51 protein-coding genes (2 of these 51 running past the window's edge) are annotated in these 55,182 nt (G+C 64.5%); 28 read left to right on the top strand and 23 right to left on the bottom strand.

Annotation, left to right across the window (positions count from 1 at the left end; translation table 11 throughout):
* The 4 genes from tauD to tauA form a co-directional block, all read right to left on the bottom strand.
* Positions 1-102: the beginning of a taurine dioxygenase gene (tauD, locus tag IRZ56_RS06565; protein WP_196144201.1), read on the bottom strand. 732 nt of this gene lie to the left of the window's left edge; 102 of the gene's 834 nt are visible here — the first part of the coding sequence; it begins with the start codon at positions 100-102; the stop codon falls past the left edge of the window.
* Between the two features lie 44 nt (positions 103-146).
* Positions 147-986, bottom strand: a complete 840-nt coding sequence (gene tauC / locus IRZ56_RS06560; protein WP_196144200.1) for a taurine ABC transporter permease TauC — start codon at positions 984-986, stop codon at positions 147-149.
* Complete coding sequence (gene tauB / locus IRZ56_RS06555) at positions 983-1,777, bottom strand: taurine ABC transporter ATP-binding subunit (RefSeq protein WP_196144199.1); 795 nt, start codon at positions 1,775-1,777, stop codon at positions 983-985. Before tauB ends, tauC begins: the two co-directional genes overlap by 4 nt.
* Before the next feature lie 142 nt (positions 1,778-1,919).
* Entirely contained in the window at positions 1,920-2,891 is a 972-nt protein-coding gene (gene tauA / locus IRZ56_RS06550; RefSeq protein WP_196144198.1) for a taurine ABC transporter substrate-binding protein, read from the bottom strand.
* A gap of 496 nt (positions 2,892-3,387) precedes the next feature.
* Here tauA and IRZ56_RS06545 point away from each other — a divergent pair, with 496 nt between their 5' ends.
* The 9 genes from IRZ56_RS06545 (at position 3,388) to IRZ56_RS06505 (ending at position 11,521) form a co-directional block, all read left to right on the top strand.
* Positions 3,388-4,716, top strand: a complete 1,329-nt coding sequence (locus tag IRZ56_RS06545; protein ID WP_196144197.1) for an OprD family porin — start codon at positions 3,388-3,390, stop codon at positions 4,714-4,716.
* A gap of 296 nt (positions 4,717-5,012) precedes the next feature.
* A complete protein-coding gene (locus tag IRZ56_RS06540) occupies positions 5,013-5,651 on the top strand; it encodes a peroxiredoxin (RefSeq protein ID WP_196144196.1) in 639 nt (212 codons plus the stop codon).
* Between the two features lie 665 nt (positions 5,652-6,316).
* Entirely contained in the window at positions 6,317-6,520 is a 204-nt protein-coding gene (locus tag IRZ56_RS23120; RefSeq protein WP_230386072.1) for a DUF3077 domain-containing protein, read from the top strand.
* A gap of 273 nt (positions 6,521-6,793) precedes the next feature.
* Positions 6,794-7,387, top strand: a complete 594-nt coding sequence (gene ssuE, locus IRZ56_RS06530) for an NADPH-dependent FMN reductase (RefSeq protein WP_196144194.1) — start codon at positions 6,794-6,796, stop codon at positions 7,385-7,387.
* A 93-nt stretch (positions 7,388-7,480) separates the two neighbouring features.
* Positions 7,481-8,446 (top strand): sulfonate ABC transporter substrate-binding protein, encoded by a 966-nt coding sequence (locus IRZ56_RS06525; RefSeq protein WP_196144193.1) that lies wholly within the window; start codon positions 7,481-7,483, stop codon positions 8,444-8,446.
* A gap of 59 nt (positions 8,447-8,505) precedes the next feature.
* A complete protein-coding gene (ssuD, locus tag IRZ56_RS06520) occupies positions 8,506-9,654 on the top strand; it encodes an FMNH2-dependent alkanesulfonate monooxygenase (RefSeq protein ID WP_196144192.1) in 1,149 nt (382 codons plus the stop codon).
* A 10-nt stretch (positions 9,655-9,664) separates the two neighbouring features.
* Positions 9,665-10,465, top strand: coding sequence for an aliphatic sulfonate ABC transporter permease SsuC (ssuC, locus tag IRZ56_RS06515; protein ID WP_196144191.1), 801 nt, complete (start codon positions 9,665-9,667; stop codon positions 10,463-10,465).
* Positions 10,462-11,274 carry an aliphatic sulfonates ABC transporter ATP-binding protein gene (ssuB, locus tag IRZ56_RS06510; protein WP_196144190.1) on the top strand — a complete coding sequence of 271 codons (813 nt, stop codon included), beginning with the start codon at positions 10,462-10,464 and terminating at the stop codon, positions 11,272-11,274. The genes ssuC and ssuB overlap by 4 nt, the downstream gene beginning before the upstream one ends.
* 31 nt (positions 11,275-11,305) lie before the next feature.
* Positions 11,306-11,521 (top strand): TOBE domain-containing protein, encoded by a 216-nt coding sequence (locus IRZ56_RS06505; protein WP_003255829.1) that lies wholly within the window; start codon positions 11,306-11,308, stop codon positions 11,519-11,521.
* A 44-nt stretch (positions 11,522-11,565) separates the two neighbouring features.
* Here IRZ56_RS06505 and IRZ56_RS06500 read toward each other — a convergent pair whose 3' ends face one another.
* From IRZ56_RS06500 to IRZ56_RS06480, 5 genes are all read right to left on the bottom strand, one after another.
* Positions 11,566-16,959, bottom strand: coding sequence for a hypothetical protein (locus IRZ56_RS06500; RefSeq protein ID WP_196144189.1), 5,394 nt, complete (start codon positions 16,957-16,959; stop codon positions 11,566-11,568).
* Positions 16,960-17,112: 153 nt separating this feature from the next.
* Positions 17,113-17,739 carry a TetR/AcrR family transcriptional regulator gene (locus tag IRZ56_RS06495; protein ID WP_196144188.1) on the bottom strand — a complete coding sequence of 209 codons (627 nt, stop codon included), beginning with the start codon at positions 17,737-17,739 and terminating at the stop codon, positions 17,113-17,115.
* Positions 17,739-19,316 (bottom strand): glutamate--cysteine ligase, encoded by a 1,578-nt coding sequence (gshA, locus tag IRZ56_RS06490; RefSeq protein ID WP_196144187.1) that lies wholly within the window; start codon positions 19,314-19,316, stop codon positions 17,739-17,741. The genes IRZ56_RS06495 and gshA overlap by 1 nt, the downstream gene beginning before the upstream one ends.
* A gap of 266 nt (positions 19,317-19,582) precedes the next feature.
* The gene (locus IRZ56_RS06485) at positions 19,583-19,966 is read right to left on the bottom strand and encodes a PaaI family thioesterase (RefSeq protein ID WP_196144186.1); all 384 of its coding nucleotides are present in this window, start codon (positions 19,964-19,966) and stop codon (positions 19,583-19,585) included.
* Positions 19,966-22,287, bottom strand: coding sequence for a Tex family protein (locus IRZ56_RS06480; RefSeq protein WP_196144185.1), 2,322 nt, complete (start codon positions 22,285-22,287; stop codon positions 19,966-19,968). The genes IRZ56_RS06485 and IRZ56_RS06480 overlap by 1 nt, the downstream gene beginning before the upstream one ends.
* A 231-nt stretch (positions 22,288-22,518) precedes the next feature.
* On the opposite strand from IRZ56_RS06480, the gene ompR reads away from it, so the two are divergent.
* Together ompR and IRZ56_RS06470 are read left to right on the top strand one after the other, a co-directional pair.
* A complete protein-coding gene (gene ompR / locus IRZ56_RS06475) occupies positions 22,519-23,259 on the top strand; it encodes a two-component system response regulator OmpR (RefSeq protein ID WP_196144184.1) in 741 nt (246 codons plus the stop codon).
* Positions 23,260-23,383: 124 nt separating this feature from the next.
* The gene (locus IRZ56_RS06470) at positions 23,384-24,697 is read left to right on the top strand and encodes an ATP-binding protein (protein ID WP_196144183.1); all 1,314 of its coding nucleotides are present in this window, start codon (positions 23,384-23,386) and stop codon (positions 24,695-24,697) included.
* A gap of 155 nt (positions 24,698-24,852) precedes the next feature.
* Here the strand turns inward: IRZ56_RS06470 and rimK are convergent, their stop codons facing one another.
* A complete protein-coding gene (rimK, locus tag IRZ56_RS06465) occupies positions 24,853-25,758 on the bottom strand; it encodes a 30S ribosomal protein S6--L-glutamate ligase (protein ID WP_084853683.1) in 906 nt (301 codons plus the stop codon).
* The gene (locus IRZ56_RS06460) at positions 25,755-26,237 is read right to left on the bottom strand and encodes an ATP-dependent zinc protease (protein ID WP_328306830.1); all 483 of its coding nucleotides are present in this window, start codon (positions 26,235-26,237) and stop codon (positions 25,755-25,757) included. Before IRZ56_RS06460 ends, rimK begins: the two co-directional genes overlap by 4 nt.
* A 109-nt stretch (positions 26,238-26,346) precedes the next feature.
* On the opposite strand from IRZ56_RS06460, the gene IRZ56_RS06455 reads away from it, so the two are divergent.
* Positions 26,347-26,748, top strand: coding sequence for an RNA-binding S4 domain-containing protein (locus tag IRZ56_RS06455; protein WP_196144182.1), 402 nt, complete (start codon positions 26,347-26,349; stop codon positions 26,746-26,748).
* A 62-nt stretch (positions 26,749-26,810) separates the two neighbouring features.
* Here the strand turns inward: IRZ56_RS06455 and IRZ56_RS06450 are convergent, their stop codons facing one another.
* Positions 26,811-27,611 carry a phosphatase PAP2 family protein gene (locus IRZ56_RS06450; protein WP_196144181.1) on the bottom strand — a complete coding sequence of 267 codons (801 nt, stop codon included), beginning with the start codon at positions 27,609-27,611 and terminating at the stop codon, positions 26,811-26,813.
* 107 nt (positions 27,612-27,718) lie between these two features.
* Between IRZ56_RS06450 and hslO the strand changes: the two genes are divergently transcribed.
* The 3 genes from hslO to IRZ56_RS06435 all read left to right on the top strand — a co-directional run bounded on the left by hslO (position 27,719) and on the right by IRZ56_RS06435 (position 31,189).
* The gene (gene hslO, locus IRZ56_RS06445; RefSeq protein WP_196144180.1) at positions 27,719-28,618 is read left to right on the top strand and encodes an Hsp33 family molecular chaperone HslO; all 900 of its coding nucleotides are present in this window, start codon (positions 27,719-27,721) and stop codon (positions 28,616-28,618) included.
* A gap of 179 nt (positions 28,619-28,797) precedes the next feature.
* A complete protein-coding gene (locus IRZ56_RS06440) occupies positions 28,798-30,339 on the top strand; it encodes a phosphoenolpyruvate carboxykinase (protein ID WP_196144179.1) in 1,542 nt (513 codons plus the stop codon).
* Between the two features lie 415 nt (positions 30,340-30,754).
* Positions 30,755-31,189: an acyl-CoA thioesterase gene (locus IRZ56_RS06435; RefSeq protein WP_196144178.1), complete on the top strand. Its 435-nt coding sequence runs from the start codon at positions 30,755-30,757 to the stop codon at positions 31,187-31,189.
* A gap of 74 nt (positions 31,190-31,263) precedes the next feature.
* On the opposite strand, the gene IRZ56_RS06430 is transcribed toward IRZ56_RS06435, so the two are convergent.
* Together IRZ56_RS06430 and fdhD are read right to left on the bottom strand one after the other, a co-directional pair.
* The gene (locus IRZ56_RS06430) at positions 31,264-31,752 is read right to left on the bottom strand and encodes a YMGG-like glycine zipper-containing protein (protein WP_196144177.1); all 489 of its coding nucleotides are present in this window, start codon (positions 31,750-31,752) and stop codon (positions 31,264-31,266) included.
* A gap of 188 nt (positions 31,753-31,940) precedes the next feature.
* Positions 31,941-32,783, bottom strand: a complete 843-nt coding sequence (gene fdhD, locus IRZ56_RS06425; RefSeq protein ID WP_196144176.1) for a formate dehydrogenase accessory sulfurtransferase FdhD — start codon at positions 32,781-32,783, stop codon at positions 31,941-31,943.
* A gap of 174 nt (positions 32,784-32,957) precedes the next feature.
* Here fdhD and lysM point away from each other — a divergent pair, with 174 nt between their 5' ends.
* The gene (lysM, locus tag IRZ56_RS06420; protein WP_196144175.1) at positions 32,958-33,398 is read left to right on the top strand and encodes a peptidoglycan-binding protein LysM; all 441 of its coding nucleotides are present in this window, start codon (positions 32,958-32,960) and stop codon (positions 33,396-33,398) included.
* A gap of 100 nt (positions 33,399-33,498) precedes the next feature.
* Here the strand turns inward: lysM and yrfG are convergent, their stop codons facing one another.
* Positions 33,499-34,161 carry a GMP/IMP nucleotidase gene (gene yrfG / locus IRZ56_RS06415; protein ID WP_196144174.1) on the bottom strand — a complete coding sequence of 221 codons (663 nt, stop codon included), beginning with the start codon at positions 34,159-34,161 and terminating at the stop codon, positions 33,499-33,501.
* A gap of 64 nt (positions 34,162-34,225) precedes the next feature.
* Here yrfG and nudE point away from each other — a divergent pair, with 64 nt between their 5' ends.
* Together nudE and cysQ are read left to right on the top strand one after the other, a co-directional pair.
* On the top strand, positions 34,226-34,792 hold the full coding sequence (nudE, locus tag IRZ56_RS06410; protein WP_196144173.1) for an ADP compounds hydrolase NudE: 567 nt from the start codon (positions 34,226-34,228) through the stop codon (positions 34,790-34,792).
* Positions 34,789-35,619 carry a 3'(2'),5'-bisphosphate nucleotidase CysQ gene (cysQ, locus tag IRZ56_RS06405; protein WP_196144172.1) on the top strand — a complete coding sequence of 277 codons (831 nt, stop codon included), beginning with the start codon at positions 34,789-34,791 and terminating at the stop codon, positions 35,617-35,619. Before nudE ends, cysQ begins: the two co-directional genes overlap by 4 nt.
* A gap of 33 nt (positions 35,620-35,652) precedes the next feature.
* On the opposite strand, the gene IRZ56_RS06400 is transcribed toward cysQ, so the two are convergent.
* Genes IRZ56_RS06400 through IRZ56_RS06390 form a run of 3 tightly spaced genes read right to left on the bottom strand, consistent with a single transcriptional unit; the run spans position 35,653 to position 39,325 of the window.
* A complete protein-coding gene (locus IRZ56_RS06400) occupies positions 35,653-36,108 on the bottom strand; it encodes a YiiD C-terminal domain-containing protein (protein ID WP_196144171.1) in 456 nt (151 codons plus the stop codon).
* Positions 36,105-37,514 carry a sigma-54-dependent transcriptional regulator gene (locus IRZ56_RS06395; RefSeq protein ID WP_196144170.1) on the bottom strand — a complete coding sequence of 470 codons (1,410 nt, stop codon included), beginning with the start codon at positions 37,512-37,514 and terminating at the stop codon, positions 36,105-36,107. Before IRZ56_RS06395 ends, IRZ56_RS06400 begins: the two co-directional genes overlap by 4 nt.
* Positions 37,511-39,325, bottom strand: coding sequence for a sensor histidine kinase (locus IRZ56_RS06390; protein ID WP_196144169.1), 1,815 nt, complete (start codon positions 39,323-39,325; stop codon positions 37,511-37,513). The genes IRZ56_RS06395 and IRZ56_RS06390 overlap by 4 nt, the downstream gene beginning before the upstream one ends.
* A gap of 148 nt (positions 39,326-39,473) precedes the next feature.
* Here IRZ56_RS06390 and IRZ56_RS06385 point away from each other — a divergent pair, with 148 nt between their 5' ends.
* The 5 genes from IRZ56_RS06385 to IRZ56_RS06365 all read left to right on the top strand — a co-directional run bounded on the left by IRZ56_RS06385 (position 39,474) and on the right by IRZ56_RS06365 (position 46,470).
* A complete protein-coding gene (locus IRZ56_RS06385; RefSeq protein ID WP_196144168.1) occupies positions 39,474-42,371 on the top strand; it encodes an aminotransferase in 2,898 nt (965 codons plus the stop codon).
* 242 nt (positions 42,372-42,613) lie between these two features.
* Entirely contained in the window at positions 42,614-43,720 is a 1,107-nt protein-coding gene (gene aguA, locus IRZ56_RS06380) for an agmatine deiminase (protein WP_196144167.1), read from the top strand.
* 194 nt (positions 43,721-43,914) lie between these two features.
* Positions 43,915-44,496, top strand: coding sequence for an alpha/beta hydrolase (locus IRZ56_RS06375; protein ID WP_196144166.1), 582 nt, complete (start codon positions 43,915-43,917; stop codon positions 44,494-44,496).
* A gap of 64 nt (positions 44,497-44,560) precedes the next feature.
* Positions 44,561-45,508 (top strand): sigma 54-interacting transcriptional regulator, encoded by a 948-nt coding sequence (locus tag IRZ56_RS06370; RefSeq protein ID WP_196144165.1) that lies wholly within the window; start codon positions 44,561-44,563, stop codon positions 45,506-45,508.
* A gap of 176 nt (positions 45,509-45,684) precedes the next feature.
* A complete protein-coding gene (locus IRZ56_RS06365) occupies positions 45,685-46,470 on the top strand; it encodes a MetQ/NlpA family ABC transporter substrate-binding protein (protein WP_196144164.1) in 786 nt (261 codons plus the stop codon).
* Positions 46,471-46,777: 307 nt separating this feature from the next.
* On the opposite strand, the gene IRZ56_RS06360 is transcribed toward IRZ56_RS06365, so the two are convergent.
* Both IRZ56_RS06360 and IRZ56_RS06355 read right to left on the bottom strand, forming a co-directional pair.
* The gene (locus tag IRZ56_RS06360) at positions 46,778-47,596 is read right to left on the bottom strand and encodes an alpha/beta fold hydrolase (RefSeq protein WP_196144163.1); all 819 of its coding nucleotides are present in this window, start codon (positions 47,594-47,596) and stop codon (positions 46,778-46,780) included.
* A 99-nt stretch (positions 47,597-47,695) separates the two neighbouring features.
* The gene (locus IRZ56_RS06355; RefSeq protein WP_196144162.1) at positions 47,696-50,077 is read right to left on the bottom strand and encodes a penicillin acylase family protein; all 2,382 of its coding nucleotides are present in this window, start codon (positions 50,075-50,077) and stop codon (positions 47,696-47,698) included.
* 86 nt (positions 50,078-50,163) lie between these two features.
* On the opposite strand from IRZ56_RS06355, the gene IRZ56_RS06350 reads away from it, so the two are divergent.
* Entirely contained in the window at positions 50,164-50,730 is a 567-nt protein-coding gene (locus IRZ56_RS06350; protein ID WP_196144161.1) for a sugar O-acetyltransferase, read from the top strand.
* On the opposite strand, the gene IRZ56_RS06345 is transcribed toward IRZ56_RS06350, so the two are convergent.
* On the bottom strand, positions 50,709-51,272 hold the full coding sequence (locus IRZ56_RS06345) for a DUF6436 domain-containing protein (protein WP_196144160.1): 564 nt from the start codon (positions 51,270-51,272) through the stop codon (positions 50,709-50,711). The genes IRZ56_RS06350 and IRZ56_RS06345 overlap by 22 nt on opposite strands.
* Positions 51,273-51,367: 95 nt before the next feature.
* Here IRZ56_RS06345 and IRZ56_RS06340 point away from each other — a divergent pair, with 95 nt between their 5' ends.
* The gene (locus tag IRZ56_RS06340; RefSeq protein ID WP_196144159.1) at positions 51,368-52,297 is read left to right on the top strand and encodes an alpha/beta hydrolase; all 930 of its coding nucleotides are present in this window, start codon (positions 51,368-51,370) and stop codon (positions 52,295-52,297) included.
* 1 nt (position 52,298) lies between these two features.
* On the opposite strand, the gene IRZ56_RS06335 is transcribed toward IRZ56_RS06340, so the two are convergent.
* On the bottom strand, positions 52,299-53,051 hold the full coding sequence (locus tag IRZ56_RS06335; protein ID WP_196144158.1) for a DUF2059 domain-containing protein: 753 nt from the start codon (positions 53,049-53,051) through the stop codon (positions 52,299-52,301).
* A 114-nt stretch (positions 53,052-53,165) separates the two neighbouring features.
* Between IRZ56_RS06335 and IRZ56_RS06330 the strand changes: the two genes are divergently transcribed.
* Positions 53,166-53,795: a 2OG-Fe(II) oxygenase gene (locus IRZ56_RS06330; RefSeq protein ID WP_196144157.1), complete on the top strand. Its 630-nt coding sequence runs from the start codon at positions 53,166-53,168 to the stop codon at positions 53,793-53,795.
* Positions 53,776-54,285, top strand: coding sequence for a DUF523 domain-containing protein (locus IRZ56_RS06325; RefSeq protein WP_196144156.1), 510 nt, complete (start codon positions 53,776-53,778; stop codon positions 54,283-54,285). The genes IRZ56_RS06330 and IRZ56_RS06325 overlap by 20 nt, the downstream gene beginning before the upstream one ends.
* Positions 54,286-54,382: 97 nt before the next feature.
* On the opposite strand, the gene IRZ56_RS06320 is transcribed toward IRZ56_RS06325, so the two are convergent.
* A complete protein-coding gene (locus IRZ56_RS06320) occupies positions 54,383-54,865 on the bottom strand; it encodes a substrate-binding periplasmic protein (protein ID WP_196144155.1) in 483 nt (160 codons plus the stop codon).
* Positions 54,866-55,091: 226 nt separating this feature from the next.
* Between IRZ56_RS06320 and IRZ56_RS06315 the strand changes: the two genes are divergently transcribed.
* On the top strand, positions 55,092-55,182 hold the 5' end (the start) of the coding sequence (locus IRZ56_RS06315) for a DUF4399 domain-containing protein (protein WP_196144154.1). It continues 386 nt past the right edge of the window; 91 of the gene's 477 nt are visible here — the first part of the coding sequence; the start codon lies at positions 55,092-55,094; its stop codon lies off the right edge, out of view.

Raw genomic sequence — 55,182 nt, 5'->3', positions numbered from 1 at the left:
CTCGATGGCGTCGCGTTGCTCGAGGGTGATGTCGCGGCTCAGGTCCACGCCGCTGATCTGGGCGCCGAGCGCAGGGCTCAGGGGAGTGATGGTCAGGCTCATGTCGGTCTCGTTCTTGAATTCAAGGCGCCGGGCTGCCGGCGTGGTCAGTGACTCTGCCCATGCCAGGGCACCAGCTTGCGTTGCAGGGCGCGCAGGCCCATCTCCAGGGCGAAGGCGATCAGCGCTATCAGCAGGATGCCCAGCACCACCACGTCGGTGACTAGAAACTGTGCGGCTGACTGCACCATGAAGCCCAGGCCGCTGGTGGCGGCGATCAGTTCGGCGGCCACCAGGGTCGACCAACCGACCCCCAGGCCGATGCGGATACCGGTCAGGATGTCGGGCAGCGCGCTGGGCAGGATCACGTGGCGAACCAGCTGGGCCCGGGTTGCCCCCAGGGACTGCGCAGCGCGCAGCTTGGCCGGATCGACCGTGCGCACACCGGTGGCGGTGGCGATGGCGATCGGGGCGAAGATGGCCAGGTAGATCAGCAGCACCTTCGACAGCTCGCCGATGCCGCACCAGATCACGATCAGCGGCAGGTAGGCCAGCGGCGGGATCGGTCGGTAGAACTCGATCAGCGGGTCGAAGATGCCCCGGGCCACACGGTTGTGGCCGATGGCGATGCCGATCGGAATGGCACTGAGGATAGCTGCAGCCAACGCCAGGCCGATGCGCCCGAGGCTGGCCCCCAAGTGCTGCCAGAGGCTGGCGTCCATGTAGCCCTGGGTGAGCAGGGCCCAGGCCTTGGCCAAGATATCGGCGGGCGAGGGCAGGAACAGCGGCTCGATCCAGCCGGCCGAGGTCACCAGCCACCAGGCCAGCAACAGGGTGGCGAGGGTCAGGGCGCTGATCCAGCGGGTGGGCAGTGGGGGGCGTGCCTTCGGGGTGACGTGTGGCCGGGCGACAGGCTTGTCGCTGACCGGCAGGTCCAGGCTGCTCATGCGGTCTCCTGCCGGCGGGCGGCTTCGCGTTGGGAAAACACCCGCGCCAGTACGTGCTCGCGGGTTTCGATGAAACCTGGGTCGGACTTGATCGCCCGGGCCGACTCGCCGGTGGCGTAGCGCTGGCCGAAATCCAGTTGCAGGCGCTCGACCACTCGCCCTGGGTTGGGGGCCAGCAATACCAGTTCGCTGGCCAGGAACACGGCTTCCTCGATGTCGTGGGTGATCAGGAACACCGGCTTGGCGGTGCGCTGCCAGACCTGCAGCAGCAACTTTTGCATCTGCTCGCGGGTGAAGGCGTCGAGGGCGCCGAAGGGTTCGTCCATCAACAGCACCCGTGGGTCTGCCGCCAGCGCCCGGGCCAGGCCTACGCGTTGTTTCTGGCCGCCGGACAGTTGCCAGATGCGACGGTCGCCGAAACCCGCGAGGTCGACCAACGCCAGCAGTTCGCGGGCCTTGGCTTCACGCTGGGCGCGGGGCACGCCGGCCAGTTCCAGGCCGAAGGCGACATTGCCCAGCACGTCCTGCCAGGGCAGCAGGGCATCGTCCTGGAACACCACGCCGCGCTCAGCGCCGGGGCCTTCGACCGGCTTGCCGTCAAGGGTGATGCGGCCTGCGCTGGGGGCGACGAAGCCGGCGATCAGGTTGAGCAGCGAGGTCTTGCCGCTGCCGGAAGGGCCCAGGGCCACCAGCAACTGGCGCGGCCCGAGGCTCAGATTGATGTCGGCCAGCACCGGGGCATCGGTGCCGGGATACTGTGCGCTGATGCGCTCCAGTTCGAGCAAGGCCATGGCAGGCTCCGTCGTGAAGAGTGCTGTTGATCAGGGCCGCTGAGCGTCCAAATCGCTGGGCAAGCCCGCTCCCACAGGTTTTGCGGTGATCTTTGTAGGAGCGGGCTTGTCCCGCGATTGGGGCGCGCAGCGGCCCCCTTGTTCAGTTGGGTAGGTATTGCGCGCTGACGTATGGCGAGTAATCCGGCAGCACCGCCTCGACCTTGCCCTGCTGCTTGAGGAAGGTGGCCGTGTCGGTCAGCGCCTGGGTGGTCGGCGCGCCCAAGGCGCTGGCCTGATCGGCCGCCAGCGGGTACACGTTGCCCTGCAGCAGTACCGGAATATCCGCAGGCTTGGCACCCGACAGCTTGGCCAGCTTGCTGACGTTGTCCGGGTTGGCCAGCCAGGCGTTCGGGTCCCTGCGGTAGTCGGCGTAGGCGTCGAGGGTGACCTTGGCGAACGACTTGACGATGTCTGGGTGCTTGGCGGCGAAGTCCTTGCGCACGATCCAGGCGTCGAAGGTCGGCGCGCCCTTGCTGGCCAGCTCGCCGGAAGTGATCAGCACCTTGCCGTTTTCCTTGGCCACGCCCAGGGCAGGGTCCCAGACGTAGGTGGCATCGATGTCACCACGCTTCCAGGCAGCAATGATCGCTGGCGGTGCGAGGTTGAGGATCTGCACCTTGGCCGGGTCGATGTTCCACTGCTTGAGCGCCGCCAGCAGGCTGTAGTGCCCGGTGGACACGAACGGCACGGCGACTTTCTTGCCGACCAGGTCTTGCGGGGTCTTGATGCTGTCGCGAGCCACCAGCGCCTCGCCAGCGCCGATCTGCGTGGCGATCAGGAAGGTTTCCACCGGCAGCTTGCGGGTGGCGGCCGCGGCCAGGGGGCTGGAACCCAGGTAGCCGATCTGCACATCGCCGGAGGCGACGGCGGTGATCACATCGGCACCGTTATCGAATTTGCGCCAGTCGATGCTGGCTTGGCTGGCCTTCTGGTAGGTGCCGTCCACCTGGGCGACCTTGGCCGGGTCGACGGTGGTCTGGTAGGCCACCGTCAGGTCGGCGGCCTGGGCCAGCCAGCTGGTGCCGGCGAGGGTCAGGGCGGCGAACAGGCGCAGCGGAGTGTGCGGGGTCATGGATGAACTCCTCGTCAGGCAAATGGACTCGATGACGAAAAGGCTAATTGATCTAAGAAATCAAAAATAAATAACTTTTAAGCATTAGCTTAGGAGCCAAATGAAGCGAACCCAGGTGTCGCTGAGCGAGCGCGATGGCGAAATCCTGACCACCTGCTAGGCTTTTTCGATTTTTGCGGGGGGTCGAAGGCGCTTGAAAGCAAACGTTTGCACATAACCTAAAGGAATGGTCAGGCATGACCGATACAACTTTTGGCTGTAAAGGTTCCTAAGATATTCCCTAAAAGTCTTAGAAATTCATAAAACAGTCATTTTGGATTTATAGGATTGTCATTATCCTGTTTGCGCAGACGGCGTCTTAGACCTTAGTCGCGAAACGGTTTGTAACGATTGACTTGGCGGTCGTGGGTTGGTGCTAAATCGGCCAATCCTGGTGAGCGGGGCACAGACCCTGCCACCTGAGACGCATAAAAATTAGAACGTAGAGGAGCAAAACATGTACAAGTCCAGCCTGGCTCTGGCCGTGGCACTGGGGGTTCTCGCCCAACAAGCAGGTGCTGCAGGGTTCGTCGAGGACAGCAAGCTGTCCCTTAGCTCGCGTACCATGTACTTCAATAACGACAACCGTGACGGTAGTCGCGACAACCGTGAATCGGGTCAGGGCTTCAAACTTGACTACCTGTCCGGTTTCACCGAAGGCACCGTTGGTTTCGGTGTTGATGTCCAGGCCCTGTGGGGTATTCACCTGGATGGTGGCAAAGGTCATCACCCGAACACCAGCACCTTCTTCCCAAGCGATACTGACGGTTCTGCGGTAGGCCAATGGGCTCGTATCGGTGGTAACGCGAAGGCACGCTTCTCCAAGACCGAGGCCCACTTCGGTAGCGCCTTGGCGCCGAACCTGCCGATCCTGGTATCCAACGACGGCCGTCTGCTACCGCAAACCTTCGAAGGTGGCACCATCACCTCGAAGGAAATCGACAACCTGACCATTAATGCCGGTCAGCTGACCCATGCGATGGGTCGTGCTTCGAGCAACCGCACTGGCCTGTCCGTGGCGGGTGGTACCCAGGACAGCAACAAGTTCCGCTATGGCGGCTTGGACTACAAGCTGACCAAAGATCTGACCCTGCAGTACTACTACTCGAACCTGGAAGACTACTACAAGCAGCACTTCCTTGGTCTGACCCACGTTTACCAGATCGACCAGGACCAGTCGTTCAAGACCGACCTGCGCTACTTCGATAGCAGCAAGGATGGCAAGAACGGCAATGCCGACCACTTCTTCGATAACAACAAAGGTTATGCGAAGAACGCAGGCGAAGTGGACAACAAGACTTGGTCTGCCATCTTCACCTATACCTTGGGCGGTCACTCGTTCCTGCTCGGCCACCAACAGATCAGCGATGATGGCGGCTTTGTCTGGTTGAACCAGGGCAGCGTGGTCGACGGCAATGGCCGCAACGAAGGCGCGGGTGGTTCGAGCTTCTATCTGTTCACCGATAGCATGATCAACCAGTTCGCCAAGGCGGGAGAGAACACCACCTTCGGTCAGTACGCCTATGACTTCGCCCGTCTGGGTGTACCTGGCCTGAAGGCGTCGGTCTCCTATCTGCGTGGTGACGATATTCGCTATACCTCTGGTCATGGCACCTACAAAGAGTGGGAACGTGATGCGCGTATCGACTACGTCATCCAGGAAGGCCCGCTCAAAGGGTTGGGCGCCAGCCTGCGCCATGGTGTCTATCGTGGCGAAGGCAGCGAAGCCTCGCCTGACCAGGATCAGACCCGTCTGATCTTCAACTACACTTACAACTTCCTGTAAGCCGTAGTCGAAGAAGCCTCGCCTCGGGCGTGATGTCCGACTGGGGCCGCTACGCGCCCCATCGCGGGGCAAGCCCGCTCCTACAAGGCCGGTGTACGCCATCCCCTGTAGGAGCGGGCTGGCCCCGAGATGGGCTGCAGAGCAGCCCCAATCGGGCATTACGCCTAGCGCGAGGTTTTTTTCGTCCGTCATTTGATATGGCTATAGGTTATAAATAAATCATTATTTATTCTTTTTATTTTTATGCGAACACAGGCACATTGAACCCATAGATCACACAGCACAGGAGCCCACCCATGAGCCTGAAACTCGGCGACATCGCCCCCGATTTCGAACAGGATTCCAGCGTCGGCAAGATCCGTTTCCACCAATGGCTGGGCGACAGCTGGGGCGTGCTGTTCTCTCACCCGGCCGACTTCACCCCGGTGTGCACCACCGAACTGGGCCTGACCGCCAAGCTCAAGGACGAATTCGCCAAGCGCGGCGTCAAGGCCATCGCCCTGTCGGTGGACCCGGTCGACTCGCACACCCGCTGGATCGACGACATCAACGAGACCCAGAACACCGTGGTCAACTTCCCGATCCTCGCCGACGCAGACCGCAAGGTTTCCGACCTGTACGACCTGATCCACCCCAACGCCAGCGACACCCTGACGGTGCGCTCGCTGTTCGTCATCGACCCGAACAAGAAAGTGCGCCTGACCATCACCTATCCGGCCAGCACTGGGCGCAACTTCAATGAAATCCTGCGGGTGATCGACTCACTGCAATTGACCGACAACCACAAAGTGGCCACGCCAGCGAACTGGCAGGATGGCGATGAGGTGGTGATCGTGCCGTCGCTCAAGGACGAGGACGAAATCAAGCAGCGCTTCCCCAAAGGGTACCGGGCAGTCAAACCCTACCTGCGCCTGACCCCGCAGCCGAATCGTTAGGGTCCTTCGTTGCAATGCTCTTGCCATAGCAGGGATTTTGGGCCGTTTCGACGGCCCTTTTTTATGCCTGGGCGATTTGCGTTCCTGGGCGATTTGCGTTGGCTATACCGGCCCAATCGCCGGCAAGCCGGCTCCCACAGGTTCACCGCTGCTCTTGAGCTCTTGTGGGAGCCGGTCTTGCCGGCGATGGCTGCAAAGCATCCCCCGCGAACTCGGCTGTGTCAGACATTTCCGAACCTGAAACCAAATGCTTCAGCTTGCTGCAATTAGCGAACTATCCTACGTGCCTGCCGGAAGCCGCCTCATTGTTGGGGGAATACCCCGGGGATAACTTCACCGGGTCGTCACATTTGGCGACTGGGTGTGAGAACCCGATAGCGTAAAGAGCTGGCCTTCCTGTTATGGCAGCCGTGTCCGGGCAGACTTCGGTCTGGCCGAGTTTCTCTTGCGCCTCGGTTTCTCACCCCGTGTGCACGGCTGCCACCCTTGTCTCGTGAGAAAGACCCTGGCGGTAGCGACTTTCCAATCGCGCAGAGAACTTGATCATGAAAAAAATCGTTCCCGACCCACCCCCGCTTAGATTCCCTGACCCTTCCACCGACATTCCCGCCGACGCTCCGAACAACCCCCCACCCTCTTGGAAGACCGCAGGCGTCCAGACCTGCCTGGACCTGTATTGCATCCAACCCGGCATCCCGTTCCAACAGGCGTTCGACGAGCTTTCCGTATTGCTGGGGTGTATTCGCCACCTGGCCTGTGAGGCCGAAATGGAAGGTGATCGGATTGCGGGCAGCACGACCCGGATCCTCAGTGCGATGGCCAAGGCGCTGATCGACGACATGGAGATTGGGATGAGTCGCAGGGCCTAGGGGCCGCTTTGCGGCCCTTTCTCGGCACAAGGCCGCTCCTACAGCGGCCAATGTCGCCGATCCCCTGTTGGGGCCAGCGTACGCCGATCCCTGTAGGAGCGGCCTTGTGCCGCGAAGGGCTGCAAAGCAGCCCCAGAAACAACGAAATAAAAATGGCATAAGCAAATGAAAAAATATGATTTCTAGCTATATGTGACAGCCTGTTAATGTCGATTCCATTCCAACGAGGCCACTCCCTCGTGGCCTTGCAAACGAATCGAAGGAAGCGTTTTCATGCTGGTTGTTTCTCTTGGCGGTAGCCCCAGTACCCGTTCACGCTCCGGCGTGCTGCTCGAGCGTTCGCGCCAATGGCTACAGGACCGTGGTGTAGAAGTGGTGACGTTCCAGGTGCGTGAATTCCCCGCCGAGGACCTGCTCCATGCACGCTTCGACAGCCCGCAGGTAAAGCATTTCAACGAACTGGTCGCCCAGGCCGATGGCCTGGTGGTCGCCACCCCGGTGTACAAGGCGTCCTTCGCCGGCGCCCTTAAGACCTTGCTCGACCTGCTGCCTGAGCGCGCCCTGGAGCACAAGGTCGTGCTGCCCATCGCCACCGGCGGCAGCATCGCCCACATGCTGGCGGTGGATTACGCACTCAAACCGGTACTGTCTGCACTCAAGGCGCAGGAGACCCTGCAAGGGATCTTCGCCGACGACAGCCAGATCGCCTATGGCGAGCACGGCAGGCCCGCACAGCTGGCCGAGGCGCTGCAAGCGCGTCTGCTCGATTCGCTGGAACTGTTCCACAGCGCCCTGGCCCGCCGCCCCAAACCCGTGCCGCCAGGCGTGCTCAACGAACGTTTGCTCACGGCTCGCTGGAGCATCTGAGCCCCCTTTACCGCTTCATCGTTTTCCCACCTTACTCGCCCGCCAACGAGGCAAGCAGGTGCAACCCGAACCCAACTCGCACAGGAGAGCGCCATGCGCACAGTCTTCTTGCGTCGTGGTCTGGTCGCCCTGTTCGCGGCGGCTGTGTCCTTCGGCGCCATCAGCCAGGCCCAGGCCGAAAGCCTGCGTATCGGTTACCAGAAATACGGCACGCTGGTGCTGCTCAAGGCCAAGGGCACGTTGGAAAAACGTCTGGCCGAGCAGGGCATCCAGGTCCAGTGGACCGAGTTCCCCGGCGGCCCGCAGCTGCTCGAAGGGCTGAATGTCGGCTCGATCGACTTCGGTGTCACCGGCGAAACACCGCCGGTATTCGCCCAGGCTGCCGGCGCCGACCTGCTCTACGTGGCTTATGAGCCGCCAGCCCCGCACAGCGAGGCGATCCTGGTGCCCAAGGGCTCGCCGATCCAGTCGGTGAAGGAGCTCAAGGGCAAGAAGGTCGCCTTCAACAAAGGCTCCAACGTGCACTATCTGTTGGTCCGCGCCCTGGAAGATGCGGGCTTGAAATACAGCGACATCCAGCCGGTGTACCTGCCGCCGGCCGATGCCCGCGCCGCCTTCGAACGCGGCAGCGTCGACGCCTGGGTGATCTGGGACCCGTACCAGGCTGCCGCCGAACAGCAGTTGCAGGCGCGCACCCTGCGTGACGGCAAGGGCCTGGTAGACAACCACCAGTTCTACTTGGCCACGCGCCAATACGCCACGGACCATCCGGCCGTGATCCAGACCCTGGTCGATGAGGTGCGTGGCATCGGCCAATGGTCCCAGGCCAACCCGCAAGTGGTCACCGAACAGGTGGCGCCGCTGCTCGGGCTGCCGGCCGACATCGTTCTCACCTCGGTCAAGCGCCAGGGTTTCGGTGCCACGCCGCTGACGCCCGAGGTGATCGCCGCACAGCAGAAGATCGCCGACACCTTCAAGGCCCTGAAGCTGATCCCCAAGCCCTTGAGCATCAAGGACGTGATCTGGACTCCCCCCGCCAAGGTCGCCAGCGCGCCTTGACCGATTCGCCAGCGCCGGGGCGCCCCCCGGCTCGAGCCAACCTTGAGGAGACAACTCCAATGAGCCTGAACATCTTCTGGTTCCTCCCGACCCACGGTGACGGCAAGTACCTGGGCACCACCGACGGCGCCCGGGCGGTCGACCACGGCTACCTGCAGCAGATCGCCCAGGCCGCCGACCGCCTCGGCTTCGGTGGCGTGCTGATTCCCACCGGGCGTTCCTGCGAGGACTCTTGGCTGGTGGCGGCGTCGCTGATTCCGGTGACCCAGCGCCTGAAGTTCCTGGTGGCCCTGCGCCCCGGCATCATTTCGCCGACCGTGGCGGCGCGCCAGGCCGCCACCCTCGATCGCCTGTCCAATGGCCGGGCGCTGTTCAACCTGGTGACCGGCGGCGACCCGGACGAGTTGGCCGGCGATGGCCTGCACCTGGACCACCAGGCGCGCTACGAGGCCTCCGTGGAATTCACCCGCATCTGGCGCAAGGTGCTGGAAGGCGAGGTAGTCGACTACGACGGCAAGCACATCCAGGTCAAGGGCGCCAAGCTGCTCTACCCGCCGATCCAGCAGCCGCGCCCGCCGCTGTATTTCGGCGGCTCTTCCGATGCGGCCCAGGACTTGGCCGCCGAACAGGTCGAGCTGTATCTGACCTGGGGCGAACCGCCCGCCGCGGTGGCCGAGAAGATCGCCCAGGTACGCCAGAAAGCCGCCGCCCAGGGGCGAGAGGTGCGCTTCGGCATCCGTCTGCACGTGATCGTACGTGAAACCAACGCAGAAGCCTGGGCGGCTGCCGACAAACTCATCTCGCACCTGGACGACGACACCATCGCCCGTGCCCAGGCGTCCCTGGCGCGCTTCGATTCGGTAGGCCAGCAGCGCATGGCCGCCTTGCACGGCGGCAAGCGCGACAAGCTCGAAGTCAGCCCCAACCTGTGGGCCGGCGTCGGCCTGGTACGTGGCGGCGCCGGTACCGCGTTGGTGGGCGATGGCCCAACCGTGGCGGCCCGGGTCAAGGAATACGCGGACCTGGGCATCGACACCTTCATCTTCTCCGGTTACCCGCACCTGGAGGAGTCGTACCGAGTCGCCGAGCTGCTGTTCCCGCACCTGGACGTGCAACGCCCAGAACAGCCCAGCGGCGGCGGCTATGTAAGCCCGTTCGGCGAAATGGTCGCCAACGACATCCTGCCCAAATCCGTGGCGCAGCGCTGAGGGGCAGGTCATGAGTCATGCAATTTCTGCCTCAGCCTGGCCGAAGCGCCTGGCGCCCTGGGCCCTGCCGTTGCTGTTGCTGGCGGTGTGGCAGCTGGCAGTTGCCAGTGGCTGGCTGTCGACCCGCATCCTGCCGGCGCCGAGCGCGGTGTTCAGCGCCGGCGTCGAGCTGGTACGCAGCGGCGAGATCTGGACGCACCTGGCCATCAGCGGTTGGCGCGCAGCCCTGGGCTTTGCGATCGGCGGCAGCATCGGCTTGGTGCTGGGCTTCATCACGGGCCTGTCGAAGTGGGGCGAGCGCCTGCTCGACAGCTCGGTGCAGATGATCCGCAACGTGCCGCACCTGGCGCTGATCCCGCTGGTGATCCTGTGGTTCGGCATCGATGAGTCGGCGAAGGTCTTCCTGGTGGCCTTGGGCACCCTGTTCCCGATCTACCTCAACACCTACCACGGCATCCGCAATGTCGACCCGGCCCTGGTGGAGATGGCGCGCAGTTATGGTCTTTCGGGTTTCAGCCTGTTCCGCCAGGTGATCCTGCCGGGAGCGTTGCCCTCGATCCTGGTGGGCGTGCGCTTCGCCCTGGGCTTCATGTGGCTGACGCTGATCGTCGCCGAGACCATCTCGGCCAATTCGGGTATCGGCTACCTGGCGATGAACGCACGGGAATTCCTGCAGACCGACGTGGTGGTGCTGGCCATTGTCCTGTACGCCGTGCTCGGCAAGCTCGCAGACCTGGCCGCCCGTGGCCTGGAGCGTGTCTGGCTGCGCTGGCACCCGGCTTATCAAGCGGCGAAGAAGGAGGGCGCATGACCGTGCTCAAGGAACAACCGCCGCGCCTGCTGCGCGGCATCCCCCTGGCGGCCCAAGGCTTGCGCAAGGCCTTTGGCCAGCGCGAGGTGCTGCGGGGCATCGACCTGCACATCCCGGCAGGGCAGTTCGTGGCCGTCGTCGGCCGCAGCGGCTGCGGCAAGAGCACCTTGCTGCGCTTGTTGGCCGGCCTCGACCAGCCCAGTGCCGGCCAGTTGCTCGGCGGCGCCGCGCCGCTTTCACAGGCGCGCGAAGACACGCGCCTGATGTTCCAGGACGCACGCCTGCTGCCCTGGAAGAAGGTGATCGACAACGTCGGCCTGGGGCTTTCCGGCAATTGGCGCCCTGATGCGCTGCAAGCGCTGGAGGCCGTGGGGCTGGCTGAACGAGCCAACGATTGGCCGGCTGCGCTGTCTGGAGGGCAGAAGCAGCGGGTGGCCCTGGCCCGTGCGCTGATCCACAAACCGCGCCTGCTGTTGCTGGACGAGCCGCTGGGTGCGCTGGACGCGCTGACCCGGATCGAGATGCAGCAACTGATCGAGCGCCTGTGGCGCGAGCACGGTTTCACCGTGTTGCTGGTCACCCATGACGTCAACGAAGCGGTTGCCGTGGCCGATCGGGTGATCCTGATCGAGGACGGCGCCGTGGGCCTGGACCTGGCCGTCGACCTGCCTCGGCCACGCTCGCGGGGCTCCCATCGCCTGGCGGCGCTGGAAAGCGAAGTGCTCGACCGTGTTCTTGCCGTGCCGGGCACGCCGCCCGAGCCGGAACCTGTAGCCCCTTTGCCCACGCAGTTGCGTTGGGCGCATTGAACCCCTGAAGCCATCGAGAAGGAATCAAGCCATGACCATCAAAGCCATCAACGTACGCAACCAGTTCAAAGGCACCGTGAAGGAAATCCTCGAAGGGCCGGTACTGTCGGAAATCGACGTGCAGACCGCCTCCGGCATCGTCACCTCGGTGATCACCACCCGCTCGGTGCGTGAGCTGGAGTTGCAGGTAGGGAGCGAGGTGATTGCCTTCGTCAAATCGACCGAGGTATCCATCGCCAAGCTCTGATACAGGATGCCCGGGCCTTCTGCTGGCCCGGGCGTTCAGCCGTTTCAGGGCTGGTTCGGACGTAGGCCGTCGAACAGCGAAGTGGCTTGGGCCTCGGTCATGGGGCCGCGCCAGGCGCCTGCCCCCTGGTTTCGTTCGCTGGCCAGCTTCAGGTGCCCGGCCTCCAGCCTGCTGAACTGCTGGCGTGGCTTTTTCTTGAAATGGAAATGGGCATACCAGAGCGCAGCGTTCGTGGCGTTGTCGATGATTCGGTATTCCTCCAGATACTCGATAGGATGGCCTTGTCTGTTCTTGGCGGGCTCAAGCACGCGCGACCATTCGAGCGTCACTTGGCCTTCGGCATTGAGGTACTCCAGATGAGCGACCGTGGGATTGTTCGTGGCCTTGGTCTGCTCGATCCTCAGCCGCCGTCCAAGCGCGTCCAGTTGCGCCGCTGCTTGTCTGAGTTGGTTCACCGTGCTGCGCGAGGCATCGGTGATGGCCTGGCCCGCCTGGCGCTCAATCGACGTGGCGAGCTCACGCAGCGGGCTGGCACACCCTTGTGCATAGTCCTCCAGGTCCCTGGGCAGCATCTTCTGCGCCTTGTAACGCTGCAAGGCCGCCTCTGCCTCCGGGACCTTGGCCAAGCGGTTCCGGGCCGCCGATTGCAGCTGCTGCAGCGAGGCATTGTAGCCTTGGGGAGCGGGCGGGGTACGCTGCCATTGCCCTTGTGGCGTTCTGCCGAAGGTGGCATGGGGCTCGTTCGTGGCGCCGTTGGCAATCTGCATTTGCTGTTGGCCAGCCACTGTGTTTTCGCGGCCGATATACAGGCGCTGATCCTCGGTCTCGAACAGGATTGGCTGTCTCGGCCCTCTGTTGGGGCGCCGTGCGACTGGACGAGGGGCTTTCGTGGCCAGGGACTGTTCCGTTTCAGTGAGCAGGCGCGATAGTTCAGTGCGCATTGTGCCGATCGCATCGGCCTGGACCTGGTTGGGGTAGGCGTCTTCCCAGATACGCATGCGGGTATCGAAGCGCTGGTACTGCTGCTGCAGCTGGGTCAGGAAGCGATGTTCATTTCGTTGACTGAGTGATGTCAACGGCAGGTCGCCGTGGCTGTACAAGGCGTTGCGCAGTGCAGCCAGTTCGTCGTTGAACTGGCGCCAGAACACCAGGTCGAAGGTCGCGTTCGGGTTCAGCAGGGTCGTGCCCAGGGCTGAGAGGCGCACCATTCGGTATCCGTTCGGGTTCAGCGGAATGTCCAGCTTGTCGAGTTTCTCGAGATAGTCGGTAAGGTTCTTTTTTTGTAACTGGTTGCGCATCTTCCCAATGCGTTGAAGTTCCTGTTCGATGTCCCTCAGTGCATCCGCCAATTGACCGTAAGCATGCTGTAGTTCCTTCACGTGGGCAGTTAGTCGAGCGGGGTCGAGGGTGGTGATGGCAGCCTCGAGTGGCGCAAGTCGCTCAAAGTGAGCAAGCATTCTGATATGCAATTGCTGGATCAGCTTTGGATGCTGCCGTCCCATATCGAAAGCGAATTCCTCGATGATGTTGCGTGCGCCGGTTCGGCCGATTTCGGCTCGCAGTGACCTCAGGCGTTCCAGGCTCTGTTGGTGAAAGTCCAGGTAGCTGCGCAATTGGCTCACCACGTCGTTCCGGGCCCGGCTTATCTCGGCGGCCGAGGCAGCCGGCCTCACGGGGCCGTCGGGGCCCATGCCAGTGGCGCTGTTCAAGGCATCCACCTTGGACGAGAGCTGGGCCCTGTGGGCCTGTCTGTTGGTGTGGATGTCCTGCAGGATATCCAAGGGTGTGAGCTGCCTCGGTTGCAGGCCCAAGGCTCTGCGCAGAGAGGTCAGGCTGCGGTCGTACAGGGAGCTGACATACCCGCCACCGCCTGCCAGGCCGCTATCGACCAGGTGTCCGCTCAAGCTGCCGTGCGTTTCCCATACGCCTGTCGTGCCGAGGCGTATGGGCTGTTTGTAGGTGCGGGTAGCGGTGGCCTTCAGGCGCCAGGTGAGATGGGTCGCGTCCCATTCGACCTGGTAATAGCGCCCGTTGCGGATAATGTAGTCGGTCTGGGAGCCCACATGATGGTGGATCCCGGCGCCATGAGCGCCTGCATGGGCAGCCCAGCGCCCTGTCGGTACTTCGGCTTCATAGCCGCTGAATGACGTCGAGTATCTGTGGTGTCCGTTGAGCGTGGCGCTAGTCAGTTGACGTTGCCGGGTTCTCAGGCGTGCCGTTGGTCGCGGTACTGCAGGGTGTGCCACGGCGGGCGTGAGGTCCATGATGGCGTCGAACAACGACAGGAACACACTGTTGAGGTGCTCGATACCGCTTGCCGAGTCGCCGCGAAGAAAGGCCTCGACACTGTCGGTGGCGGCATGCCAACCGTCGTACAGGGCGATGGCCGTGCCTACGACCGGCACGAAACCCAAGGCTATCTTGATGTAGTCGTACACCCGGCCATGGCGGATGGCTTCCGTTTCCAGATACAGGTCGACCTGGCTACGGGATGTGGCCCGGTTCTGGTGGATCAGGCGGCCCATGAGCAAGGTCGCTCGGTAGGCGGCGAGCTGGCCGGACAACGCTATGCCGGGCCCGATGAACCCAGAAAAGTTCCGGCTCAGGGCGGTGTCGATGTAGGCCAGGTGCTCGGCCTCGGCGCCATCGAGTGGCAGCTTGGCCAGGTATCGACTCATGCTATCGGTCAGTGCCCGGTGCTCGAGGGCTCGGCATGCCAGCGCTGGGGTCGCGTATTGGCTGATACTCTTGCCGTCGGGCGCATCGGGCACCAGCAACAAGGTCGGGCCTGTTGCCGCCTGCAGCAGGAAGATGCCCGCCAGGGTCACGGCATCGCTGGTGCCGTCCGCTGCAGTGCCAGGGCGCAGCAGCACCGTATGGAAGTCGATGGTGCAAGGTTCACTGGGGTTCTCCTGCTCCAGGCAGAAGCGCTCGAGCATGCGCTGGCCTGCTTCGTCCAGGGTGTCCGGTTGGCTCAGCGCGATGATCTTGAGCTGGTGTGCGAAGGGGGTACACAAGGCTTCCTGGCGCCGCTCGCTTTCGAACACGGTCTCGCCAGGCAACCCTTTGAAAGCGTCTATGATGCGGCGTTCGTAGGCCTGGGGCAGGTCCAGGGTTTCCACCAGGTTGGCGATGTAGCTCAGGTTCACGCCCTCGCGCACCTTCGGCTCGACCGGGCCTTCCTCGAAAACGACGTTGGCATTGGTCAGGCGCAGTTTCAGGTCATCGTCGAGCGCCCATAAAAGGAAATCCGCCAGATCGATGAGGCTGCGCGACGTGCTGAACACGATCACTTCCTTGAAGGCATGGCCCACCCCGGACTCGCCCAGAGGCTCGCGTAGGCGGCGGAAGTGGTCGGCAATGTCCAGTTTGATGAGTGCAGTGGTCTCCATGCCGAAGTCGGCGCGCAGTTTCTGCTCCAGTGCACTGCGAACGAATTGCCCGCGCTCCGGGAGGTCGCGCTCGAGCAGTTGGCTGGATGTCAGCATGGATTTGCGCAGCGCCTCTACCTGGGCCGCCAGTTCGACGCGTGCGTCAGGGGGCAGGCGCTTCAGGTGTTGCAGCCTGGCGCTGATCAAGTCGGTCCGGTTTCTTTCGGCCAGGCGTGCGAATGCATGGCTACGCGCCAGGTTGACGGCCAGGCCCAGGCGCGACACGACGGTATCCAGCGAGGGGGCCTGGGGCAGGCTGGCCAGCAGGGTTTGGGTGCAGTAGTCGAATGCATCGGTGGTGATCGGCTCACAGACGAGTTCGAATGCTTGAGGCTGGTCGTACAAGGCATCGAGCAACGCCTGGGCGCCTTGCGGCCAGGCGCTCTGCACCAAGGATTCCGGCCAGGCGCCGTAGAGCGTCGCGTGCACCCGCTCGGCCAGTTGTGCTTGGCTGGCAAGGTGCATCAGCCCGCCGTCCCGCCCGGCCTTGTACAGCAGCCAGGAACGGTCCGGTTCCAGTGTGTCGGCGTCAGGCAAGCCTTGCAGTGCCAGCAGGTTGGTGAGCCGCCAGGATCTCGAGCCTAGCTTGATGCGTAGCGCATAGGGCTGCACCTTGCGCTGAAGGCTGGGTTTGGGGCGTGCTTCGAGTGCTTCCACCCAGGCAAGGTGTTCGTCCTTCAGCTCGCCCAACAGGTGCTGAAGGCGAGCCTCGCTGCACAATGCACGGGCTCGGAGCTGACTCAAGTGATCGAACCGGCTGGTCTCTGCGTGTCGCTCGCCCCAGGTAGTCGCAGTGATCGTTGTCGGCAGTTGGGAAAACAATCGCTCGAACTCGGCTTCAATGGCCTCGAGCTGCGCCTGGTGCTCCCTGAGCCTGGCCATCTTGTTCGAAGAGGGGAGGGTATCGTCGCCCAGGTAGGTGGCGAGGAACTGCTCTTGCCGAGCGATGCGCTGGTTACGCCAGCCAAGGGGAAGCTGCTGGGGCAGGGCGTCGAAATGCAATTCTTCGGCGGCGAGTTGCTGGTCATCGGCGATGAGCGTGTCAATCGCTTGTTCGTTCGTTGGAGGCAGGGCTGGGTGTGGCGCGATTGTCAGTTTTTCTTCCCAGGTTTGAAGTGCGGTCCAGTCCAGCGGGTCGGTCTCGCTTTCCTGGGCGGCCTGGATCAGGTGGTTCGATGTGCTGCGTTGCTTGTCGTCCAGGGCTTCCTCGACCCAGCTGGCAAACCCATCGGCGGTGATGTCCATCCAGTCGATGGCGCTTTCGCTGCTGCCCGGTACCAAGGGTGTGGCGGGATATGGCCAGAGCATGTAGCGATTGGAATGCAGCCAGGTACGCAGTGTGTGGTGGTCGGCGAAGGCTTCGATCACGCTGTCGGCATCGGGTCTGTATAGCAACCAGCGGGTTTCTCCGGGCATGGGCTTGATGAGCAGAGCAGCGATACAGGTCTCGACCTTGCCGTCGGGGTGAGCCCAACGCGCCAAGGCATATTCGCTGGTGGGGCTTGGCTGCCCCTGGCGCCAGACCGCTGCATCGATCTGGTCGAGCCCGAATGCCAGGTCCAGGCTCGCGGCGAAGTGCTCGCGCAATAGCTGGGCGGCATGGGCTTGGCGGGAGATGGCCTGGCCAGGCATGCGCCCGGACCAATAGTCGGTCCAGGCCCTGATGCCGGTACCGGCCCAGACGGGCACCAAGCCGGACAGCCAGTCACCGGCTTGCCAAGTAGCGTACGGGGAGCCCTCGGGAAACCCCCAGGATGTCCAATCCGCGAAGGGGGCGGCGAATGTGGGGCTGGCAAGCATCCGGGCGGCCAGGGTCAACAGGGTGACCTGGCGTTCGTCGTGTTTCAGGCCGCAGGCATAAGGGTCTACCTTGAACTGGCGCTTGAGTTGGTCCAGCAAGGTGTTCTTCAGCCGCGGGGCTTGCTCGCCCAAGGCCTGCAGTGCCTTGGCTGCGTTCAGGCGGCGTTGTCGTGCGATGCGCAGCGCTTCGCTTCGTCCCGCGCTCACTGCTGTCACTTGCGTGGTGGGCGCAGCGGTGGCGTCAAAGGAAAAAAACTCCAGCGGGGTGGTTTGCGGCATGTTGTGCCTCTCCGAAAACGTGGCATGTGGAACCAGCATTTCAGCGAGAGGGGGTAAAGGCAGGTGTTACATATGCATCGATCAGCGTTTGGGTAGGAACGGCGGCAGGTACAGCCCCAGGTAGGCTTCGAACACCCGTTTGCCTTCCTCGGCCATGCGCGGGGTGATCTGCTCATGCAACTGCACCGACCGTGCATAGACCCGGTCGCTCAACTCCATGGCCAACGCGAACACATCCACATCCGTCGGCATCGCCGGCAGCTGGAAGTGTTGGTCGAACAGCTTGTGCATCAGCTCGCCCAACTCCATGTCGTGCAGGCGATCGGCCTGGACCACTTCGCTCAACCCATGCTGGGCCAGGATCAGCTGGCGCGCCGCGGCGTCCTCGTTGTAGATCTCCAGCATGCGTTGCTCGACCAGCCGCGACAGGTCGTGCCAGGTGCTCAATGCCGAGTTGTCTATCGGCGCGCAGAGCGCTTCGCGAAAGGCCAGGTGCACATCGGCGGTCAGCGACTCGAGCAGCGCCGGGACGCTGGCGAAGAAGTGGTACACCGAAGACGGCGGAATCTGCGCCCGCTCGGCCACGCTGTAGATCGACAGGCCCGCCACGCCCTGGTCGGCCAGCAGCTCGCGCGCCGCCGCCAGGATCGCGGCGATCCTGGCCTGGCTGCTGGCGCGGGGCTTGCGCGGGCTGGCGGTGCGGCTCATCAGTTGCTGATCGCCAGGATGCTGGCCTGGTAGGCGCCGACGAACAGGTCGAAGTCACCGACCTCCTGTTGCTCCAGACGCGATTGTTCGGCCAGCGATTCGCGCGCCAGGGTCTCGAAGGCCTGTTGGCGTTCCACGTCCAGTGGCCGCTCGCGGAAGGTTTCGGCGTGCAGGCGGCTCTGGCGCAGGGCGAACTGGACGAAAGTCTCGTCGTGCTCGGTCATGCGCGCCAGTACCTGGGCCGAGGGCGTCAGCGAGGCGTCGTCGACCTTCGCCTGCTGCGCGGCCAGCGCCTTGGCGTGTTCGTCGCCACCCTGGGCGCGATCGAGCAGTTCGGCCAGCGGCGCGATGCGGGCGATCAGCTCACTGGCCCAGTCACGCAGGCCGATCGGCTGGCCGTCGCGGCGCAATTCCAGGCCAGGGCGACGGCCTTCCTTGACCACGGTGAGGAAGTTGCTGGTGCATTGGCCGCATTCGCCGTTGCCCAGCTGCGGGCTGTCGTCGAGCGCGCAGAACAGCAGGAAGGCGTCGAGGAAACGCGCCTGGGGCAGGTCGATGCCCACCGGCAGGAACGGGTTGATGTCCAGGCAGCGCACTTCGACGTATTGCACGCCACGGGACATCAACGCCTGGATCGGACGTTCACCGGTGTAGGTGACGCGCTTGGGCCGGATGTTCGAGTAGTACTCGTTCTCGATCTGTAGGATGTTGGTGTTCAGCTGCACCCATTCGCCATCCTTGTGGGTGCCGATTTCCACATAGGGCGGGTAGGGCGTGCCCACGGCCTTGCGCAGGCTGTCGGTGTAGCTGGCTAGGTCGTTGTAGCACGGCGTCAGGCCTGCCTGGGCATTGCTCTGGTAGCCCAGGTCGCTCATGCGCAGGCTGGTGGCGTAGGGCAGGTACAGGGTCTCGGCGTCCAGCTCCTCGAGCTGGTGCGGATGGCCGCGCAGGAAACCTTTGTCCAGCGCGGGCGATGCGCCGAACAGGTACATCAGCAGCCAGCTGTAGCGGCGGAAGTTGCGGATCAGCGCGATGTACGCCGCCGACTGGAAGTCGCGGTCGTCCTGCTCGCTGCCTTCGGCTTCGCGCAGCAAAGGCCACAGCGCCTCGGGCAGGGAGAAGTTGTAGTGGATACCGGCGATGCACTGCATGGTGCGGCCGTAGCGCAGGGCCAGGCCCTTGCGGTAGACGTGCTTGAGCTTGCCGATGTTGGAGGTGCCGTATTCGGCGATCGGGATGTCCTCCTCGGCCGGCAGCGCGCAGGGCATCGACGGGCTCCACAGGTATTCGTCGCCCAGCTTGGTGTAGACGAAGCGGTGGATCTGGTCGAGGCTCTCGAGCACCTTGGCCGGGTCCGCCAGGGCTGGGGTGATGAACTCCAGCAGCGACTCGGAATAATCCGTGGTGATCTGCTCGTTGGTCAGCGCCGAACCCAAGGCTTCAGGGTGCGGGGTCTGGGCCAGGCGACCTTCGTCGGTCACGCGCAGGCATTCGCGCTCAATACCGTGCAGGCACTGCTTGAGCAGGGGAAGATTGGCGCCGAGCAGGCTCAGGCGGCGGTTGAGGAGTTCGCTCAAGATGGATTCCTTCACGCGTCAGTCGCCCCAATATGGGGGTAGAGATGACGGTCTACAAGGGTAGGGACAAAGGAACTGGCGTTGTCGCCTGGTTTACGCGGTTCCAGCGTCGTTACCTTGGGGCTCTGCGTATCCCCATCGCGGGGCAAGCCCGCTTCCACAGGTTCGGCGCGACCCTGTGGGAGCGGACTTGCCCCGCGATGGGGCGCGTAGCGGCCCCACGATGTTCGATAACGCCGAAAATACCGCAGATCTCACTAGGTGAGCTAGAGAACCGCAAAGGTTCCTTGCGCCTTGGCCACCCGCTTGTCGCCCTGGAATACGTCGGCGTCGACCACGAGAGTGCGGCGTCCGGCGTGCAGCACGCGTGCCGTGCACACGACTTCGCCTTCGCTCACGGCGCGCAAGTAGTTGATCTTGCACTCGATTGTCACGCTCTGCTGGTCGAAGCCATGGCTGGCCGAGCAGGCCAGGCCCATGGCGATGTCCACCAGGCTGAAGATCGCCCCGCCATGCAGCTTCTGGCCGCGGTTGCGCAACTGCGGCGTGAGCGCCAGGGCTACCTCGGCAACGCCCGTTTCCAGGCGTTGCAGGCGGCAGCCCAGGAGCTGGCTGAAGGCGCTCTGGACGTATTCGGCCGGAACGTCCATCACTTCTTCTTCAGCTGCTTGGCGTTGGCGAACAGTGCGGCCATGGCATTGTTGGCTGGGGCTTGTGTGGTCTCCCGCTGGCGTGGCGCCTGCTGCTGGCGATTGCCGCCATTGCCGCGATTGCCACCGCGGTTGCCGTCGACCTTCTCGCCCGGGGTATCGCTCATGCGCATGGACAGACCGACGCGCTTGCGCGGGATGTCCACTTCCATGACCTTGACCTTGACCACGTCGCCCGCCTTGACCGCTTCGCGCGGGTCCTTGACGAATTTCTCGGAGAGCGCCGAGATGTGCACCAGGCCGTCCTGATGCACGCCGATGTCGACGAAGGCGCCGAAGTTGGTGACGTTGGTCACCACGCCTTCGAGAATCATGCCCGGCTCCAGGTCCTTGAGGTCCTCGACGCCGTCCTGGAAGGTGGCCGTCTTGAACTCGGGGCGTGGGTCGCGGCCAGGCTTGTCCAATTCCTGAAGGATGTCGGTGACAGTTGGCAGGCCGAAGGTTTCGTCGGTGAATTTTTTCGGGTCCAGGCGCTTGAGGAAGCCGCTGTCGCCGATCAGCGAGCGGATGTCGCGGCCGGTGTCGGCGGCGATGCGCTGCACCAGCGGGTACGCCTCAGGGTGCACCGCCGAAGCATCCAGCGGGTTGTCGCCGTTCATCACGCGCAGGAAGCCGGCAGCCTGCTCGAAGGTCTTCTCGCCCAGGCGGCTGACCTTCTTCAGCGCCGCGCGGGTGGCGAACGGGCCGTTGGCGTCGCGGTGGGCGACGATGTTCTGGGCCAGGGTCGCGTTGAGGCCGGAAATGCGGGTCAACAGCGCCACCGAGGCGGTGTTGACGTCCACACCCACGGCGTTCACGCAGTCCTCGACCACGGCGTCCAGGCCGCGGGCCAGCTTCACCTGGGAGACGTCATGCTGGTACTGGCCGACGCCGATGGATTTGGGGTCGATCTTCACCAGCTCGGCCAGTGGGTCTTGCAGGCGGCGGGCGATGGACACGGCGCCACGGATCGAGACGTCCAGGTCCGGGAACTCGCGGGCGGCCAGCTCCGAGGCCGAGTACACCGATGCGCCTGCCTCGGAGACCATGATCTTGGTGATCTTCAGGGCTGGGTATTTCTTGACCAGTTCGCCCACCAGCTTGTCGCTCTCGCGGCTGGCGGTGCCGTTGCCGATGGCGATCAGCTCCACCGAGTGCTTGGCGCACAGGGCTGCGAGGATGGAGATGGTGCGATCCCAGTCATTCTTCGGCGCGTGCGGGTACACCGTGGTGTGGTCCAGCAGCTTGCCGGTGGCGTCGACCACGGCGATTTTGCAGCCGGTGCGCAGGCCTGGATCGAAGCCCAGGGTGGCGCGCGGGCCGGCCGGGGCGGCCAGCAGCAGGTCGTGCAGGTTGTGGGCGAAGACGTTGATCGCCTCGCCTTCGGCGTTGTCGCGCAGCTCGCCGAACAGGTCGGTTTCCAGGTGGGTGTACAGCTTGACCTTCCAGGTCCAGCGCACCACTTCGGCCAGCCATTTGTCAGCCGGGCGGTTGCGGTTTTCCAGGCCGAAGTGGCTGGCGATCATCAGCTCGCACGGATGCAGGGTGCCTGGCAGCTCCTCGCCCACCTTCAAGGCGGCGCTGAGCACGCCTTCGTTGCGACCGCGGAAGATCGCCAGGGCGCGGTGCGACGGTACGTTGCGCAGCAGTTCGTCATGGGCGAAGTAGTCGCGGAACTTGGCGCCTTCCTCTTCCTTGCCGGCCACCACGCGGGCGCTGAGTACCGACTCCTGCTTGAGGAAACCGCGCAGCTTGTCGAGCAGGGCGGCGTCTTCGGCGAAGCGCTCCATGAGGATGTACTTGGCGCCTTCCAGGGCAGCCTTGACGTCGGCCACGCCTTTTTCGGCATCGACGAAGCGCGCCGCTTCGGTTTCCGGGGTCAGTTGCGGGTCGCCGAGCAGGCCGTCGGCCAACTCGCCCAGGCCGGCTTCCAGGGCGATCTGGCCTTTGGTGCGGCGCTTTTGCTTGTAGGGGAGGTAAAGGTCTTCCAGGCGGGTCTTGGTGTCGGCCAGCTTGATTTCGCGGGCCAGCTCCGGGGTCAGCTTGCCCTGCTCCTCGATGCTGGCCAGGATGCTGGCACGCCGCTCGTCGAGTTCACGCAGGTAGCGCAGGCGCTCCTCCAGGTGACGCAGCTGGGTGTCGTCCAGGCTGCCGGTCACTTCCTTGCGGTAACGGGCGATGAAAGGCACCGTCGAGCCTTCGTCCAACAGGGCCACGGCCGCCTCGACCTGCTGCGGGCGGACGCCCAGTTCCTCGGCGATACGGCTGTTGATGCTGTCCATGAGAACCACCTGACAAATTGTGAATGCTGGAGGCCGCGAAGGGGCGTTTAGGCCCGGCGGCGCTGGGTGAAAGCGGCGCATTATACCCATCGTGCCGGGCTTGCGGTGATAGCGCCGGGCCAGCGCGGGCCAGGTGGGAACTGGCGCCAGGGGAAAAATCTGCTAACAATGCACACGGCACGCATGGCAGTGGCTACGCCATAATGCGCGGCGATACCAAAGGAGTTATTCATGACCAGCACCGCAAACACCGCTGAAGGCGACAAGATTCTCATCGTCGATGACGATCCGGGGCTGAGCAGCCTGCTGGAGCGCTTTTTCACCAGCAAGGGCTATCGCGCCCGCACGGTGCCCAATACCGAGCAGATGGACCGCCTGCTGTCGCGCGAAGTCTTCAACCTGGTGGTGCTCGACCTCATGCTGCCCGGCGAGGATGGCCTGGCAGCCTGCAAGCGCCTGCGCGCGGCGAACAACCAGATCCCGATCATCATGCTCACTGCCAAGGGCGATGAACTCAGCCGCATCAAGGGCCTGGAACTGGGCGCCGACGACTACCTCGGCAAGCCGTTCAACCCCGATGAACTGGTCGCGCGGGTCAAGGCCGTGCTGCGTCGCCAGGCGCCGACCGTGCCGGGCGCACCCGGCAGCGAGGACGAAACCGTCACCTTCGGCGACTACGAGCTATCGCTGGCCACCCGCGAACTCAAGCGTGGTGAAGAAGTGCACATGCTGACCACCGGCGAATTCGCTGTGCTCAAGGCCCTGGTGATGCATGCCCGCGAACCGCTGACCCGCGACAAGCTGATGAACCTGGCCCGTGGTCGCGAGTGGGATGCCTTGGAGCGCTCCATCGACGTACAGATCTCGCGCCTGCGCCGCATGATCGAGCCCGACCCGTCCAAACCGCGCTATATCCAGACCGTATGGGGCGTGGGCTATGTCTTCGTGCCGGACGGAAACGCCGGCAAATGACCTTCAGCCTGCAGGCTTGCCAGCACGCGGCAGGGCGACCCGAACGGGTCGCCCTGTTTGCGTCTGAGGCAGCCCGGCAGCCCGGCGAGCCTTCGCCCGTGACCGCAGCGCAGTAGTTGTCCAGATGAAAACGCCCCTTTGGTTCCCGCAAAGCTTCTTCGCCCGCACCTTGTGGCTGGTGTTGATCGTCGTCTTGTTTTCCAAGGCACTGACCTTGGTGTACCTGTTGATGAACGAGGACGTGCTGGTTGATCGCCAGTACAGCCACGGCGTGGCGCTGACGCTGCGCGCCTACTGGGCGGCCGACGAGGAGAACCGCGAGAAGATCGCCGAAGCCGCAGGGCTGATCCGGGTCACCGGCTCCGGCGTGCCCGAGGGCGAGCAGCACTGGCCCTACAGCGAGATCTATCAGCGCCAGATGCAAGCCGAGCTGGGCGAGGACACCGAGGTGCGCTTGCGCATCCATGCACCGCCTGCCTTGTGGGTCAACGCGCCGAGCCTGGGCCCTGGCTGGCTGAAGGTACCGCTGTACCCGCACCCGCTGCGTGGGCAGAAGATCTGGAACGTGCTGGGTTGGTTCCTGGCCATCGGCCTGTTGTCCACCGCTTCGGCGTGGATCTTCGTGCGCCAGCTCAACCAGCCCCTCAAGCGCCTGGTGTTCGCCGCCCGGCAACTGGGCCAGGGGCGCAGCGTGCGCCTGCCGATCAGCGATACACCCAGTGAAATGACCGAGGTGTACCGGGCATTCAACCAGATGGCCGAGGATGTCGAACAGGCCGGGCGCGAGCGTGAACTGATGCTGGCGGGGGTTTCCCATGACCTGCGCACACCGCTGACCCGGCTGCGCCTGTCATTGTCGTTGATGGCCAACGACAGCGAGCTGACCGATGACATGGTCCGCGATATCGAGGACATGGATGCCATCCTCGACCAATTCCTGGCGTTCATTCGCGATGGGCGCGACGAGCCGGTGGAAGAAGCCGACCTGGGCGACTTGGTGCGCGAGGTGGTGGCGCCGTACAACCAGCCCGAGGAGCGAGTGCGGCTGTGCCTGGAGCCGATCCCGCCGTTCCCGCTGCGCCGGGTGTCGCTAAAGCGCATGCTGGGCAACCTCATCGGCAACGCCCTGCACCATGCCGGCAAGGGCGTCGAGGTGGCGGCCTATGTATCGGGCGACCAGAGCGCGCCCTATGTGGTGCTCAGCGTGTTGGACCGTGGCGCCGGGATCGACGAATCGGAACTGGAGACCATCTTCAACCCGTTCATCCGTGGTGACCGCGCCCGTGGCGGCAAGGGCACCGGGTTGGGGTTGGCGATCGTCAAGCGGATAGCGGCGCAGCATGGCGGAAACGTGGAACTGCGCAATCGCTCGGGTGGCGGGATCGAGGCGCGGGTGAGGTTGCCGTTGGGGTTGTTGCTGCCGCGTAATGCGGTGTGATCATCCCCACCCAATCGCCGGCAAGCCGGCTCCCACAGCGGATCGTCACTGGCCGTTTGCTCTTTGCGCGACAGCGCAGCCCGAAAGTTTTGGGTGATCTCCCACAGGGATGGCGCAAGGCTTCTTGTGGGAGCCGGCTTGCCGGCGATTGGGGTTTACCCCTTGCCCTTGGTCCGGGTCTGGTTGGGCCCGCCGTTCTTCTCCAGGTGCCCGATGATCATCCCGGCCACGTCCTTGCCGGTGGTGACCTCGATGCCCTCCAACCCGGGCGATGAATTCACCTCCATCACCAGCGGCCCATGATTGGAGCGCAGGATATCCACGCCGGCCACGCTCAGGCCCATGACCTTGGCTGCGCGAATGGCGGTCATGCGCTCCTCCGGGGTGATCTTGATCAGGCTGGCGACCCCACCGCGGTGCAGGTTGGAGCGGAACTCGCCAGGCTTGGCCTGGCGCTTCATCGAGGCGATGACCTTGTCGCCGACGACAAAGCAGCGGATATCGGCACCGCCCGCTTCCTTGATGTATTCCTGGACCATGATGTTCTGCTTGAGGCCCATGAAGGCCTCGATCACCGATTCGGCCGCCTTGGTGGTTTCACACAGCACCACGCCGATGCCCTGGGTGCCTTCGAGCACCTTGATCACCAGCGGCGCGCCATTGACCATCTGGATCAGGTCGGGAATGTCGTCCGGCGAATGGGCGAAGCCGGTGATCGGCAGGCCGACGCCGCGTCGCGACAGCAGTTGCAGCGAGCGCAGCTTGTCTCGCGAGCGGGCGATGGCCACCGACTCGTTGAGTGGGTAGACCCCCATCATCTCGAATTGGCGCAGCACCGCGCAGCCATAGAAGGTGACCGACGCGCCGATGCGCGGAATCACCGCATCGAAGCCTTCCAGCGGTTTGCCACGGTAGTGGATCTGCGGCTTGTGGCTGGCGATGTTCATGTACGCACGCAAGGTATCGATCACCACCATTTCATGACCGCGCTGGGTACCGGCTTCGACCAGGCGGCGGGTGGAATACAGACGCGGGTTGCGCGATAGCACAGCGATCTTCATGCAGCACCTGTAACAGGGGAAAGGGTGGCCGGAAAGGCCGGTTTGTCCTGGACGTACTTCAGGCCGGGGTTGACCACCAGCTGGCCATGGATCAGCGCCTTGGAGCCCAGTAGCAGCCGGTAGCGCATGTTCTTGCGGCAAGCGAGGGTGAATTCCACTTCCCAGACCCGGTCGCCCAGCGCGAGCGGCGTACGGATCACGTAGCGGACCTGGGCTTGGCCGTTGGAGCTCTTGATGGTTTTCATCGTGACCAGCGGCGCCTCGCAACGACGATGGCGCAGCTGCACCACCGACCCCAGGTGAGCGGTGAAGCGTACCCAGGGCTGGCCGTCGCGCTCGAACGGCTCCACGTCGGTGGCGTGCAGGCTGGAGGTGCTGGCGCCAGTGTCGATCTTGGCGCGCAGGCCCGCCAGGCCGAGGTCGGGCAGGGCGACCCACTCGCGCAGGCCGATCACAGTCAGATGGTCAAATGTCTTCACGAAACACACCCTGCGGATGAGGTGGTGAACTGTAAGCACGGCGCGGACTTTTTGCATCCGCAAGTTACGGTAGTACAGTTCCGTTAAAGACAGAATTCGAGGTATCGGGATGGCACACAAGCCAGAAGACGACGACAAGGTCCGCTTGGACAAATGGCTGTGGGCGGCACGGTTCTACAAAACCCGCGCATTGGCCAAGGCCGCGATCGAAAGCGGCAAGGTGCATTGCCGTGGCGAGCGTTGCAAGCCGGGCAAGGAGCCGCGGGTGGGCGATGAGTTTGTACTGCGCACAGGCTTCGACGAACGCACCGTGGTGGTCAAGGCGCTTTCCGGCGTGCGCCGTGGCGCGCCAGAGGCGCAGGCGCTGTACGAGGAGACCCAGGAGAGCGTGCGCAAGCGCGAGCAGGCGGCCGAAATGCGCAAGGCCGGGGCCATGGGCATCACCACCGACGGTCGCCCGACCAAGAAGCAGCGGCGGCAGATCCACCAGTTGCAGGGCAGTTACGACTAAGAGGCTGTGTTGCGGCCCGATCGCCGGCTTGCCGGCGATTGGGCTGCAAGGCCGCTGACCGCTCAGGCCGCGCGTACCACGCTCATCCGGCCGATCACCGGCAAACGCGCCAACACCCCGAACACCGGCGCTGTCCAGCGCATCAACGCCGCGCTGGCCTTGGCCGCCAGCGGCGTATAACAACTCCAGCCCAGGGCCAGCACTGCCATCAGCAATCCGCCAATGTAGTCGTCCTGCCCCCAGTGGGCGCCGGCCACCAGGCGCGGCAGCATGAACAGCAGCGCCAATCCCCATATGACCAGACGCTGTACCAACCCACGGCTGAACAGGTTCATGAACAGCGCCCAGATCAGCAGCACCGAGGCGTGGTCACCAGGAAAGCTCTGGCTGGAGCGGTCCTTGAGTTCCCATTTCGCTTCCAGGTTCGGGTAGTAGTCGCTGAGGTGGACGACGTTGTCGAAGACCATCGATGGGCTGTTATGTTGCCAGCCCATGATCGCCACCCACTTGGAAAACAGCGCGCGAATCACCACTAATAGGATCAACGTGACGAGAAAGCCCAGGAAGGCCTCGCGTACCTGGCCAGCCTTGAACACCCAATTACCTCGAATCAGCAGGGCCAGCAGGATGAGGCCGACGACGATATCGAAGGGGCGCAGGCTGCCGACGGTCCAGATGTAGCGCCAGGCAGTGTTATCGGCCAGTGGCGCATTGAGGCTGTGGAACAGCCATTCGTCGAAAGTCAGGCACAAGATCTGGCCAATGGGCCATAACCAGAAACACAGTAATGCAACAGACACCAAGGTGCAGGTCAGCAAAGGTCCCCAGGACCACCTTGCTTGGAACAGTGGTCGATTGTCCATAAAATACCTCTATTACCAGCGGGTTTGAGCATTTCGTGAATGCTCTCCAACAGGGCCTCGTAAACCCTTGTAATCATTTTGTCATCATTTTTAGATAGCCAGAACCTATGAGCGATTTGCCTGATACCGATTTCACCCAGCGTTTCATCTTCGACGACCGCGATATCCGCGGCGAGTGGGTGGCGCTCGACCAGAGCTACGCCGACGTCCTGGCCCGTCACCCTTACCCACAACCCGTCGCCTCGCTGCTCGGCGAGCTGATGGCCGCCACCGCCTTGCTAGTGGGTGCACTCAAGTTCGATGGCCTGCTGATTCTCCAGGCGCGCTCGGCCGGCCCTATCCCCCTGTTGATGGTGGAATGCTCGGGCGACCGTGATATCCGCGGCATGGCGCGCTACGAGGAAGACCAGATTCCCGCTGACGCGACCCTGGCCCAACTGATGCCCGACGGCCACCTGACTTTGACCATCGACCCAATCAAAGGCCAGCGCTACCAGGGCACCGTCGACCTCGATGGCGCCAACCTGTCCGAATGCTTCACCAACTACTTCGTGCAGTCGCAGCAGCTCAATACCCGCTTCTGGCTCAATGCAGAGGGCGGCAAGGCTCGTGGCCTGCTGCTGCAGCAGCTGCCCCGCGACCGCCAGCCTGACGACGAAGAGCGTGAAGGAAGCTGGCAGCATGTGGTTGCCCTGGCCAGCACGTTGAAACCTGAAGAGTGGTCGCTGGACAACGAAACGCTGCTGCATCGCCTTTATCACGAAGACGCCGTGCGCCTGTTCGACATCCAGCCGCTGCGCTTCCGTTGCAGCTGCTCGCGCGATCGTTCCGGCAACGCCCTGGTGAGCCTCGGCGAGCAGGATGCCAAGGCCCTGGTCGAGGAATGCGGCGGCAAGGTCGAGATCGATTGCCAGTTCTGCAACGAGCGCTATTTCTTCGATACGAGCGATGTGGCGCAATTGTTTGCCGGTGGCGGCACCGAGCCGCCGTCAGATACTCAGCACTGAAACGTTTAACTACAGGAGAATCTCCTGTCGAATTGCGCAAAAGCGCAGTTCTGACAGGAGGGGCCTACTTTTTTTGGGCTTTTCTGGCATAATCCGGCCACTTTTTTCGCTGTAGTAGTTTAAAACAGACGACTACAAAACGTTTGGAGCACTCGGCCTCGGGCCGGATGGGGTATCTCATGACGCAAGCCAACAACACCGTGTACACCGACCTGACCGTCGATGAGCTGGTAAAAGAAGCGCTGTCCCGCGGTGAAGGCGAGCTGGCCGATACTGGCGCACTGGTCGTGAAAACCGGTCATCGTACCGGCCGTTCGCCAGCTGACCGTTTCATCGTCGACGAGCCCAGCACCTCTGCTGCCATCGCCTGGGGCCCGATCAACCGCAAGTTCCCGGCTGACAAGTTCGATGCCCTGTGGGCTCGCGTCGAGGCGTTCAACAACGCCCAAGAGCACTTCGTTTCCCACGTTCACGTAGGGGCTGCCGCCGAGCACTACCTGGCCGTCAAGATGACCACCCAGACTGCCTGGCAGAACCTGTTCGGCCGTTGCCTGTTCATCAACCCGGCCCAGTACAACCCGGCTGGCCGTGAAGAATGGCAGGTGCTGAACGTCGCCAACTTCGAGTGCGTTCCCGAGCGCGACGGCACCAACTCCGATGGCTGCGTCATCATCAACTTCGCCCAGAAGAAGGTGCTGATCGCTGGCATGCGCTACGCCGGTGAAATGAAGAAGGCCATGTTCTCCGTGCAGAACTTCCTGCTGCCGGCCGCCGACGTACTGCCGATGCACTGCGCCGCCAACATCGGCGAGGCAGGCGATGTGACTCTGTTCTTCGGCCTGTCCGGCACCGGCAAGACCACCCTGTCTGCCGACGAAAGCCGCTACCTGATCGGTGACGACGAGCACGGCTGGGGCGAAGGCGTGGTCTTCAACATCGAAGGTGGCTGCTACGCCAAGTGCATCGACCTGTCCGAGAAGAACGAGCCGGTCATCTGGAAAGCCATCAAGCATGGCGCGGTGCTGGAAAACGTCGTCCTCGACGACGCCAAGCACGCCGACTATGCCGATGGCAGCCTGACCCAGAACAGCCGCGCCGCCTACCCGCTGGAGCACGTCGAGAAGCGTTCCGAGAAGAACCTGGGCGGCGAGCCGAACGCGGTCATCTTCCTGACCTGCGACCTGACCGGTGTACTGCCTCCGGTGTCGATCCTGAACAACGAGCAGGCGGCCTACCACTTCCTGTCCGGCTACACCGCGCTGGTCGGTTCCACCGAAATGGGCTCGGGCGGCGGCATCAAGTCGACCTTCTCCACCTGCTTCGGCGCACCGTTCTTCCCGCGCCCGGCCGGCGAATACGCCGAGCTGCTGATCAAGCGCATCAAGGGCTTCGGCTCCAAGGTGTACCTGGTCAACACCGGCTGGACCGGTGGTGGCTACGGTGTCGGCAAGCGCTTCAGCATCCCGACCACCCGTGCCGTGATCGCCGCGATCCAGAGCGGTGCCCTGGTCGGTGCCGAGACCGAGCACCTGGACATCATCAACCTGGACGTGCCGAAGGCCGTTCCGGGCGTCGAGACCGTCCTGCTCAACCCACGCAACACCTGGGCTGACTCGGCTGCCTACGACGAAGCCGCCAAGGGCCTGGCCAAGCTGTTCATCGAGAACTTCCAGAAGTTCGATGTCTCCGAGGCCATCAAGGCCGCTGGTCCGCAGCTGTAAGCGTTAAGCTACTCGGCACATCATTGGGGCTGCTATGCAGCCCATCGCGGGACAAGCCCGCTCCTACAGGATCACGTGCACCTTACCAGTGGTGGGGCCCCTGTAGGAGCGGGCTTGTCCCGCGATGGGGCGCGTAGCGGCCCCAATTGCTTAACTGACCGGTATGACCTTTTTCATTCTGCTCAAGGCCATTGTTGCAGGCGCATCAGCGTCCCTTGGCCTTGAGCGCAGCGCAGCGTTGGGCAAAGTGCCGCTGGTGTCTTCGTCGCTGATTGGCGCTGCGGTATCAGCGAGGCTGGCCTGGACCTGATCGAGAAGCCAAGCGTCATACGCCGCTTCATGGGCACGCGACTATAGGCCTTCCCAAAGGTTTGTGGGAAGCTTCCTTGTCATGTCGACAAGCCCGGACAACCCCATGACCGAATCTCCTCAACGCAGCCATTTCAACCATTTCCACCCCATCCTCACCCGCCCTCAAGATAACGACCTCAACGGCCACATCGCCGGCGCCACGGTGCATGGTTATTTCGAGACGGCACTGCAGGCGTTCCTCGTGGAGCAGGCCGAGCTGGACCTGCGTGACGGCGAGTTGGCGGGGGTGGTGATCAGTTCGGCGGCACAGTTCTATGCCTTGCCGGGGTTTCCCGATGTGTTGGAGGTGGGCCTGGGTGTGGCGCGCCTGGCGGGCAGCACGGTGGAATACCGCTTGGCGCTGTTCCGCCCCGGCGAGGCGCAGGCCTTGGCAGCCGGCACCTTGGTGCAGGTATTCGTGACGCGGGCTACCGGCCAGCCAGTGGCCTTGACCGATGCATTGCACATGACCCTGGCGGGCCTGCAGCTCAACGGCTGAACATCGGTCTGCCGCAAACGAAAAGGCCCTGCCGGTCAGGGCAGGGCCTTCTTGTGGACTGAGCTGTTCAGCGATCAGTCGTCATAACGCCAGTGGCGCTTGTGCTTGCGATGGCCATAGTGGTGGCCGCGGTCCCAGTGACGGCGGTCGTCGTCATAGCCACGACGGTAGCGACGGCGATCGTCCCAATCGTCTTCGTCGGCCCTGTTCCCCAGGTAGTTACCCAGTGCGCCACCAACGCCGCCGCCTGCGGCTGCACCGATGTGGCTACCGGTGGTACCGCCCATCGAGCGGCCGACCACGTTACCGCCTGCAGCGCCCAGTGCGCCACCGATAGCGGCTTCACCGCGCTGGCGCTTATCGGCACCCAGGGCACCGCCGGCCGCGCCGCCCAGACCAGCACCAATGGCGCCGCCGGTGCTACCACCGATGGAGTTGCCCACTACGGAGCCGAGTACCCCACCCAATGCGCCGCCAATGCCGGCCTCGGTATTGCCGCCTGCCATGGCAACGCCGCTGAGCAGGCTAAAGGACAACAACAGAATCGAGGAGTACTTCTTCATTCAAGAGAGCCTCATAGGGATGACGAGGCGAATGTGAGGCTCGGCGAGGCGTCTGGCAATTGAAATCCGACGAGTAGCACGAGTTGTACACAATTCTCTAAGTTATTGTTTTTCATGTGGAACTTTCTTCATTTTTGCGTGTCTGAGCTATTTGTAACCAAGCCCTGCCCACCCCGGACAGGGCTTTTTTATGGCTGATTGCCAGCCTCAGTGGTCGGGCTGAACACGCGCGGCGGGCTGTGCTTGGGCAGGTGGATCAGGTTGAGGTTGTGTTTGCGCGCCCATTGCAGCGCCAGGCCGGTGGGGGCCGAGAGGCTGACCAAGGTCTGGATGCCCGCGCGCAACACCTTCTGGATCAATTCCAGGCTACAGCGGCTGGTGACGATGGCCAGGCCGCCGTCTGTGTCGATGCGCTGGCGCAGCAGGGCGCCGATCAGCTTGTCCAGGGCGTTGTGCCGGCCGATATCTTCGCGGCCCATCAACAGTTGACCCTGGCGGTCCATGAACAAGGCCGCATGCACCGCGCCGCAGTGCTGCCCCAAGGGTTGATAGGCATCGATGCGCTGGCGCAGGCCGGCCAGCCATTGGGCAGGCGGCAGCGGCGCACCGGGCAGATCGGCCAACTCCGGCAGTGCCTGCTCCAGCGCTTCGACGCCGCACAGGCCGCAACCGCTGGTGCCGGCCAACTGGCGGCGTTGGTTCTTCAGGTTCCAGAACGCGCGGCTGGAGATCTCGAGGTCCGCATACAGGGCCGAGCCGCTGCCGGACAGCTTCACGTCATAGATTTCATCAGTGCTTTCGACGATGCCGCTGCCGACGCTGAAGCCGACCGCGAAGTCTTCCAGGTCGGTCGGGCTGACCAGCATTACCGCCTGGTTCAGGCCGTTGTAGGCGATGGCCAGGGCGACTTCCTCGGCGAGCGGCGTCGCGCCTGCCGCACCATCGGTGAGCTGCACGTAGTCGTAGGTATTGCTGGCAGCCGGCAAGGCAGCAGGCATGGACGCCGCGCAGACCGGGGGGTTGCTGTTCATCAGGGTGGATCACCGGCGGCTTGGTTACGGCACAAGCCTATGCCCCTGAGGCACTGGCGTCCAGTTGCCAGGTTCTATGCGGTGATAGAGCGGGTTGATCGGTTCTTGGGCGGCAAATTGGGCAAAGCTGTCCTAGACTCCTGCTTCCTGGAATTCACCATCAAGGAGTGTGAGATGAGCCTGTTCAGTTTCGTGAAGGAAGCCGGCGAAAAGCTGATCGACCTGCTGACCCCCGGTAACGCCAATGCCGAGGAGCAACTCAAGAAGCATGTGGAAAGTGTTGGCCTGGGCAACCCGAGCATTTCCGCCACGGTCGAGGGCGACACGATCATCCTCAAAGGCGAGGTCGCCAGCCAGGAGGAGAAGGAGAAGATCATTCTGGCCGCGGGCAACATCGACGGTGTCGCCACGGTGGACGACCAGATCACCGTCACCGGGCCGGTTGCCCAGGCTGCGCGCTTCGTCACGGTGAAAAAGGGGGACACCCTCAGTGCCATCGCCAAGGCCGAGTACGGCGATGCCAACAAATACAACAAGATCTTCGAGGCCAACAAGCCGATGCTCAAGCATCCGGACAAGATCTACCCGGGGCAGGTGCTGCGCATTCCCGACTGACCCGTAACCTGTACCGGCCCTATCGCGGGCAAGCCCGTTCCCACAGAGGTCACCGCCACAGTGTGGGAGAGGGGGCCGACTTGCCCCGCGATTCAGGGCCTCACAGTCCTGCCAGCAACGCCCGGTAATCCTCCACCGCCGCGAACTCCTGGGTATCGCGCGGCCCCGCCTTGCTGTCGGGTTCGCGCACCGCCAGCAGGTGCTGCACGCCAAAGCGCCGCGCACTGCGCAGGATCGCCAAGGTATCGTCGATGAACAGGCTGCGCGCGGGCTCGAAGCCGATATCCGCCTGCAGCGCATCCCAGAACTGCGCGCTTTCCTTTGGGTAGCCATAGTCATGGGAGCTGATCAGCCGCTCGAAGTACGGCGCCAGCTCCACCCGCTCCAGCTTCAACGACAGCGAGTCGCGGTGGGCGTTGGTGATCAATATCACCCGTTTGCCGGCCTTGCGTAGCGCCTCGAGGAACGTGTCGGCATCCGGGCGCAGGGCGATCAGGTCGGCGATCTCTTGCTTGAGCTCGCGGATCGGCAGCTTCAGCTCGCGGCTCCAGAAGTCCAGGCAGTACCAGTTGAGGGTACCGGCGTTGCGTTCGAACAACGGTTGCAATTCCAGCTCCGCCATGGCCCGGCTGACGCCGTGCAGCTCGGCATAGCGCTGGGGCAGGTGTTCCAGCCAGAACTGGTTGTCGTAGTGCAGGTCGAGCAGGGTGCCATCCATGTCCAGCAGGACGGTATCGATGGCGGACCAGGGAAGAACAGGCATGGGAAACTCTCGATCGGTCGGCAAGCCACGGTATAGTAACCCGTTCACGCCAAGGAGCCGCCCCATGCGCCAGAAACCCTCCGTACTCGCTCGCGAAATCGTCGCCAGCAGCCGCCTGTTTCGCGTCGAAGCCGTGCAGTTGCGCTTTTCCAACGGCACCGAGCGGACCTACGAGCGCCTGGTCGGCCGCGGCAACGGCTATGGTGCGGTGATGGTGGTGGCCATGCTCGATGCCGAGCATGCGGTGCTGGTCGAGGAATACTGCGGCGGCACCGACGAATACGAACTGTCCCTGCCCAAAGGCTTGATCGAGCCGGGGGAGGACGTGCTGGCAGCCGCCAACCGTGAGCTCAAGGAGGAGGCGGGCTTTGGCGCACACCAATTGGAGCACCTGACCGAGCTGTCGCTCTCGCCTGGCTACATGAGCCAGAAGATCCAGGTGGTGCTGGCCACCGACCTGTATGAGGAGCGCCTGGAGGGCGACGAGCCCGAGCCGATGCGCGTAGACAAGGTCAACCTGCGCGAGCTGTCGGCCCTGGCCATGCACCCGCAGTTTTCCGAAGGTCGGGCGCTGGCGGCGCTGTACCTGGCCCGTGACCTGCTGATCCAGCGGGGGCAACTGAGCGCATGAACGACCAGCAACTGATGCTTGAAGTGGTGAAGCTGGCCCGCCTGGCTGGCGAGGCGATCCTGCCGTTCTGGCGCGCCGATGTGGCGGTGACCAACAAAGCGGACGATTCGCCGGTGACCGCAGCCGACCTTGCCGCCCACCAGGTTATCGCTGAAGGCCTGCAGGCCTTGGCGCCCCATATCCCGGTCCTGTCCGAAGAAGACTGCGACATCGCCCTGGCCGAGCGCCAGGCGTGGACGCGCTGGTGGTTGGTCGACCCTCTGGACGGCACCAAGGAATTCATCGCCGGCAGCGAGGAGTTCACGGTCAACATCGCCTTGATCGAACGCGGCGAAGTGGTGTTCGGCGTGGTATCGATGCCGACCAATGGTCGCTGTTATTTCGGCGGCCGCCAGCTGGGTGCCTGGCGCGCGCTAGCGGGCGCTGAGGCCGAGCCGATACAGGTGCGCCAGCAACCGCCGCAGAACGGGCGTTTCACCGTGGTGGCCAGCAAGCGCCATTCCAGCCCGCAGCAGGAGGCATTGCTGGGCGGGCTGGGCAGTGCGGTCGGGGAGCTGGAGCTGGCCAACGTGGGCAGCTCGCTGAAGTTTTGCCTGCTGGCCGAAGGGGCAGCCGATTGCTATCCGCGGCTGGCGCCGACGTCCCAATGGGACACCGCTGCTGCCCAGGGCGTGCTCGAAGGCGCCGGGGGCGAGGTGATCGGCCTCGATGGCCTGCCGTTCCGCTACCCGGTGCGTGAGTCGTTGCTCAACCCGTTCTTCCTGGCTTTGCCGGCTACGGCGCCGTGGCGTGCGGCACTGTTGCAGTTGGCTGCTGCGATGGGTTGAGGTTGGGCGATGGGGCGCGAAGCGGCCCCTGTTTCAGCGATGCAACACATACTGCCCACTGAAGGTCACCGCAGGCGCGTCGCTGCCAGCGTTGCACACCACCGTCTCCAGCGTCAGCCGCGCCCGCCCACGGCGCTGGTACATCGTCAGGAACCGCTCCCATGTCTTCTCATCCGGCGCCGGGCAACTCGCGACCGCCACCCCGGTGACCGGCAGCGGATAGCTGATCTGGCCTTCCTGAATGACGATATGCCCATCGTCGATGCCCAGCTCGCGCAGGCGCAGGTGCAACCAGCCCCAGCCCACCAGCACCGCGGCGCAATACAGGCTGCCGCCGAACATGGTGCTCTTGTGGTTGACGTTGGGCGCCAGCGGCAACTGCAGGCGTAGGCGCTGGTCGTGCCAGTCGATGACCGCCATGCCCATCTCGCGGGTCAGTGGGATGTCGTTGTGCAGTACGGACTGCAGGTACTGGCTGTCGCTGGTCATGGGCGGTTGTCCTCTGGGTCGTCTTGCCCGCTGGCGCTGTCGGCGAAGCTCAGGCCGTGCTTGCGCAGCTTGTCGTGCAAGGTCTTGCGCGGAATGCCGAGGGCCTCGGCCAGGCTGCGCATGGAGCTGTGCGGCTGGGCCAGTTCGGCGGCGATCAGCGAGCGCTCGAAATGCTCGACCTGTTCGCTGAGGTTGCCGGTGCGCACAGGGTCGGCGGTGGCGGGAGCAGCAGGCACCTGGCCATCGAGGGCCAGCTCCAGGCCCAAGGCGAAGCGTTCGGCGGCGTTCTGCAGCTCACGCACGTTGCCGGGCCAGTCGTGGCGCAGCAGCAGGGCGCGGTGGGCCGGTTGCAGGCTGTTGGCCGGCAAGCCATGGCGCTGGCTGGCGGCATCGGCGAAATGCTGGAACAGCACCAGGATATCGTCGCCGCGCTCGCGCAGCGGCGGGATGCGCAGCGGCGCGACGTTCAGGCGGTAGTACAGGTCGGCACGAAAACGCCCTTGGTCGGCGGCTTGGCGCAGGTCTTCCTTGGTGGCGGCGATGATGCGGATATCCAGCGGGATCAGCTGGTTACCGCCCAGGCGCTCCACGACGCGCTCCTGCAGAAGGCGTAGCAGCTTGACCTGCACGTCGAGGCTCATGCTCTCGATCTCGTCGAGGAACAACGTGCCGCCGTTGGCGAACTCGAATTTGCCGATACGCCGCTTCTGCGCGCCGGTGAAAGCACCCGGTTCATGGCCGAACAGCTCGCTTTCCACCACCGACTCGGCCAGGGCGCCGGCATTGATCGCCACGAACGGGCCGTCACGGCGACTCGACAGGTCATGCAGGGCGCGGGCCACGACCTCCTTGCCGGCACCGGTTTCGCCGAGGATCAGCACGTCGGCGCGGGTAGCGGCCAGGGCACCGATTTGTTCGCGCAGGCGCTGCATGGCCGGCGACTGGCCGACCAGGCGCGTGGACAGCTCCTGACGGTCGCTCAAGGCCAGGCGCAGGCTGCGGTTGTCCAGCACCAGGCGTCGCAGGGCCAGGGCGCGGCGCACGCTGTCGAGCAGGGCATCGCTGGCGAAAGGTTTCTCCAGAAAGTCATAGGCGCCGGCGCGCATGGCCTGCACGGCCAGCGGCACATCGCCGTGGCCGGTGATCAGCAGCACCGGCAGTTCGTTGTCGCGCCCGTGCAGGTGTTCCAGCAGTTGCAGGCCGTCTATGCCGGGCATACGGATGTCGCTGACCACCACGCCGGGCCAGTCCGGCTCGATACGTTCGGCCAGCCCCTGGGCATCGGCCAGGGCCACGACCTTGAGTCCGGCCAGGTCCAGGGTCTGGCCCAGGGCCTGGCGCAGGTGCGGATCGTCGTCCACCAGGATGACCTGGGTGCGGCTGTCGATCTGTGTCTCGGTCGTCATGCCGAGGGGTCCTCCGAAGATTGCAGGTTGGCGCCGGGCTTGGCCACGCGCAGTCGCAGGGTCAGCAAGGCGCCGCCTTCCGGGTGGTTGCCCAGCAGCAGTTCGCCGCCCAGTGCATGCATCAGGCTCTCGCAGATGGCCAGCCCCAGCCCCAGGCCCTGGGTGCGGGTCTTGGTGGTGAAGAAGGGTTCCTTGGCATGCTCCAGCGCCTGGCGGCTGAAGCCCGGGCCATTGTCGCGAATGTACAGGTAGACGCAGTCATCCTGGCGTTCGGCACTGAGCCACAGCTTGCGTGGGTTGGCTTTTTCGGTGAGCGCGTCGAGGGCGTTGGCCAGCAGGTTGCCGAGCACCTGGCGCAGGCGCGTTTCGCCGGCCTGCACCCACAGCGTGGCCTCGGGCAGGTCGCGCACCAGCTCCACGGCCATGGCCCGGCGGCGCTTGGCCAGCAGCGCCAGGGCATCGTCCAGCGCCGGTTGCAGGGCCACGCTTTCCGGTGCGTGCTGGTCGCGGCGGGCGAACGCGCGCAGGTGGGTGATGATCGAGGCCATGCGTCCGGTCAGTTCGCCGATCAGCTTGAGGTTGCCGCGCACGTCTTCGGTGCGCTGGTGGTCGAGGAGGATCTCGGCGTTCTCGGCATAGCTGCGGATCGCTGCCAAAGGCTGGTTGAGCTCATGGCTGATGCTCGCGGACATGGTCCCGAGCACCGACAGCTTGCCGGCCTGGACCAGTTCGTCCTGGGCGCGCACCAGCTCCTGCTGGGCCTGTTCGCGTTCGAGCACTTCCTTCTTCAGCCGGGTGTTCAGGCCTTCTAGGTCGGCGGTGCGCTCCATGACGCGTTGTTCCAGCTGCTGGCGCCCGCGCGCCTCGAAGTCGATGCGGTCGATGTAGTGTCGCCGACGCTGCATCACCAGGCCGGCCAGCAGCATCAGTACCAACAAGGCACCGGCGCCGATGGCCATGACCGTCTGCACCGAGCGGTCGACCAGCGTACGCGGGGCGAGGATGCTGACTTGCCAGCCTGTTTCCTTGATGTCGCGGGTCTGCACCAGCCAGGCGGCGGGGTTGAGGTTCAGCGGCTGGGGCGCTTGGGTCGGGTAGGGCTGGATGGCGACGATCGCCTCGCGTTCGGCCGGTGTCAGCTCGCGGGTGGCGCGGAAACGCCAGTCGGGGCGGGAGGTCAGCACCACCACGCCGTTCTGGTCGGTCAGCAGCAGTTGTTCGGGCGTACGCCCCCAAAGGGTCTCGGTGTGGTCGAGGTCGACCTTGACGACCAGCACGCCCACGACCTTGTCACGGTCATGCACCGCCGCAGCGAAGAAGTAGCCGCGCTTGGCCGACGTGGTGCCCTGGCCGAAGAAGCGCCCCAGGCGCCCGTCCATGGCTTCGAGGAAGTAGGGGCGAAAGGCGAAGTTGCGGCCCACGAAACTGTCGTGCTTGTCCCAGTTGGACGCCGCCAGAGTATTGCCGCTGACATCCATCAGGTACATCACCTCGGCGCCGGTCTGCCTGGTGATTTCCTTGAGCAGACGGTTGGCGTTGGTGATCGCCTCGGTCTTGAACGGGTCGTGCAGCGCACCGCGCAGGGCCGGCAGGTCGCCGAGGATCCGTGGCAGGGTCTCGTAGCGGTGCAGGGTGCCCAGCAGGTTGGCGACGTAGAGGTCGAGGGTCTGGCGATTCTGCGAGGCCAACTCGTCCTGGTAGTAGCGCTCGGCCAGATGATGCAGTGGCCAGAGCAGGGGCGCCAGGCACAGGGCCAGCAGGGCGAGGCTGCGCCAGCGTGGGCGTCGTGGAGGCGTTTGGGTTGGAATCATCTATCGGGCGCCAGAAGGATCTGGCGCAATTATGCGCTACTTGCGCTCGTCCATCAGCGCCGAGTGGCCATGCTTTTGTCATTGACCTCTTGTATATCGCTGTGAGCAGTGGCGATATAGGCGACAAAAAAAACCGAGGTTCCCTCCCATGCCCTTGAGCACCCTGATCCAGCGTTCCAGCCAGCCCAGCCCCTCGCTGAGCGAAGCCCAGGCCCATGCCCTGCTGCGGGCGCACTACGACCTGGAAGGGTGCCTGCAACCGTTGGGCAGCCAGCAGGACCTGAACCTGCGGCTGGATAGCGACCGGGGGCGTTTCGTGCTCAAGGCTTGTCACGGCAGCTATGCCCAGGTGGAACTCGAGGCGCAGCATGCGGCGCTGGCCTACCTGGGCGAACAGGGCCTGCCGGTGCCACAGGTACGCCGGGCGCGCGATGGCCAGGACCTGCTGGCCGTGGAGGTCGACGGCCAGCCGCTGCGGGTGCGCCTGCTCGACTACATCGAGGGCCAGCCGCTGACCCGTCTTGCGCACATGCCGGCAAGGCTGGTCGCCGAGCTGGGCGCGCTGTGCGCCCGGGTCGACCAAGCCCTGGCCGGCTTCGAACACCCGGGCCTGGAGCGTACCTTGCAATGGGACCCGCGCCACGCCAAGGCGCTGATCGAACACTTGCTGCCGGTGTTGGACGGCGAACGTCGCCAGCGTGTCGAGTGCGCCACTGGCCTGGCCGCCACACGCCTGCAACCACTGGTGGCCGACCTGCCGACCCAGGCCGTGCACTTGGACATCACCGACGACAATGCCGTCTGGGCCCGTGATGATGAGCGCCAATGGCAGTTGCAGGGCGTCATCGACTTCGGCGACCTGCTGCGCACCTGGCGCATCGCCGACCTGTCCGTCACCTGCGCGGCGCTGCTGCACCACGCCGAAGGCGACCCGCTGCGCATCCTGCCGGCCGTTCGCGCCTACCATGCTGTCAACCCGCTGCAGGACGCCGAGCTGCGCGCCCTCTGGCCGTTGGTGCTGATGCGCGCCGCGGTGCTGGTGCTCAGCAGCGAGCAGCAACTGCGAGTCGACCCGGGCAACCAGTACATCCGCGACAACATCGATCACGAGTGGGCGATCTTCGATACGGCCGCCGCCGTGCCGCTCGCCCTGATGGAAGCTGCGATTCTCCAAGCCACGGGCAGCGCGCCAGCGCCCCTGGGGCTGGACGGTTGCGCGCCGCTGATCCCGGCCCTGGCGGGGCAGGCGGTGACGCGCGTCGACCTGGGTGTGCTCAGCCCGCACTGCGAAGCGGGCAACTGGGAGCAGCCGGGCTTCGACCAGCGGCTGCTGGCGGCCCAGGCTGGCCCGGCCTGCACCCTGCACGGCCAGTATCGGTTGTCGCAGACCCATATCGACCGCCCCGAAGAGCCGGCCACCTGTGCCTTGGGCGTGGAACTCAGCGTACCGGCCGGCACCGCGCTGCAGGCGCCCGAGGCGGGCACCTGGGAGCGGACCGGCGACGGTCGCGGGCGGCTGCGCACTGCAACCTGGAGCCTTTGGCTGAGTGGGCTTGAGGAGACGCCGGCAGATGGCCAGGCGCTGGCCAAGGGGCAAGCCCTGGGCCTGACCTGTGGCTTTCTCAACGTCCAGCTGTGCCGGAGCGACGAACAGCGCCCGCCGTTCTTCGCCACGCCGTCGCATGCCGACGCCTGGCTGGCCGTATGCCCGTCGCCACGCCCGTTGCTCGGGTTCGATTGCGACGCCGCGCCGCTGGTCGATGCCCAGGCCCTGCTGGCACGCCGCGATGCCAGCTTCGCCCGTTCGCAGAAGCACTACTACGCCCAGCCGCCGCACATCGAGCGTGGCTGGCGCAACTACCTGATCGACATGCAGGGCCGTTCCTATCTGGACATGCTCAACAACGTCGCCGTGCTCGGCCACGGGCACCCGCGCATGGTCGCTGAGTCGGCGCGCCAGTGGTCGCTGGTCAACACCAATTCGCGCTTCCACTACGCGGCCATCGCCGAGTTCTCCGAGCGCCTGCTCGAATTGGCACCGGAGGGCTTCGACCGGGTGTTCCTGGTCAACAGCGGCACCGAGGCCAACGACCTGGCCATCCGCCTGGCTTGGGCTTACAGCGGTGGGCGCGACCTGCTCAGCGTGCTGGAGGCCTACCATGGCTGGTCGGTGGCCACCGACGCCATCTCCACCTCCATCGCCGACAACCCCCAGGCCCTGGAGACCCGCCCGGACTGGGTGCACCCTGTGGAGGCGCCGAACACCTTCCGTGGGCGCTTCCGTGGCCCGGACAGCGCCGCCGACTACCTGCGTGACGTCGATGCCAAACTGGCTGACCTGGACGCACGTGGTCGCCAGCTGGCGGGCTTCATTTGCGAACCGGTGTATGGCAATGCCGGCGGTATTTCCTTGCCGCCAGGTTACCTGCGCGACGCTTACGCCAAGGTACGCGCCCGCGGCGGGGTGTGCATCGCCGACGAGGTGCAGGTCGGCTATGGCCGCTTGGGCGAGTACTTCTGGGGCTTCGAAGAGCAAGGCGTGGTGCCGGACATCATCACCATGGCCAAGGGCATGGGCAACGGCCAGCCGCTGGGCGCGGTGATCACCCGGCGGGAGATTGCCGAGGCCCTGGAGGCCGAGGGTTACTTCTTCTCTTCGGCGGGCGGCAGCCCGGTCAGTTGCCGGATCGGCATGGCGGTGCTGGATGTGATGCAGGAGGAGGGCCTGTGGCAAAACACCCGGGAAGTAGGGCGCTATTTCAAGGCGCGCCTGCAGGCGCTGGTCGATAAACATCCGCTTGCCGGTGCCGCTCACGGTTCCGGCTTCTACCTCGGCCTGGAGCTGGTGCGCGACCGTCAGACCCTGGAACCGGCCACCGAAGAAACCATGGCCCTGTGCAACCGCCTGCGTGACCTGGGCATCTTCATGCAGCCGACCGGCGACTACCTGAACATCCTCAAGATCAAGCCACCCATGTGCACCACGCGCGCCAGCGTGGATTACTTCGTCGATTGCGTGGATCGGGTACTCGGCGAGGGGCTCTAATACCTGCATTAGGCGGCCACCTGAGTCGATTGTTATCGGTTTGGGTGGCTTTTTTATGGCGAAATATTTTGAGTTTCGGCTTCTAAGTTCGATTTTTATCGAGTATATAATGGTGCATCGAATGGGGCCGCTGGGCGGCCCCTCGCGGCACAAGGCCGCTCCTACAGGGGCCGCGTCTCTCCGGCGCGCCGATTGATCAACGACCTGGCGCAGTCGGCGCCGGGCTTTTGCAGAGGTTACCGATGAAGACCCTCAATTCGACCCCGCGTGCCGACGGTTTCCACATGCCCGCCGAATGGGCGCCGCAGACCCAGGTGTGGATGGTCTGGCCGGAGCGTCCTGACAACTGGCGCCTGGGTGGCAAGCCGGCGCAGGCCGCCCACGTGACCCTGGCCAAGGCCATCGCCCGCTTCGAGCCGGTGACCGTGGCGGTTTCCGCTGGCCAGTACGAGAACGCCCGTCGCCAACTGGACGTGCCGAACATCCGTGTGGTGGAAATCAGCAACGACGACGCCTGGGTGCGTGATACCGGCCCGACCTTCGTCATCAACGACCACGGCGACGTGCGCGGCGTGGATTGGGGCTTCAACGCCTGGGGTGGTTTCGACGGCGGCTTGTACGCGCCCTGGAACCGTGACGAGGAGCTGGCTGCCAAGGTCCTGGAGATGGAGCGCTGCCAGCGCTACCACACCGAAGGCTTCGTGCTCGAAGGCGGCTCGATCCATGTCGATGGCGAAGGCACCTTGATCACCACCGAAGAGTGCTTGCTCAACCGCAACCGCAACCCGCACCTCTCCCGCGAGCAGATCGAAGAGATCCTGCGCGAGCACCTGGCGGTGGACACCATCATCTGGCTGCCGGATGGCCTGTACAACGACGAGACCGACGGCCACGTCGACAACTTCTGCTGCTATGTCAGCCCAGGTGAAGTGCTGCTGGCCTGGACCGACGACGTCAACGACCCGAACTACGCCCGCTGCCAGGCTGCCTATGAGGTGCTGAAGAACAGCCGCGACGCCAAGGGCCGTGAATTCGTCGTGCACAAGATGCCGATCCCGGGCCCGCTGTACGCTACGGAAGAGGAATGTGCCGGTGTCGACCAGGTGGCGGGCAGCCAGGAGCGTGACCCGTCGGTGCGCCTGGCCGGTTCCTACGTCAACTTCCTCATCGTCAATGGCGGCATCATCGCGCCGAGCTTCGACGACCCGGCGGACGCCGAGGCGCGGACGATCCTGGCCAAGCTGTTCCCGAACCACGAAGTGGTGATGATTCCGGGGCGTGAGCTGCTTCTGGGGGGCGGCAACATTCATTGCCTGACGCAGCAGCAGCCGGCGCCAGTCAAGCGCTGAGATTCGCTGTTCCGGGGCCGCTTTGCGGCCCATTGCCAAAGGCTGCTCCCTATAGGAGCGGCCTCGTGCCGCGATGGGTCGCGCAGCGGCCCCTTTGTCTATCTGGTTATAACCAAATATCTTCTTATTCCTTTACGTATATATCCGCCTCCCTATACTTGAGCCCAAGCACGCAAACTTCTGGAGGCGTCCCCATGCGCAATGAGTCTATTCGTTACCTGATTGTGCCGGGCTGGCAAGGATCGCCAGACAACCATTGGCAAAGTCACTGGCAGCGTAGCCTGCCCAACAGTGCCCGGGTCGAGCAGCACGACTGGCTCACCCCGCAGCGGCATGACTGGGTGCACGCACTGGAGCAGGCGATCATCGCCGAACGCTCGCCGGTGATCCTGATCGCCCACAGCCTGGGCTGCATTACCGTCGCCCACTGGGCTGCGCAGGCAAACCCAGCCCTGCTGCGTCGGGTGCATGGGGCGCTGCTGGTGGCGCCGGCCGACGTTGAGCGGCCGACCTGCGCACCGGCGCTGCGCAACTTCGCGCCGATTCCGCTGCAGGCCTTGCCGTTCCCCAGCCAGGTGGTCAGTTCCGACAACGACCCGGCGGTGAGCGTGCCCCGTGCGCTGCACCTGGCACGGGCGTGGGGTGCCGAGGCGGGGCTGCTGGCCAATGCCGGGCACATCAATGTCAAGTCCGGGCACGAGCGTTGGGAGCAAGGCTTCGCCTACCTCTACCGCCTGCAGGGGCGTATCGAGCAGCGGGCCTTGCGCCGCGCCTGATTCGCCACCGCTTCCCTGAATACCTTGACGCCCGGTCGGCAACGGCCTCGGGCGGGAGCTCGTCATGACTGTGCACAACGCCTTCGGCCAGCCGCTGCTGACCTTTCCCGAACTGGACAAGAGCCCACTGAGCATCCGCGCCAAGGCGTTGGTGTTCATCGACCCCCGCTCGCAGCAGCTGCGCGATGCCTTGGAGCGTCTGGCGCCGCAACCGGTGCCGGTGCTGATCCGCGGCGAGACCGGCACCGGCAAGGAACTGCTGGCCCGCCAGGTGCACCGGGCCAGCGACCGCGGCGGGCTGTTCGTCTCGGTGAGCTGCGCGGCGATCAGCCCGACCTATGCCGACGCCGAGCTGTTCGGCTACAGCGCCGGTACCCAGGGCGGGACGGCCAGCGGCCGGGCCGGCTGGTTCGGCTCGGCCAACGGCGGCACCTTGTACCTGGACGAGATCGCCGACCTGCCTCTGGCGATCCAGGGCAAGCTGCTGGCGGCGCTGGAAAACCGCGAGGTCACCCGCGTCGGTGCCCAGCGGCCGCAACCGGTGGACGTGCGCCTGGTCGCCGCCTCCAGCATCGACCTGGCCCAGGCCGTGCGCGCCAGACATTTCAACGAACGCCTCTACCATTACCTGCACGAAGGCCAGCTGGAGCTGCCGGCGCTGCGTGAGCGGGTCGGGGATATCCTGCCGCTGGCCGAATATTTCGTGGGCATCTACAGCGTGCGCCTGGGGCGCCCGGTGCCGCTGATCAGCGAGGCCGCACAGCAAGCCCTGGAAGCCCATGCGTGGCCGGGCAATACCCGGGAGCTCGAAAACGTCATCCACTTCGCCTTGCTGGTGAGCGAAGGCAAGCAGCTCCTGCCAGAGCATCTGGACCTACCGGACACCACGCCCTTGGCCAGCCTGACCCGGCAACTCGAGCAGCTGACCCGCAGCCGCGAGCCGCAAACCCGTCTTGCCTTGCGTCGGTTGCTGGAAGGCAGGCTGTCGGACTTGGATGCGACCGCACGCTAGAGCGGGGCCGTCCGTCATGCCCGAAGCCCGTAATGGCCATTTGTTTTTGGAATAAGCAGCTAAGCAAAAGATATTGTTAAGGAATAAAAATTCCCGGTATCGTCCGCTTCACGCCCCTGTCGAAGGGGCACCGACTTCGCCACATCGATGGCATCAGCTTGATAACAAGGATCACTATGAAAAAGACCCTGCTGACCGCAGCCCTGGCCGCAGCCCTGTCGCTGACCGGCTTCGCCAATGCCGCTGAAAAACTGGTGGTAGCTGCCACCCCGGTGCCCCACGCCGAGATCCTCGAGCTGATCAAGCCGACGCTGGCCAAGGAAGGTGTGGACCTGCAGATCAAGGTCTTCACCGACTACGTACAGCCCAACGTCCAGGTCGATCAGAAGCGTCTGGATGCCAACTACTTCCAGACCCTGCCGTACCTGAAGAACTTCAACGAAGGCAAGGGCACTCACCTTGAGACCGTCGTCGGTGTACATGTCGAGCCTTTCGGCGGCTACTCGAAGAAGGTCAAGAACCTGGCTGACCTGGAAGAGGGCGCCACTGTCGCGATCCCCAACGAAGGCAGCAACAGCGGCCGTGCGCTGCTGCTCCTGCAGAAGGCTGGCCTGATCACCCTGAAAGACCCCAAGAACGCCCTGGCCACCCCGAAAGACATCGCCGAGAATCCGAAGAAGCTCAAGTTCCGCGAGCTGGAATCGGCCATGCTGCCGCGTGTGCTGGACCAGGTCGACCTGGACATGATCAACACCAACTACGCCTTGGAAGCCGGCCTGAACCCGGCCAAGGATGCCCTGGTGATCGAAGGCAGCGACTCGCCCTACGTGAACTTCCTGGTGGCCCGCCCGGACAACAAGGACAGCGAGGCCATCCAGAAACTGGCCAAGGCGCTGACCAGCCCGCAGGTCAAGGAATTCATCGCCAAGAAGTACAGCGGTGCGGTATTGCCGGCGTTCTGATTCAGGCGCCTGGAAACAAAAACGCCGACGCATTTTGCGTCGGCGTTTTTGTTTGTGCGGGGCCAATCAGCGCGAATTGGCCAGCGCCCGGCGCAAGGCCAGGAGCCATTGAAGCTGTTCGTTGGAAACCGGCGGGCAAGAGCTGTTCATTGTTGTCGTTCCAGGTGGGGCCGTACGGGTCGAACTCTTGGAGAAGGTTTTCGCAGGAAAGATCCCTCGCCACGCATAAATTTCCTGGTCATCCGACGAACGTGATGCGCAGGGCGGCAATCCGGCCCGATCGCCGCCCGAAGCGGTGGCTTCTGGCTCAGGCGTTCCGGGGCAGCCAGTTCAACAGGAAGTCGATTATGACCTTTGGGTTTTCCAGGCTTGAGATATGCCCTGCAAACGGAACCTGTGCCGCCAGGCAGCCGATCAACCGGGCCATCTCGTTGGACTCCTCAGGCGGGCGCGGGATGTCTTGATCGCCGCACAACACGATGGTGCGCTCGGCGGGCAGGTTCTCAAGGCGCTGAAGCAGGTCCGGCCGGCCGAAGATCACCCGGCCCAACGGGTCCAGGCTCATGCGGATGGTGTCTGCGCTGCAGGCCTTGAGCGCGGCACGAAATGCCTCGCGAATGTCTGGCACGGTCTGGCCGCCCGCATGGAAGAAGATCGGTACGATGATATCGAGCAGCTCATCGGTGAACCGGCCTGCGGCGCTGGCGGCATCCAGCAGTGCGAAGTACTTCAGGCGCGTGGCTTCGGGTTCGGCGCCCAGGTAGGTGTCCACCAGGACGAGGCGGTCGACGCGCTCGGGGTGATCGAGCGCTAACTCCGCGCCCCACATGCCACCGACCGACAAGCCGACCAGGTGGCACTTCGGAATATCCAGGGCATCGAGCAGAGCCAGGTGCTGCTGCGCCAGCGCACTCATGTCACCCGTATTGGCCGGTGGTGCATCGGAGTCGCCATGGCCCCAGAGCTCCGGGACGATGACACGAAAGTGTTGCGACAGCGCGTCGATCTGGGGTTGCCACATGGCTGCGGACCACAGGTAGCTATGGCCCAGTAGCACAGGGAAGCCCTGGCCTTGGTCGACGTAGCTCATGCGCGCGCCGTCGATTTCCACGAAGTGTTTTTGCATCGGTCGTTCCTAACTCAGTCAAGTCGCAAAGTTGGAACGGTAGCGATGCCAAAGGCGTTTCGCCACTGGCAGGCCTCCCAGCTAGTGGTCAGATATTTCCTAAGGTAATGCATTTGTACGGGGCGCCGGCACCAGCCGCAGCGTGCTCTGGGCCGGAATCTCGCCCATCCGTACCCTGTGATAGCGCCCTTCGATGTAATCCTGCGCCTGGTCACCGTAATGCCGGTCGAAGGGCACGCCGCTTTGGCCTACGGGGTTGATGGTCAGCGCGGCGCCAGGGTCGGCGAAGTCGACTAGGCGCCGGGTCGAGGGGCCGTAGTTGACCGCCCAGGGTGCCGGGCCAATCTTCGCCGACAGGTTGTTCGGCACCTCGTGGCTGCCGGGCGCGGCGAACGGGCCGACATTGAGCAGCAGGTTCAGCGGCTTCTTCGCCCCCAGCGGGTGGCTGTGGGTAAGGGTGTGGGCCTTGCCCCATTGCCAGCTGGCCGGGTCCTTGCCCATCACGTCGCGCAAGTGCGCGATGCTGCGCTGCCAGGCCAGCCGGGCGATGGCGGTACGGTCGGTGTGCGCGTTGCTGCCCTGCGTGTTCCACCAGGGCGCATCCGGGTCGGCAGCCAGGCGCGGTAGGGCGGCATCGATGACGCGGGTATTGATCAAGGCGGGGAACCAGGTGTCGCCGAGTTCATCGTGCAGGGCGGCGAAGGCCAGTTCATAGAGGAACTGGTTGAACAAGGTCGCGCTGGTCGAGCTCAGTGGGTAGTCGCCGCGCCAGGCCGCCAACTGTTCCACCAACTCCTTTTCCTCATCGCCCTGGGCGATGGCGCGCAAGGTGCCCAGCAGCGGCGCCAAGGTCCGCGGGCCGTAGTCCGTGGCGTCGTCGAGCTGCAGGGCCTGGCTGTTCTGGGTATCCCACTTGATGCTCGGGTCGGCCAGGTGCCGGTCAAGTTGCCGGCCGCGGTCCGGTAGGTTGTAGTAGCCCGGGATCGGCACCACCGCCGGGGGTTGCACGTTCGCCGAGACGATGTAGCCGCTGGCGGGATTTTCCTGCTGCGGGTTGACGCTGAAGGGGTAGAAGCCGAGCTTGTCGGCCTGGGCCGTGCTGCCGTCGAGGATGAAGGCCGGGTCGACGCCGTCTGGGCGGATCGGCAGCTGGGCGGCCGCCCACCAGCCGATATCGCCCCGGGCATTGGCCCACACCAGGTTTAGCCCGGGCGCCTGGACCTTGGCCGCCGCCTCGCGCATCTTGGCCAGGGTGTCGGCGCGGTTGATCTGGTAGAAGGCGTCCAGGATCGGGTTGTCGGTCTCCAGGAATGCCCACCACATGGCAATGGGCGTGGCGCCTGCGGTCTCACTCAGCACGGTGTTGACGATCGGGCCGTGGGGCGAACGCTGCAGGGTGATGTTCACCGGCGCCTCGCCCTTGACCGCGATCTGCTGTTCGCTTTGCTCCAGCGGCTGCCAGCGGCCATCGATACGCACCTGCTTCGGGTCGCTCGGGTTGACCTGTTCGGCCACCAGGTCGACGTCATCGTTCTGGAACATGGTCAGGCTCCAGCCGAAATCGCGGCTGTGGCCGAGCAGGGCGAAGGGGTTCAAGGCCTGGAAGTAGCCGTACAGGTTGAAGCCTGGCGCCGACAGCTCTGCTTCGTACCACACGGCCGGCACGGCGAAGCCGATGTGCGGGTCGCCTGCCAGCAGCGGGCGGCCGCTGCGGGTGCGGCTGCCGGCGACGGCCCAGGCGTTGCTGCCTTCGAACTGGGGCAGGCCGGCATCGCCGAGAGCTTCGTGGCTCAAACGCGCCAAGTGTTCCAGGCTGCGCCAGTCGGCCGCCGCCAAGGGCGTGGCCAGGGCGCCTTCGGGTTGCCAGCTCAGGTCGAAGATCTTCAGGTAGTCGGGGCCGAGCTGGTCGCGCACGTAGGTGAGCGCCGGCTCGGTGCGGAATGCGGCGGCGAAGCTGTAGGCCAGGTAGCCGGCGATGCTGAGGGTGTCCTCGGCGGTGAAAGGGCGCGGCGCGATGCCCAGCAGGTCGAACTCCATGGGTTTGGGATGGCTGGCCTGCCACTGGTTGATGCCGTCCAGGTAGGCTTGCAGGGCCTGCCAGGCAGGGGATTGCCGGTCCTGGCGCTGGGCCATGCGCGTGGCCTGCTCGCGAATGCGCAGGCTGCGGAACAGGGTATCGGTGGGCAGCAGCGTGGCGCCCAGCACCTCGGCCAGCTCGCCCCGGGCCAGGCGGCGCAGGATTTCCATCTGGAACAGGCGGTCCTGGGCATGCACGTAGCCCAGGGCGCGGTACAGGTCAGGCTCGTTGTCGGCCAGCAGGTGGGGCACGCCGCGGGCGTCGTAGCGCACGCTGACCGGCGCCTGCAGGCCTGCGATGGCGGCCTCGCCCTCGCGTTGCGGCTGCTTGCCTTGCACGTACCAGAAACCGGCGCCCACGGCGGTGGCGAGCACCACGGCCAGCAAGGTCAGGCTGCGCTTCATCGAGACTCCTTGTGCACTCGAGCGAAAAATGTGGTCCGATCATCGACGGATTCGCGAACTCAGCATAGCCCCTGGAAGGAGTCTCCATGTCCCTGAGCGAAAAACAGAAAATGCTGGCTGGCCAGCTCTACCACGCGGGATGCCCCGAACTGCAGGCCGAGCAGATCGCCAACAAGCACTGGATGCATCGCTACAACAACAGTGCCGACCTGCTCAACGATGCGCGCCACGCGCTGTTGGTCGCGCACTTCGCCCATGCAGGCAGCGGTGCGGTGATCCGCCCGCCGTTCTACTGCGACTATGGCTACAACATCAGTGTTGGCGCCAATACCTTCATGAACTTCAACTGCGTGATCCTCGACGTGCTGCCTGTGCGCATCGGCCAAGACTGCCAGATCGGCCCGGCGGTGCAGATCTACACCGCCGACCACCCGCTCGATGCCGAGGTGCGCCGCACGGGGCTCGAAAGCGGGCGGCCGGTGACCATTGGCAACAATGTGTGGATCGGTGGTGGGGTGATCATCCTGCCGGGGGTGACCATCGGTGACGATGCGGTGATCGGCGCCGGCAGCGTGGTGACCCGTGACGTGCCGGCAGGCGCGATCGCGGTGGGCAACCCGGCGCGGGTGCGTCAGCCGGCCCAGGGGCAGTAGCAGCCCTGTGCCAGGGTGTTGGATGCATCGACCGAGCGGCCGTCTAGCAGTGCCTTGAGGATCGGTTCGACGAAGCTGTTGCTGGCATTGCACACCGCGCCCTCGCTATAGGGGCCGAAGTAGGCCAGGCGGCCATTTCGGTCCCAGATCGCCACGGCGGGCGAGGCCGGGATGCGCTCGCTGCCGGGCAGTTGGGGCAGGGGCTCGAGGCCGGCGAGGTTGGCGGGCAGCTGGCCGTTGCTACCGGGTTTCTGCACGACATGGAAGCTCACGCCCTGGGGCGCGAAGTGTTCGACCAGCTCGCCCAGGTGTTGCTGGTTGCCAACGTTGCAGGGGCAGGCCGGGTCCCAGAAATGCACGACCCGGATCGGCCCTGGGCCGGCGAGCTCCGGTGGCAGCCGCAGTTGGCCGCCTTCGAATAACGTGGCCGGGTTGTCGAACGGGCGCAGGTAGCGGGCCTGGAAGCTGGCGTAGGCCCACCAGAGGGCGGCACCGCAGAGCAGCAGGGCGAGGGTGGTCAGCAGGGTTTTCCGGATGGGCATGGTGTGTCCGCTAGCCGCGTGGTGCATCAGCTTGCCATGATGCGGCCCAGAGCTGAATATCACAGGTCAATACTCGCTTCGCTGTGGATGTACCGATGCCCGCTTGCTTTCACCCCGACCTGCTGCGCACCAGCCTCCGGCCCTTGGCCGACCGCCAACCGCTGTCGCCCCAGGCCCGGGACTACCAGCACTATTACGGCCTGGACCTACCCGCACGGCAAAGCTGGCTGGGTGTCTTCCAGGCAGCGGGGTTCGAGCTGGTGGGGCAGGTATGGTTGCCGCCGCAGCCGCTGGCGACCCTGTTTCTGCTGCATGGCTACTACGACCACATGGGCCTGTACTGCCATGTGATCGAATGGGCCTTGCAGCAGGGGTTCGCGGTCATCAGCTGCGACCTGCCCGGGCATGGGCTGTCCAGCGGTGAGCGGGCCAGCATCGCCGACTTCGGCATCTACCAGCAGATGCTCGATGCCTTGTTCGAACAGGCGCGAACGCTCGACCTGCCACGCCCCTGGCACCTGTGCGGGCAAAGCACCGGCGGGGCGATCGTGGTCGATCACCTGCTGCACCGCGGCGAGCAAAGCCCGGCCGATGGCCAGGTGATCCTGCTGGCGCCCCTGGTGCGGCCACGGGCCTGGCATTGGTCCAAGCTCAGCTATTGCGTGCTGCGCCATTTCGTCAACGGCATCGAGCGGCGCTTCAGCGAGAACAGCAACGACCCGGCCTTCCTGCCGTTCCTCGAGGCCGACCCGCTGCAGCCACGCCAACTCCCCACCGCCTGGGTCGGTGCCCTGGTGGCCTGGGTCAAGCGTATCGAGGCCGCGCCGCGCAGCCTGCGGCGGCCATTGATCGTACAGGGGGAGGCAGACGCCACGGTGGATTGGCCCTATAACCTCAAGGTGCTCAAGGCCAAGTTCGCTGACCCACAGATCCTGCTGCTGCCCGAGGCCAGGCACCACCTGGCCAACGAACTGCCAGGCATCCGCCAGCGCTACTTCGCCTTCCTCGGCCAGCGCCTGGGTTGACTCAGTTCAGGTTGGCAGCGTTCTGGCCCACGGCCAGGCCCGCACGCACGGCGGCGATGGCGGCTTTGTAGTAGGCCTGGCCGTCGGCCGATTCGGCGAAGGTGGCGAACTCTTCCAGCTCGGTGTCGGAGAGGTCGCGGTAGACATACAGCAGGGTATTGTTGAGATCTTCGCCGATCTGCTGCATCAGGCGTTGCCGCTGGCCATCGAGCAGGCCTTGGGCCTGGCCTGCGCCGAACAGGCCGGGCAGCATCGAGCTCAGGCTGTCGGCTGCCACGCCGGCAATCGCCAGGCTGACTTCGGCACCCGCTTCTCGGGCCGGCAGGGCCTGGGCCAGGTGGCCGATAATCAACAGGCGGTTGTCGCTTGCCTGGATCTTCGGCAAGCCCTTGGCATGCTTGGCCAGTTGGTCCTTGCGTGTGGCCAGCAGTTCGGCGGCCACCACCTTGCGCCCCAGCGGCGACTGGAAGAACGCCAGTGCGGGTGACGGGTTCGGCAGGTTGGCGCGCAATTGCGCCTGGGCCCGGCGGTCGATGGCCTGGGCCTGGAAGCGTTGGTTGCTGTTGTTGACCAGCGCCTGGTAGACAGCCGGGGGCAGGCTGTTCTTGTAGCGTTGCTGGGCGGCGCTCACCGCGTCGGTGAAGTGGGCGCGCTGGTCCGGCCAGCCGGCGGCCTTGTACAGCTGGTCGAGGCTGTCTGCCCAGACAGGCATGGTGCAGATCATCAGCAGCAGCAGGGAAAACAAACGGCGCATTCAGGACTCCTGTCGGCAGGCCGCTATTGTCCGTGGCGCGGCGGGGCTTTGTCGAGACGCCGATGACGGTTGGCGGCCAAGTGGCGCTGTCGGTTTTCATGGCGAGTGGATACTATGCGTCATCACCTCTCTCTTGAGTATTCAATGCTTTCTAACATTGTCGATGAGCTGGCCAACCATGGTTGGAGCCGGCAGCCCTTGTTTGTGCCCGCTGCACTGACTCGCGCCTTGGCGGCCGAGTGTCGACAACGTTCTGCCGAGGGCGAGCTGAGCCCTGCCAGTGTGGGCCGTGGTATCGGGCAGGAGGTGCGCGAAACGATCCGTGGCGACCACATCCAGTGGCTCGAGCCGGGCCAGTCCGAGGCCTGCGACCGTTACCTGGATATCATGGAAGGCTTGCGTCAGGCATTGAACCAGGGGCTGTACCTGGGGCTCGAAGATTTCGAGTGCCATTTCGCGCTGTACCCGCAGGGCGCGTTCTACCGCCGCCACCTCGATCGCTTTCGCGATGACGACCGGCGCGCGGTGTCGGCGGTGCTCTATCTGAACGAAGATTGGCAACCCGAGGATGGAGGGCAATTACGCATGTTTCTCGCCGATGGGGTGGAGCACGACGTGCAGCCCGAAGCGGGCACCCTGGTGGTATTCCTGTCGGGCGACATCCCTCACGAAGTGTTGCCGGCCGGGCGCGAGCGCCTGTCCTTGACCGGCTGGTTCCGTCGCCGTGGCAACGACCTCTTCTGATTTGGCCAAGGTCCTGGTCAGCGCCTGCCTGTTGGGGCAGCCGGTGCGCTACGATGGGCGTGACAGTGGGCACCCCGACGTGCTGCAGCGCTGGCAGGCCGAGGGCCGCGTGGTAGCGCTCTGCCCGGAAGTGGCCGGCGGCCTGCCGACACCGCGCCCGCCGGCGGAAATCCCGGGCGGGCAGGGTGGTGCTGTGCTGGACGGCCTGGCCCAGGTGGTGACGGTCGTCGGAGACGATGTCAGCGCAGCCTTCCTGGCTGGCGCGCGGCAGGCCCTGGCCTTGGTCCGCGAGCATGGTATCCGGGTGGCGGTGCTCAAATCGGGCAGTCCGTCCTGTGGCAACCGGCTGACCTATGATGGGACGTTCAGCGGGGTGAAGGTCGCGGGTGAGGGCGTGACCACGGCGCTACTGCGGCGCGAAGGGGTGCAGGTGTTCAGCGAGCTGGAGCTGGAGGCTGCGCAGCGGGCCTTGGCGGGCCTGGAGATTTGAGGCGCCTGTTCGGCCCAATCGCCGGCAAGCCAGCTCCCACACCATGGCGCCATTCCATCTGTGGGAGCCGGCTTGCCGGCGATTGGACAGGACAGGGTCACTGGCCGGCAGATGTTTCTCGCGCTCCCTTGAGCCACTTCTGCTCCAGCGCCGCCAGCCGGCCGTCTTCCTTGATTCGTTGCAGGGCGTTGTTCACCGCGGTTTCGAAGGCTGGGTTGTCTTTCTGGAACGGAATCACCCGGGCCTCACTGCCGTAAGGCTCACTGGCGGCCAGTTGCGGGGCCTGCTCGGGTTCGGGTTGGTCGAGTGCGATGTCGAATTTGCCGCTCTCGACGCCCGGGATCGCTTCTTCTGCGGGGGCTTCGATGAACTCGGCGCGTACGTCCAGCTCCTTGGCCAGTGCCTGGCCCAGCTCCACGTCGAAGCCGGTCAGGTGTTCGTTTTCCTTGAACGCGTAAGGCGGTGTATCCGCTTGCACGGCAATGCGCAGTTCGCCCCGGTCGTTGACCTCGTCTATCAGTTCGGCCTGGGCCAGTGGGCTGATCGCAAGTGCCAGCAGTACGCCAATGCTCAACCGCATGAATGCCCCCATTCTCGTTTGGCAGATGAATTTGATGCCGCAGCTTTGTGTCATGCCGCGGTCACGGTGCAGGCTATGACCTCCACTCGCTTCCAATGTTTAGTTGAAGTTCAAATATTTCTGGCCATGGCCGGCGAGACCTTTGCACACAATTGAACTATGTTGTTCTAGCGCCGCCGTTCGTCGATGGACAGTGGTCAATGGAAGTGAAACACAGGAGAAGTGAATGAACAGCCTATTTTCGCGTGCTGCCGTTGCCGGCCTGCTGATGGGGGCGTCGGTTCTGGCTAGCGCTGCGGATGCCCTGAAGAGTCAGG

Source organism: Pseudomonas guariconensis (genome assembly GCF_015680235.1).
Lineage (GTDB): Bacteria > Pseudomonadota > Gammaproteobacteria > Pseudomonadales > Pseudomonadaceae > Aquipseudomonas > Aquipseudomonas guariconensis_A.
This window is presented reverse-complemented; position numbering and strand designations above follow the sequence as displayed.

What these genes read in the sequence shown, in the direction of transcription:
- IRZ56_RS06470 (WP_196144183.1), top strand. Translation starts at nt 23,384, where the DNA reads ATGAAAACGCCCCTTTGGTTCCCGCAAAGCTTCTTCGCCCGCACCTTG.
- IRZ56_RS06335 (WP_196144158.1), bottom strand. Translation starts at nt 53,051, where the DNA reads ATGCGCCGTTTGTTTTCCCTGCTGCTGCTGATGATCTGCACCATGCCT.
- ssuE (WP_196144194.1), top strand. Translation starts at nt 6,794, where the DNA reads ATGCTGGTTGTTTCTCTTGGCGGTAGCCCCAGTACCCGTTCACGCTCC.
- IRZ56_RS06450 (WP_196144181.1), bottom strand. Translation starts at nt 27,611, where the DNA reads ATGGACAATCGACCACTGTTCCAAGCAAGGTGGTCCTGGGGACCTTTG.
- IRZ56_RS06360 (WP_196144163.1), bottom strand. Translation starts at nt 47,596, where the DNA reads ATGCAAAAACACTTCGTGGAAATCGACGGCGCGCGCATGAGCTACGTC.
- IRZ56_RS06400 (WP_196144171.1), bottom strand. Translation starts at nt 36,108, where the DNA reads ATGACCAGCGACAGCCAGTACCTGCAGTCCGTACTGCACAACGACATC.
- IRZ56_RS06370 (WP_196144165.1), top strand. Translation starts at nt 44,561, where the DNA reads ATGACTGTGCACAACGCCTTCGGCCAGCCGCTGCTGACCTTTCCCGAA.
- tauB (WP_196144199.1), bottom strand. Translation starts at nt 1,777, where the DNA reads ATGGCCTTGCTCGAACTGGAGCGCATCAGCGCACAGTATCCCGGCACC.
- fdhD (WP_196144176.1), bottom strand. Translation starts at nt 32,783, where the DNA reads ATGAACAGCAACCCCCCGGTCTGCGCGGCGTCCATGCCTGCTGCCTTG.
- IRZ56_RS06340 (WP_196144159.1), top strand. Translation starts at nt 51,368, where the DNA reads ATGCCCGCTTGCTTTCACCCCGACCTGCTGCGCACCAGCCTCCGGCCC.
- lysM (WP_196144175.1), top strand. Translation starts at nt 32,958, where the DNA reads ATGAGCCTGTTCAGTTTCGTGAAGGAAGCCGGCGAAAAGCTGATCGAC.
- IRZ56_RS06495 (WP_196144188.1), bottom strand. Translation starts at nt 17,739, where the DNA reads ATGAGCCGCACCGCCAGCCCGCGCAAGCCCCGCGCCAGCAGCCAGGCC.
- hslO (WP_196144180.1), top strand. Translation starts at nt 27,719, where the DNA reads ATGAGCGATTTGCCTGATACCGATTTCACCCAGCGTTTCATCTTCGAC.
- IRZ56_RS06365 (WP_196144164.1), top strand. Translation starts at nt 45,685, where the DNA reads ATGAAAAAGACCCTGCTGACCGCAGCCCTGGCCGCAGCCCTGTCGCTG.
- IRZ56_RS06375 (WP_196144166.1), top strand. Translation starts at nt 43,915, where the DNA reads ATGCGCAATGAGTCTATTCGTTACCTGATTGTGCCGGGCTGGCAAGGA.
- IRZ56_RS06525 (WP_196144193.1), top strand. Translation starts at nt 7,481, where the DNA reads ATGCGCACAGTCTTCTTGCGTCGTGGTCTGGTCGCCCTGTTCGCGGCG.
- nudE (WP_196144173.1), top strand. Translation starts at nt 34,226, where the DNA reads ATGCGCCAGAAACCCTCCGTACTCGCTCGCGAAATCGTCGCCAGCAGC.
- IRZ56_RS06345 (WP_196144160.1), bottom strand. Translation starts at nt 51,272, where the DNA reads ATGCCCATCCGGAAAACCCTGCTGACCACCCTCGCCCTGCTGCTCTGC.
- yrfG (WP_196144174.1), bottom strand. Translation starts at nt 34,161, where the DNA reads ATGCCTGTTCTTCCCTGGTCCGCCATCGATACCGTCCTGCTGGACATG.
- tauA (WP_196144198.1), bottom strand. Translation starts at nt 2,891, where the DNA reads ATGACCCCGCACACTCCGCTGCGCCTGTTCGCCGCCCTGACCCTCGCC.
- aguA (WP_196144167.1), top strand. Translation starts at nt 42,614, where the DNA reads ATGAAGACCCTCAATTCGACCCCGCGTGCCGACGGTTTCCACATGCCC.
- IRZ56_RS06485 (WP_196144186.1), bottom strand. Translation starts at nt 19,966, where the DNA reads ATGGACGTTCCGGCCGAATACGTCCAGAGCGCCTTCAGCCAGCTCCTG.
- IRZ56_RS06480 (WP_196144185.1), bottom strand. Translation starts at nt 22,287, where the DNA reads ATGGACAGCATCAACAGCCGTATCGCCGAGGAACTGGGCGTCCGCCCG.
- ssuB (WP_196144190.1), top strand. Translation starts at nt 10,462, where the DNA reads ATGACCGTGCTCAAGGAACAACCGCCGCGCCTGCTGCGCGGCATCCCC.
- rimK (WP_084853683.1), bottom strand. Translation starts at nt 25,758, where the DNA reads ATGAAGATCGCTGTGCTATCGCGCAACCCGCGTCTGTATTCCACCCGC.
- IRZ56_RS06390 (WP_196144169.1), bottom strand. Translation starts at nt 39,325, where the DNA reads ATGATTCCAACCCAAACGCCTCCACGACGCCCACGCTGGCGCAGCCTC.
- cysQ (WP_196144172.1), top strand. Translation starts at nt 34,789, where the DNA reads ATGAACGACCAGCAACTGATGCTTGAAGTGGTGAAGCTGGCCCGCCTG.
- ompR (WP_196144184.1), top strand. Translation starts at nt 22,519, where the DNA reads ATGACCAGCACCGCAAACACCGCTGAAGGCGACAAGATTCTCATCGTC.
- IRZ56_RS06330 (WP_196144157.1), top strand. Translation starts at nt 53,166, where the DNA reads ATGCGTCATCACCTCTCTCTTGAGTATTCAATGCTTTCTAACATTGTC.
- IRZ56_RS06455 (WP_196144182.1), top strand. Translation starts at nt 26,347, where the DNA reads ATGGCACACAAGCCAGAAGACGACGACAAGGTCCGCTTGGACAAATGG.
- IRZ56_RS06435 (WP_196144178.1), top strand. Translation starts at nt 30,755, where the DNA reads ATGACCGAATCTCCTCAACGCAGCCATTTCAACCATTTCCACCCCATC.
- IRZ56_RS06350 (WP_196144161.1), top strand. Translation starts at nt 50,164, where the DNA reads ATGTCCCTGAGCGAAAAACAGAAAATGCTGGCTGGCCAGCTCTACCAC.
- IRZ56_RS06385 (WP_196144168.1), top strand. Translation starts at nt 39,474, where the DNA reads ATGCCCTTGAGCACCCTGATCCAGCGTTCCAGCCAGCCCAGCCCCTCG.
- IRZ56_RS06545 (WP_196144197.1), top strand. Translation starts at nt 3,388, where the DNA reads ATGTACAAGTCCAGCCTGGCTCTGGCCGTGGCACTGGGGGTTCTCGCC.
- IRZ56_RS06505 (WP_003255829.1), top strand. Translation starts at nt 11,306, where the DNA reads ATGACCATCAAAGCCATCAACGTACGCAACCAGTTCAAAGGCACCGTG.
- IRZ56_RS06320 (WP_196144155.1), bottom strand. Translation starts at nt 54,865, where the DNA reads ATGCGGTTGAGCATTGGCGTACTGCTGGCACTTGCGATCAGCCCACTG.
- IRZ56_RS06440 (WP_196144179.1), top strand. Translation starts at nt 28,798, where the DNA reads ATGACGCAAGCCAACAACACCGTGTACACCGACCTGACCGTCGATGAG.
- ssuD (WP_196144192.1), top strand. Translation starts at nt 8,506, where the DNA reads ATGAGCCTGAACATCTTCTGGTTCCTCCCGACCCACGGTGACGGCAAG.
- ssuC (WP_196144191.1), top strand. Translation starts at nt 9,665, where the DNA reads ATGAGTCATGCAATTTCTGCCTCAGCCTGGCCGAAGCGCCTGGCGCCC.
- IRZ56_RS06430 (WP_196144177.1), bottom strand. Translation starts at nt 31,752, where the DNA reads ATGAAGAAGTACTCCTCGATTCTGTTGTTGTCCTTTAGCCTGCTCAGC.
- IRZ56_RS06355 (WP_196144162.1), bottom strand. Translation starts at nt 50,077, where the DNA reads ATGAAGCGCAGCCTGACCTTGCTGGCCGTGGTGCTCGCCACCGCCGTG.
- IRZ56_RS06540 (WP_196144196.1), top strand. Translation starts at nt 5,013, where the DNA reads ATGAGCCTGAAACTCGGCGACATCGCCCCCGATTTCGAACAGGATTCC.
- tauC (WP_196144200.1), bottom strand. Translation starts at nt 986, where the DNA reads ATGAGCAGCCTGGACCTGCCGGTCAGCGACAAGCCTGTCGCCCGGCCA.
- IRZ56_RS06395 (WP_196144170.1), bottom strand. Translation starts at nt 37,514, where the DNA reads ATGACGACCGAGACACAGATCGACAGCCGCACCCAGGTCATCCTGGTG.